This window comes from Bacillus sp. DX3.1 (genome assembly GCF_030292155.1).
GTDB lineage: Bacteria > Bacillota > Bacilli > Bacillales > Bacillaceae_G > Bacillus_A.
Window position 1 is genome coordinate 1,749,369 of record NZ_CP128153.1, and the last position, 57,671, is coordinate 1,807,039.

Here is a 57,671-nt window from a genome sequence, read left to right on the forward strand (position 1 = left end):
TGCAAGAAATCAAAGAACGCTCTCTCATTTACGAAGGATTAAAACATTATTTTGTTATTGAATTTCCGCAGCGTTCAGGTGCATTGCGAGAATTCCTTGATAAAGGCTTAGGACCAGATGATGACATTACTCGATTCGAGTATATTAAGAAACATAATAAAGAAAACGGACCTGCACTTGTCGGAGTGGAGTTAAAACATAGAGAAGATTATGAGCCGTTAATTACTCGTTTTCAACAAAATAATATTCAATTTATGGAGTTGAATAAAAATCCGGTGTTGTTTGATTTATTAATTTAGCGTGGATGAAACTATATAAATACAAATTAAAAAACCGACACAAAGCCCTTCTTTTAAGGTGGGAGAGAGCATCCGGCCATGCATAGAAGCGGTCAGATCCTTTTCCTGCCCAGATATAGTGAAAACAAAGAGAGAAAACGAGTGCAGGTCACCTTTTGTTATCCATAGCTGCGGCTTATATGTCGAAAAATCAAAATGGATTAACATAAATCTCTAAGAGAATTTTTTATAGAGATTTAGTTTTTATTTTATCCCACTATTCGTGAGTAGTAAGACCCCCACCTCAAGATTCAGAGAGAAACAAAGAAGATAGGTGAGGGATAACTGCCCATAAAAGTTTCACTTTATAGATTATATCTATTGTTAGATTTACAAGATGTACCTTTTAGGAGCTTGTAGTAAGACTTTTATCAAACATATCAATAATATGAAGAAATCTTTCAGCCTCACGATAAACATGGTCTGCAAGAAGAGGATGAATGTTACTTTTTATTTTACAGGCTTCAATTAACTCTGTTGCCGTTTTCTTAAAGTCGCGCAAAGCAGTTACTGAAACACGGTTTTGATCAAGGAATTGGTCTAAAATAGGTACCGTTTCTGATTGTGGACGCATAGAATTTAAATCAATTGCTTGAAAAACAAGTTGGTCAAAATCATGACTAAATTCTCGTGCTTGATCAACTAATTTTCTTTCAGAGGGATCGAGAAGGTGACCAATAAATTTTGCATGATCTGCCATGATTTTTAAGAAAAATACATTCTCTTCTATAATTGCTGCAGGCAATGGATCGAGCTTATTTTCATTTAAATCTTTTAAGCGATTCGCAAAATAGGCGGCTTCGCGGCTAGTATGATCAACTAATAATGCATAGTTATTGGATTGAATCTTACATTGCAATATTAAGCCTAACACTTTTCGCTTATAGGCCCAAATGGAAGAGACAGCTTGATAAACTTGATTGTTAAAATTTTTGATTTGTTGAGGGTCTGAATCAACAGAGTATTGATTCAGTTGTTGCTCAATTTTTTCAAATAATACAATAAATTGTTGTGCCTCTTGTATGAGTTGTGTATCACCAGCACTAAATCCAAGACTTAAAAATAAAGCATGTTCTTTCATAATCCGAGACCAGAAGCGAATTTCATCGAGTGATCTTGATACAAATAAATCAGCCATGTGTACCCCCTTGTAATAAATATCATCCATTTATTGTATTCGCTGGTCATAGTGATTAGACGAGTTTATTTGATATAGACCTAGATTACATATATATAAATACAAATAAAAAAACCGACATAAAGCCCTTCTTTTTAGGCGGGAGAGAGCATCCGGCCATACATAGAAGCGGTCAGATCCTTTTCCTGCCCCACATGCCAAGTGAAAACAAAGAAAGAAAACGAGTGCAGGTCACCTTTTGTTATCTATAGCCGCGGCTATATGTCGAAAAATCAAAATGGATTTATATAGTTTGTTAATGAATAAAAAAATACCTTCCGCGAAGCTAGAAGGCATTTCTATCATTTTATAGATGTATGGACGGATACTTTCAATTGTACGAAGAAGAAAGCAGAGTTGGTTAGGGATAATGATTAATGGGGGATGAAGCCCCATTAATCAAAATTTCACTTTATTGGTTACGCTTATCTATTATTTTTCCATCTTCATCAATTTTTACATCACTCGAAATAGATTGTAAATATTGCAGCATCGTTTTCTTTTCTTGAGCGTCAACTGGTGAAATTTGATTGTTACGAATCATATAAGGATTAAATGACATTTGTACGTCTTTTCCTTTGAATTTCATTGTTAATACACCAGTTTCTGCACTGCGTCCTTTTACATAATTAGGGAACAAGAAGTTTCCAAGTGAGTAGGCAACAGGAACTTTTTCGTAATATTCAAATCCTTGAAGCTGGTGTGGGTGACTACCAACAATCGCATCAGCACCTGCTTCAACCATTTTTGGAACATATTGTTTTTGATAGTCTACTGGTCTATTTGATTTTTCAACACCCCAATGCATATATACAATCACATAATCGGCATCTTTCTTTTGTTCTTTAATTGTTTTGGTTACTAGATTTATATCATATCCATTTGTAACGCCCGGTTTGTCTTTACCAGCTACCCAATTGAATTCAGGTATAAAGCGAACAAAGGAGAGGAATTTAAACTTTTTCCCTTTCACTGTAACTTCTCGTGCTGTATATGCATCATCTGCATTTTTTCCGGCACCGATATAGGGGAGTTTCAGTTCTTCTACGTGAGAAATAGTATCCATTAAACCATCTTGTCCATAATCAAGCGTATGGTTGTTTCCGATATTGACGATATCATAGCCTGTATTTTTAATTGCTTGCAACGTAGACGGGTCGCTTTTAATCCAAAATAACTGACCAGGATATTTTTTTTCACGCGTTGTAAATGCGGATTCTAAGTTTACAAAAGAAAAATCTGCTTTTTTAATTTCCTTTTTTACATGTTCGAATGGATAATCAGCACCTTTACTTTGAATAACAGGACGTAATTGCCAGTCAAACATTGTATCGCCAGAGAATGTAAGAGTAATTTCAGGATCTTCTTTTTTCTTTGTTTCTGTTGCCTTTGCTTTTTTTGATTTTTCTTCTACTTTTGCTACGTTTTTTGCCTTTGAAGTAAAGGAGTTATTTACGGATAAAACGATCGGTGTAATGAGAATAGCTATTAAAATAAAGCGTTTTAATAAAGTTGTCATATATACATTTCCTTTTTGAGTTTTTATTCCGCTATTCGCGGGCAGTAAGACCCCCACCTCAAGATTCAGAGAAAACAAAGAAGATAGGTGAGGGATAACTGCCCGTAAAAGCCCGATTGGTGAGGGTTAATTATTAGTGGGGAATGAAGAAAACCCCACTGATAAAAGGTTCACTTTATATGCTTATCATGTTCTATATAAATACAAATTAAAAAACCGACATAAACCCCTTCTTTTTAGGTGGGAGAGAGTATCCGGCCATGCATAGAAGAGGTCAGATCCTTTTCCTACCCCATGCCAAGTGAAAACAAAGAGAGAAAACGAGTGCAGGTCACCTTTTGTTATCCATAGCCGCGGCTTATGTGTCGAAAAATTAAAATGGATTTATATATAACCAAAAAATGAATAACTATGTATGCAAAAAACGGTGTACATTGTGTAAGATGTTCATTGTATATTATGAAAGCAAGCCAAGGAATCATCTCGTAATCGTTGCAACAATACGGTAACATGAAATGTGGAGTGAATACAATACATAAATCAATTTTAGGTGTTTTATTTCAAAAATTCGTGGGGATATTGTGTCTTGTAGCATACTAGATACGAAGATTTAACTAGTGTGTATAAATACAAATTAAAAAACCGACATAGAGCCCTTCTTTTTAGGTGGGAGAGAGCATCCGTCCATGAATAGAAGCGGTCAGATCCTTTTCCTGCCCCACATGCGAAGTGAAAACAAAGAGAGAAACCGAGTGCAGGTCACCTGTTGTTGTCCGTAGCCGCGGCTTATATGTCGAAAAATCAAAATGGATTTATATAGCATTCCTAACCGAAATGCTAGTTCATATAACATGTCGTTATAATTATATAAATACAAATTAAAAACCGACATAAACCCCTTCTTTTTAGGTGGGAGAGAGCATCCGTCCATGAATAGAAGCGGTCAGATCCTTTTCCTACCCCATGCCAAGAGAAAACAAAGAGAGAAACCGAGTGCAGGTCACCTGTTGTTATCCGTAGCCGCGGCTATATGTCGAAAAATCAAAATGGATTTATATAGATCAAAGGGAATGGAGAATGAATGATGGTAATACTAGGAGCCTTAGTAAATGGGATTTGCATATTAATCGGCACTTTATTTGGTAGATTATTAAGTAGTATTCCGGAAAGTATGAAGGGAACGGTTATGCATGCAATTGGTCTGGCCGTCATGGTACTCGGTTTACAAATGGGATTGAAAGGTGAAAATTTTCTTATTGCCATTTTAAGTCTCGTCGTTGGTGCAGTGATTGGAGAATGGTTGAAATTAGAAGAGAAATTAACGAGTTTAGGGGATTGGTTAGAAAAGAAGGTTGGTTCAAATGGACAAGGTAGTATATCTTTAGGATTTGTAACAGCAACGTTAATCTTTGCTATTGGTGCAATGGGGATTATCGGGGCATTAGATAGTGGAATTCGCGGAAATCATGATGTGTTATTTACAAAGGCAATTATTGATGGATTCATTTCACTTATTTTAACGACAACGCTGGGAATTGGTGTGCTATTTTCAGCGATACCTGTCATTTTATATGAAGGAGCCATTGCATTATTTGCGACGCAAATTGATCGTTTTGTACCAGAGGTATTGATGAATCAGTTTATCGTTGAAATGACTGCTACTGGTGGAATTATGATTTTTGCGATTGGTTTGAATTTATTAGGAATTATTAAAATTAAGGTAGCGAATCTATTACCCGGGATCTTTGTTGTGGCGGTGATTGTGTCGTTGATGTATGGATATAATTTATATTTTTAAAATTGTTAGTTTCGTTTTGTATAATAGGAATGATAGCCCAGTAGTTTCCTCAAAAAATGAAGAGAGAATTATTGGGCTTTTTCTAATTCTATATACATATAAATAGGAAGTTAATAGGCTTTCTTCATAAAATGCATGAACCCACCGATAAAGAAACAAACAAAACTTCCCATAATCACAAAAACTAATGTTTGAATCGATATGAATAACAGTTGTGGATCATCTGGAGGTATCATCGCTTTAAATGGCTGAGACCATGGATAAAAAGGTGCGAATCTTTCAGACTGCGAAATGATCAAAGCTGGTATAGTTGCAATGACATTTAAGGCGATCGGTGCTGCGAAACTAGACCAAATGGTTGAGACCCATAGTTGTAGGGCGATTAAAGGAAGTGTAGCAATCCAGCCACCAACTAAGCCTTTTAGTAAGAGGTCTATTGGGAAAGAACCAGTTACTCCAGAAAGCCAGCCTACTATAACAAAGCTTATTCCAAAGAGAATTTGCACAGAAGCTGTAAATAAAAGAATAAAGAAAAATTTAATGACATAAAGGTGATAACGTGTAATGGGTTGGACTAAAATTTGCTTCCAACCACCATGAGAATGTTCATATCTGCAGATAAAAGCAGTGAAAATCCCTGTTAATAATGGTAGAAATAGCATTCCATGTATCAGTACCATAACACTGTAGATGAGTTGCCATTGTTTATACTCGGGATAGTGGGTGGCAGTTATAAAAGCTAATCCACCTGTTATGAGAGGGCTGAGAAATAGCAAGACCCATATTTTTGTTTTTCTAATTTTATAAAATTCTGCTTGCATTATTTTGAGCCAGAGCATTACTTGTACACATCCCTTCTTACATAGTCTACTGTTTCGATATACAACATAAATAAGCTAACGGCAATGCCTATTGCTACACATACAATAGGAGGTCCCCAGTCAATATGTAAACTTGGCCATCTCCATATGATCCAATTTGGAAGGGCTGATGAAAACATGGCGAAAATCGTTCCTAACATTCCTACTGTAAAAGCGATGCCTTGGTTATCAAATACGATAGCAATCCATAATTGTAATGCTACGATTGGTAGTGCGGCGAAATATGGATAAAAACTCATTTTGAATAAAGAGAACCACGGGATTGAAGCATCAAATTGTAAAGCTAAGCCTAATCCAACTGTACCTATCAATAGTAAAAAGCAAGATACAGTAAGTAAACAAAACACAAGTATAAATTTTGTTATAAAAACATCTCTTTTTTTTATAGGTAATGATAAAAGATGTTTCCATGAAGTGGAATGATGTTCTAGATGAGCAATTAAAGAAGTAACGATAGTAATCCCTAATATAAGAGTTGTTAAGGCAAGAGGTTGAACTTCAGAAAGAAGCCCTCCCCATAAGTCTTGTGCATACTTATCTGTCAAAAAATCATAACGAAGAAAAAAGTTACATGCTTGGAGTGAAATAACACCTACCGGTCCTAAAACGATTAAAAACCAAATCCACTTGCGCTTTATTTTTAAGATTTCAGATTGAAAGAGGCGCTTGTACATCCGCTTTTTCCTCCCTTACAAGCTGTAAGAATATATCTTCCAGTGATTTTTTATTTTCTTCAATTCGAAATACAGCGATGTTGTGTGTTACTAGTGTTCTTACAATATCCGCAACAGTTTGATTTGTTGCGTTTGAGAGGATGATTTTATCCTCTTCTCGCACCGAAGGAGTTCCTTTGGCGAGAATTGCTTTCCAAGCAGCATCAGGTTTATCTGTCATAAGTGAAATCGTATGCTGAGCATGGTGTCGCAGTGCTTCAATTTTATCTTGGAAAATAAGCTTGCCTTTTGAAATAATACCAACATAAGTTGCCATTTGATCAATTTCGCTTAATAAGTGACTGGATATAAGGATAGTAATTCCTCTTTCTTTGGTCAGTTGCTTAATTAATGTGCGTATTTCGTGAATACCTTGTGGATCAAGACCATTTGTCGGCTCATCTAAAATCAATAGCTGCGGATCACCAAGCAGGGCAATCGCAATTCCTAAACGTTGCTTCATCCCTAATGAATATTCTTTTACTTTTTGTTTCGCGGCATGTTGTAAGCCGACGATTTGTAAAACTTCTCCGATTTTTTCTTTTGGAACATTTCTTAAAATACGATACACTTCTAAATTTTCAATTGCATTTAAGTGAGCATAATAAGATGGGTTTTCAACAAGAGCTCCTATTTTAGATAGTATGGATAACCGTTCTTTTGCTAAATCTTGATTGAAAATGGTGACGCTACCTTGTGTTGGTTTAATAAGTCCTAATAACATACGAATACTGGTTGTTTTTCCGGCACCGTTAGGACCGAGAAAACCGTAGATTTCTCCTTTTGGAATTTTTAAGTCTACGTTTTGTACAACATAATCATTTCGATATTTTTTTGTTAACGCTTTTGTTTCTAAAATATAAGTCATTTTCATATCACCTCCCATTTAGTATAAAAAATGAAGGTTAATGATAAGGTTAGGAGAGTTTAAGATTTGTTTAAATTTATATAATATTCCTTGAATTTGGAGTGTAATGGTTTTCAAAAGGACTCTTATTCCTTATCATGGAAGGGAAAGGTTAAATTTGTATATGAAGGTGAAAAGATGAGACGCATTTTATATATTGAGGATGATATTGAAATTGGTGAGTGGGTAAAAAAAGAACTTGAGAAACAAGATTACGAAGTTTCTTGGTTTACTTCAGAGAAGGGGAGTTCCGAAGCGAGTAAAACAGCAGATGTAATTGTGTTAGATGTGATGTTACCAGGGTTAGATGGTTTTACATTAGGACAGCGGTTTAAAAGTGAATATCCAGATACACCAATCATTATGCTTACGGCACGAACAACATTAGAAGATAAAATATATGGATTAACATTTGCAGATGATTATATAACGAAGCCATTTCATCCAAAAGAGTTAATAGCACGCATTGAAGTGTTGTTAAGAAGGTATAACAGGGACGGAGCAGAGGTTCAACGTGTTCGGCATTTGCAAGTATTTACGAAAGAATATCGTATTGTAGATACAGAAATAAATGAGGAAATTGTTTTATCAGGAAAGCAACATCAAATCTTTTTTTATTTGATGAAACATATAAATCGAACGTTAACAAAAGAACAGATTTTTGAAGCTGTATGGAACGAATCGTATATAGAGGGCGATAAAGCTCTAATGGTTCATATTCGGCATTTGCGAGAGAAAATTGAGCGGAATCCAAGTAGCCCAACAATTATAGAAACGATACGCGGGATTGGCTATCGGTGCAAAGCATGAGGAAAAGTACGTCTTTATTACGAAGATATCTTCTTATTATTTTTGTGGCACTTATATTGTTACCTTTAATTGTGCCACTGAGTTCGTTTTTTTTAACAAATTCATTAGAGCGGATAGAGGATCTAGATCCCTATTATGGCACTGAACAAATTGAAGAAAAATGGGCTAATCAGGCGAAAGCGTTGCATGAAGAGAATCCAGAGGAAATTGAGAAGGCGCTTCAGCTGTTTCGTGAACAATATCCGGAAGGCTCTATGTTTTGGATAGATGGACAAGGACAAACACGTTTTCAAATTCCTGAAAAACAAAATATTCCACAGCACTGGTCTGCAAGTGACACGGTAGCATTTATGAAAAAAAGTTTCGAGGGGGATCCATTTACCGTCGTATCTTATATGGGAAAAAAGAAACAAGGTGCATTTATGGTATTTCAAATTCCGAGGAAATATTTGAAAGCACCAATCGTTCAAATACGAGAAAGATACGAAGTCGTATTTGAATTAGTAATCATCACTTTCTTTGCCATATTTATTGTTTGTTCTATCATATTTTTTCTTAAAATTAGAAAACGGTTGCTAAAGTTACAAAAGGCGATGGAATTTCCAAAGGATCAGTCTATTCCATTAGCAGTTCAAATATCAAAGAAGGACGAGGTTGGTTTATTAGAAGAATCCTTTAATAAAATGGTAGAAGCTTTACATAAAAGTCGAATGAAGGGGGAAGAAGAGGAACAGTTTCGTAGAAAGTTAATTGCAGATCTTTCTCATGACTTGAGAACACCTTTAACCGCAATGCGTGCACAAATTGATTCATTGAAAGAAGAGGTCATTTCAGCAAAAGGAAATGAAACGATAGAATTAATAGATGAAAAAATTAATTACTTGGCGGAGCTTATTGAAAATTTATTATCGTACTCTTTAATAACAGCAAAAAAGTATCCGTACCATCCAGAACCAACGGATATGACACGTCTAACAAGAAAGCTTGTAGCATCATGGTATGACATGTTGGATGAACAAGGATTTGAAGTTGATATTGTCATTCCGGAAAAGCCACTCTTTTGGAATATTGATGCCAATTGGTTTCAAAGAATCATAGACAATGTGATTCAAAATGTCATTCGCCATGCGAAAGATGGGAGATTTATCGGTATTTATATAAATCATGAAGAAGAGACAATTATAGTTGTCGATCATGGACCTGGTTTTCAAAATGCACCTTCAGTTAATAAAGGTGCAGGAATTGGATTGTCCATTATTGCCGTTATGGCAAAAGAAATGGAAATCGAGTGGCGAATAGATTCTGATGATACAGGAGCAAAAATTTTATTTAAAAAGCTGGTTTAAATAAAAATATGAGAGAGTGTGAAAAGGGGAATTGGGATGGAGAAATATCAATTCACAAACCGAGTAAATAGAATTTTTCATATTGCACGTAAAGAAGCTGAATGTAGCGATCATATCATTCAGCCACTGCACCTTTTTATCGGAGCATGTAAAGAGGGTACAGGAGTTTGTAGTGAATTATATATGTATTTATTTCATCATGTTGGTATAGACTTTCTTACAAAGCTATCAAAATTGAATACACTGTGCTCTGAGGATGAAAGTTATGTAGAGATAAATGGGTATAAAGTTTCTTCTAAAACAGTAGAGATTTTAAAAATTGCTTACCGTAAGATGGAATGTTTTAACCAAGTGTATATAAATGAAGGACATATATTAAGCACGATTCTTCAACAGGATGAAGGTATCCAATCTTTACTAGAGGTTAATGTGAGACAAGGGATTTTGAATATCGTTTCTGTTCCAAGAGACATGACAGTGAATCTTATAGGATATGAAAAGGCTGATATGAATGATTCGAATGTTTTTATGAGAAGGGCGACTGTTGATGATTTCAAAGAGCTCATACAGTTTGTACAATTAGAGTTTGGTGAAAGATGGATAGATTCTGTGAAGACTGGTTTTCAATCACATCTGGAAATACCAATCTATCTCGCAGTGAAGAATGAAAAGATTATTGGGTTTGCTTGTTATGATGTTGTAAGAGGAAAGAAAGGGTTATTTGGACCGATGGGAACCTCTAAAGAAAATCGTGTACAAGGTGTGGGCGCAGCGCTACTACATCATTGTTTGTATGATATGAAGCGAATCGGTTATGAATATGCGATTATAGGCCAAGCAGGTCCGGTTGAATTTTATGAAAGAATGTGTAACGCGCGATTAATACCGATTATATAAGGTGGATTTTGCCCGATTCATTTAACTAAGCCCCCAGTAGGAAATAATATTCCCTGCTGGGGGCTAATTTCATTTTATCCCGCATTAACGGGCAGTAAAACCCCCACCTCAAGATTCAGAGAGAAACAAAGAAGATAGGTGGGGGATAACTGCCCGTAAAAGCCCGATTGGTGAGGGCTGATTATCAGTGTGGGATGAAGAAAACCCCCACTGATAAAAGTTTCACTTTATACGGAATCGTATTGCTAAACATTTTGAAGTGAAAAGTGTAGAATGGGTCTTTAGGAAAGAAGGTGTAAAAATGGCCAACTGGAAAAGAAATTTAATCATTTGTTGGCTTGGTTGTTTTACTACTGCAGCTGGAATGAGTTTAGTTATTCCGTTTTTATCCTTTTACATTGAGGAGTTAGGAGTGTCTGGTACTTCTAACATTGCAGAGTGGTCAGGAATTGCATTTGGTGTAACATTTTTAATGGGTGCGATTGTATCACCTTTATGGGGAAAACTTGGTGATATACATGGCCGAAAATTGATGCTCATTCGTGCAAGCCTTGGTATGGCGATTATTATGACACTCATGGGATTTGTAACCAATATATATCAATTAGTTGCTCTCCGTTTTCTTATGGGAGCTGTATCTGGTTTTCTTTCAACAGCAATGACATTTATCGCAGCAGAGACACCGCAAAAACGTTCTGGCTGGGCAATTTCTACTTTATCAACCGGTGGTGTAAGTGGTTCATTACTTGGACCATTGCTCGGAGGATACCTATCTGAATTAATCGGAATGCGTCACGTGTTCTTAGTAACGGGCGGTTTTTTATTTCTCTCTTTTTTAATTGTCATTTTCTTTTTACATGAATCTAATTCGATAACAGAAAAAAAAGAGCAGCCAAAGAAAGTGTGGACGATGGTCCCGGCAAAATCTTTTATTACGAGTTTATTTGTAGCCACCTTTATGATTCAACTTGCGAATATGTCGATTCAGCCAATCATTACGTTGTATGTGAAGCATTTAGCAGGTGCAAATACTACTCATATTGAAACGGTTGCTGGTGTAGTTATGTCTGCAACAGGTTTAGCTGTTATTCTAGCAGCTCCTAGATTAGGACGATTGTCGGATCGTATTGGCCCACAAAAAATACTCGTTGTTGCTTTATTTATTGCAGGAATTATTTTTATCCCACAAGCATTTGTGACTTCTCCTTGGCAATTATTAGTGCTTCGTTTTCTGCTAGGGATTGCGCAAGCTGGATTGTTACCTTCTGTACAAACTCTATTAAAAAAACATATACCAAATCATGTTACTGGACGTATTTTCGGATACAATCAATCATTTCAATTTTTAGGAAATATGATTGGTCCTGTTCTAGGCGGACAACTTGCTGCACATGCCGGATTTCAGTATGTATTTTTCTCTACAGCAACGCTTTTGTTTATTACTTGCATTTGGGTATACTTCAACAGTAAAAGCATTCAAACATCGGAACAGGTTCATTTAAAGGTTAGTTAACTACCAAGAAAAGGATATGCAATATGGATCAAGTAACTCTGATTGAATGGTGTGAAAAAATGTGCAAGTCTCGGTTAATGTTCATTATATAAAAAGAGGATGAAGCAAAAGGTTACGCTTCATCCTCTTTTTATATTGTATCTACTAAAACTGAAAGCAAAGATAACTTAATGTTCCAAGTTCATAGCTACGATGAATCATTTTTCCTTCAGAAGCGCCACTTCCCATGGCAATGAAAAGAGGGACAAAATGTTCAGCTCTTGGAACGGCTAAACGTGCATGGGGAGCATCTATTTCCCAATTTAAAAGAGCTTCTTTATTATTTTTTTGTATATGCTCAATAAGCCATTCATCAAATTCAACAGCCCATGATTCAGGTGTAGTTTGTTCCCATTTTAGCATTCGTAAATTGTGTACAGTAACACCGCTACCGATAACTAAAATATCCTCTTGTCCAAGTCCTTGAATGGCCTTTCCAATTTCATATTGCTCTTTTGCTGGAAGAAATGGATTTACTGAAATTTGAATGACTGGAATATCAGCTTTTGGGTACATACGGTGTAGTAGTGTCCAGGAACCGTGATCTAATCCTCTCGTTGTATCTCTTTGAACTGGAATTCCTTTGTTTTTAAATTTCTCTGCTAGCATAGATGCAATGGTTGACGAACCTTTTGCTGTGTATTTTATTTCATATAATTCAGGAGGAAAACCGCCAAAATCATAAATCGTTTCATATTCATCGTCTGAAAAAGAAATCGTTAAAACTTCACTCTCCCAATGAGCTGTAAAAATAACGATTGCTTTCGGCTGATATGTTTCACCAAGTGTTTTTAAAAATTGTGTATAGTCTGTATCTTGAATTGCAAGCATAGGAGAACCGTGTGCTAAAAATAAAGATGGCATCATAATAATTACCTCCAAACCATATAGTTACTTTATGTAAGTAACTATATGGTTTTATTTTCGTCTCGTCAAGAAATAACATAGTATGAAAGAAAGAATCATGATTTGTAATAAGCAAAGCTTTTGCATATAATTTATATATAAATACAAATTAAAAAACCGACATAAAACCCTTCTTTTTAGGTGGGAGAGAGCATCCGGCCATGCATAGAAGCGGTCAGGTCCTTTTCCTGCCCCATGCCAAGTGAAAACAAAGAGAGAAAACGAGTGCCGGTCACCTTTGGTTATCCATAGCCACGGCTATATGTCGAAAAATCAAAATGGATTTATATAGTAAGAAGAATGAATAGTCATTCATTTTATAGCGATATAGATTGATATTGTTATGAAAGTGATTATAGACTTGGGGGCTGTCAAAATGAACATACAAGAAAGCTTCGTTATGGCACTGGATGGATCGGAAATTTATCTACGTAAATGGTTGCCAGAAAATGAGCTGCGTGGGATTGTACAAATTGCACATGGTATGACAGAACATGCTGGTGTCTATACAGAATGTATTGAGGCGTTATTAAAGGCTGGATATGGTGTGTATGCTCATGATCATCGCGGGCATGGACAAACAGTGAAGCAGGAAGAAGATTATGGTCATTTTGAACCAAATGTTGGCTGGGACCAAGCTGTTTCTGACGTGACTTTTGTTTCAGAGCTGATCCGTAAAGAGTATGATTGCCCGCTCTTTTTACTAGGACATAGCATGGGTTCTTTTCTATCAAGACGTGCTGTGCAGCTTCGCGGTGAGTTATATGATGGATTCCTTATTTCTGGAACGGGTGGGAACCCTGGGCTTTTAGGAGTAATTGGTCATAAAGTTGCAACGGTTGAAATGAAACTTCGCGGTGCGAAAAAGAAAAGTCCAATGCTAAATTTTTTATCATTCGGTAATTTTAACTCGAATTTTAAGCCGAACCGTACGAAATTTGATTGGCTTTCTTCGGATACGAATCAAGTTGATAGATATATAGAGGATCCATTATGTGGATTTATTTGTACAACGAGCTTTTACCGTGAATTATTTAACGGTGTGCTGACAGTAAACAAGCCTGAAGAATACAAGAAAACACCAAAAGATCTTCCAATACATATTTTTTCTGGTGATCGTGATCCAGTTGGAGATATGGGAAAAGGCGTACAAGAAGTATACGACATGTATAAAAAATGCGGCGTAAAAGATGTAACGATCCGTTTATATGAAAACGGAAGACATGAAATGTTCCATGAAGTAAATCGTCATGAAGTATTCCAAGATTTGATTTCTTGGCTAAACGAGCATATTGTGTAAGATGAAAACCTCGCTTTTTCATAGAAGCGAGGTTTCTTTTTTAAGAAATAGGAGGTCCAAGAATGACTGAATTTATCAATAAGGAATATATAGAAATAGATTTTCGAGACGTTGCTATAAAAGAAGAGGAGCTAAGAAACTGTACATTTATGAAATGTCGTTTCAGAGGTGTAGATGCAGCAGAGATTTTAACACAAAACTGCCACTTTATCGAATGTGATTTTACCGGTACTCTTTTCAATGCTTCTATACATAAAGGCTCCACCTTTGCTAATTGTAAATTTTTTGGAGCGAATTTATTTGTTTCTAAATTTGAGGAATGTAAAATGACTGGATCGGATTTTGAAGAGGCGAATTTAGACGGAATGACAATCGAGGGTGGCGATTGGTCCTATACGAACTTACGGTTTGCGAATTTAAGTAAGCAAAAATTAAAAGGCATTCGCTTAGTTGAAGCTGACTTGTATGAATGTAATTTAGAAAAAACGGATTTACGTGATGCAGATTTGACAGGGGCACTGTTAGGGAAAGCTAAACTTGTAGGTGCTGATTTACGAGGTGCTACAGTTGATCGAATAGATTTCAAATCGTTTGATTTGAAAAATGTAAGATTGGACGTTGCGCAAGCAGTTGCAGTTGCTAAGTGTTATGGCGCAAAGATAAATTGAAAAATTATGTATGTCAAAACGAAAGAATCCTTACTGTGATAAAGTACATGTAAGGATTCTTTTTTGTATGTATAAAGAAGATAAGGGGAGAAGTCAATGATAGTTAGAGAAGCTTTATCAAATGAAGCAAACGAACTAAGTAAAATTGCCTTAGAATCAAAAGCAACGTGGGATTATAGTGAAGAATTTATATTGGCATGTAAGGAAGATTTAACAATTACGGAACAGTATATTGAGAATAACTATGTTTATATTTTAGAAAAGGAAGGCGTGAAAATTGGCTTTTTCTCATTCGAAAGGAAAGAAGTTGATAGCCTCGATTTTCTATATTTACACCCAGTCTATAAAGGAAAAGGTTATGGAAAAATTCTTTGGGAATGTGTTGTTCAACAAGCGATTAAAATAGGAATAACTAGCTTTACAATTGATAGCGATTCCAATGCGAAAGGCTTTTACTTAAAAATGGGTGCGAAACGAATAGGAGAAACACCATCGACAGTTTTTAAAGATCGTGCACTTCCACTTTTGCGGTATGATGTATAAATGATTGCCTTTTATAATTGGAAATTGTTTTGAATTTAGTTAGAGGATGCTAAATGATGAGTACTGAAGTAGCAAAGATGAAAGATATTTTCTTCAAATCTTGGTCACTCGAATCCAGTTCAAAGTGGACATTAGATAATCCAGCAAAGGGACAATGTGGTGTAACCGCATTAGTGATAAACGATTTGTTTAGGGGAGAAATACTGAAGACAAAGGTTCCAGAAGGATGGCACTTTTATAACAGCATCAATGGTGAACGTTATGATTTTACAGAATCGCAATTTTCGAAAGAGATTCTATATATGGATATTCCTTCTAACAGAAAAGAAGCATTTGCAGATACAAATGAAACGCAATACAATGCTTTAAAACAACAAGTACACAAACAAGTAATACAATCTATCTCATGGTAATTATCTTTTGACTCTTAATGATTTATAAGTTACTATAATGGTGGTAACTCATTAAAGGGAAGGTTATACTTAAAAGAGTCGAGAGGGGAAATATTCTTGAAAACAGCTTATGTAAGCGCTACGATTGCGACCTTAAATGAAAAGAATGAAGTATTGAAAAACGGATATATCATTGTAGAAGATGACAAAATTATAGAATTGCAGGCAGGAAAATTGCCTACAGCAGTACAAGTAGATCAAGTCATTGATCTTCATGGAAAATGGGTATTACCAGGGCTTGTCAATGTACATACGCATGTATTGATGAGCATTTTACGCGGAATAGGCGATGATATGTTACTGCAGCCATGGCTTGAAACGAGAATTTGGCCACTTGAAAGTCAATTTACACCAGAGCTCGCTGTTGCAAGTACAGAACTTGGCTTATTAGAAATGGTGAAAAGCGGGACGACAGCATTTTCTGATATGTTTAATCCAATTGGAGTGGATCAGGATACTATTATGGAAACTGTTCGTAATAGTGGAATGCGTGCTGCTGTTTCACGAACGTTATTTAGCTTTGGCACGAAAGAAGACGAAAAGAAGGCAATCCGTGATGCGGAGAAATATGTAAAACGTTATTACAATGAAAGTGGCATGTTAACAACGATGGTCGCTCCTCACAGCCCGTATACATGCTCCACAGAAATGCTAGAGGAGTGCGCACGAATTGCAGTGGAAAATAGTGCAATGGTTCATATTCATCTTTCTGAAACAGAGCGTGAAGTTCGTGATATTGAAGCGCAATACGGAAAACGTCCGGTCGAGTATGTAGCGAGTTGTGGATTATTCCAGAGACCAACTGTCATTGCTCATGGTGTTGTGCTAAATGAAAATGAGCGCGCTTTCTTAGCGGAAAATGATGTACGCGTTGCACATAATCCAAACAGTAATTTAAAATTAGGATCGGGTATAGCAAACGTTAAGGCTATGCTGGAAAGTGGAATTAAAGTCGGAATTGCAACGGATAGTGTTGCTTCAAATAACAATTTAGATATGTTTGAAGAAATGCGCATCGCGACTCTGCTGCAAAAAGGGATTCATAAAGATGCGACGGCATTACCTGTTAAAACGGCTCTTTCATTAGCAACAAAAGTTGCAGCAGATGTAATTGGGATGAAGCAAACGGGTTCTCTTGAAGTAGGAAAATATGCTGATTTTATTACGATTGATCCATCTAATAAGCCACACTTACAACCAGCAGAAGAAGTGTTGTCACATCTTGTATATGCAGCGAGTGGAAAAGATGTTTCAGATGTTGTGATTAACGGGAAGCAGATTGTTTGGAATGGCGAATGTCAAACATTAGATGAAGAGCGGATTATTTTTGAAGCGGGCCGTTATAAGCGTGAATTAAATATGTAATTGATTTTCTAAGCTAATCAAGATTAGAAATTCAATTAAGAAAATATAAGGACGTTATCCTTTCCAGCGAATAATAGGGACGGATAACGTTTTTACTTTCTATGGGCGTTATACAAAAAATAATTATAAAGCCTATAAAAGGTAAACGAATAAAAATTCAGTAAAATATCATACTTTTGTTACTAGTATAATGTTATAATGAGTAGCGTTTTATAACATTATTCGAATTTAAGGAGAAAAAATTCATGAAATGGCAAGAGAGACTATCAATGGTAATTATACTTGCAATATCTTTATTTGTTTCTGCTTGTAGTAATAAGAAGGTAGATGAAAAAGCAAATGAGAGAGTTGAAAAACAAATATTAAATGTAACGATATCAGAAGAAATCCCGTCCCTCGACACAGCAAAGTCAATGGATGGTACATCATCACATGTGATGCAAAATATATTTGAGGGGTTATATGTGCTTGATGAAAAAGACAACCCAGAACCAGGGGTTGCAAATTCCTTTGACAAAAGTGAAGACGGAAAAACATATACATTTCATTTGCGTAAAGATGCAAAGTGGTCAAATGGAGATGCGGTAACAGCGCATGATTTTGTCTATGCATGGAGACGTGCCGTTAATCCGAATACTACTTCACAACATGCATACATGCTATTTCATATGAAAAACGCAGAAGAAATAAACAAAGGCGCATTGCCCATTGATCAACTAGGAGTGAAAGCAGTCGATGATGATACGCTGGAGATAAAGTTAGAGCAGCCGATACCGTATTTGCTTCATTTATTGGCACTGCCTATTTATTTACCGCAGCATGAAACATTTGTGACTGAAAAAGGAAGCAAATACGGATTAGAACCAGAGCATTTGATTTATAATGGACCATTTGTATTAACAGATTGGAAACACGAGCAAGAGTTTCAGTTAAAGAGAAATGATACATATTGGGATAAGGATAAAGTGAAATTAAAGGAAATCAATTTTCATATTGTAAAAGATACAGCGACAGCTGTTAATTTATATGAATCTGGCAGTATTGATCGTATTCCTATTAACGCTTCATTTGTTGATCGATATAAAGGGAAACAGGACTTTTATGCGACAAAAGACGCTGCCATAGCCATGTTGCGTTTTAATCAAAGTAATGCTGCACTAGGAAATAAAAAATTACGTCAATCGCTTTCAACGGCTTTAAATAAAGAAGCCTTTGTAACGCATTTCTTAAACAATGGGGCAACAGCGGCACAAGGCCTTGTACCGGTAGGATATAAAAATGAAATAGATGGAAAAGATTTTCGAAAAGAAAATGGGGATATAGCCATATATAATATTGAAAAGGCGAAAACCCTTTGGGAAGAAGCAAAGAAAGAGCTTCGTACAGAAAGTGTTACACTTGAATTTTTAAACTTTGAACAAGATCATGCAAAGTGCACAGCTGAATATATAAAGGAAGAACTTGAAAAGCACTTACAAGGATTGACGATACATATAAAGCAGCAGCCATTTAAGCAGAAGTTACAGCTTGAAAAAACCGGACAGTATGAAATGTCTATGGTTGTATGGGGACCGGATTACAAAGATCCAATTAGTTTTCTTGAATTATTTACAACAAGTAACCCGAATAATAAAATGGCTTACTCAAATCCTCATTACGATGAACTGATAAACAAAGCAAAAAGTGATGTTGTATTACAGCCAAGGAAAAGATGGGAAGCTTTACAAGAGGCAGAAAAAATATTGATAGAGGACGCTGCAGTGGCACCACTCTATCATACCGGTTCGGCATACTTACAAAAGGAATATGTAAAAGGTATTGAGAAGCATCAATTTGGTGGTGTGTATACGTATAAGCATGCGTATATAAATCGTAAGTAATTAGGAATAGCTGAAGACTCGATAAGAGCTAAGTGCTTTGTATAAGCCTTAGCTTTTTTCTTTGTATACAATACGTAAGTTTGTATAAAGAAATGTTATATATAAATACAAATTAAAAAACCGACATAAAACCCTTCTTTTTAGGCGGGAGAGAGCATCCGGCCATGCATAGAAGCGGTCAGATCCTTTTCCTGCCCAGACATAGTGAAAACAAAGAGAGAAAACGAGTGCAGGTCACCTTTTGTTATCCATAGCCGCGGCTATATGTCGAAAAATCAAAATGGATTTATATAGATATTGCTTATATGCATGGTACTATAAAATTGTGGAATATATTTCAAATATACATAGAAGAGGTTTAACTATGAAACAGCAATCTATATTAATCGTAGATGACGATACTGATATCGTTCAATTAATTGAAGCGTATTTAAAACAAGAAGGATATCAAGTTATAAAAGCTTATAACGGAGTAGAAGCGTTACAATTACTCGGTACGAATGATGTTCAACTTGTAATCCTTGATATTATGATGCCAGCTATGGATGGTATTGAAGTGTGTAGAAGAATAAGAGAGAAGCATAGCATTCCAATTATCCTATTAAGTGCGAAATCGACTGATGTAGATAAAGTAATTGGATTAAGTACAGGTGCAGATGATTATATCGTCAAACCATTTAGTGCAATTGAGCTTGTAGCACGAGTTAAGGCTCAGATAAGAAGATATACGTATTTAAATCAAAGTAGCAATCATGTACATGATACGAAAATACAGATTAAAGGGTTAGAAATGGATGAAAGATCTAGAAAGGTTACGTTGTATGGGAAAGCTATTAATCTTACGAAGACAGAATATGATATATTGCATCTTTTAGCAAAACATCGAAATCGAGTATTTACACTAGAAGAGATATTTGAAAGTGTTTGGGGAGAAGCAGCTTATGAAAGTAATAACACTGTCATGGTTCATATCGCAAGATTAAGAGGGAAGATAGAAGAAAACCAAAAGGAATCAAAAATTATACAAAATGTTTGGGGAGTCGGATATAAAATTGAAGGCTAACTTATTTCAAGGAATTAGAATGAAGTTTTTTATTGTTTTTATTTGTAGCATCGTATTAGCTACTGTATGTATTGTATTGTTTCAAAGTGTAATAGCAAATACATATGGAGATGTCGCTAAATTAGAAGAGGAGTATTCTTTTCTTTATTTTATGATTTTTCTTATGCTTACTTCTATTTTTTTCTACTTATTTTCAAAGAATATGATTACAAGGTTGGAACAAATTAATCAAAGTGTGAATGAAATTAGTATGGGAAACTTAGAGGTACACATACAAACAGTGAAAAAAGATGAAATTGGAAGCTTGGCAACTCATATTAATGGAATGATAGAAAGTTTGAAAGAATCAATTGAAAAAGAACAAATAACACAAAGAATGAAAAACGAGATGATTAGTAATATCTCTCATGATTTACGGACGCCAGTCACATCATTAATAGGCTATGTTGATTTAGTGGAAAAAAATCTGGATGTAAATCAAGAGGATTGCTATCAATATGTAGCGGTTTTAAAACGAAAAAGTAATGAGTTGAAAAATCAAATAGATGATTTACTTGAATATTGTCATATTAACTATAGAGAAAGACAGTTACATAAAGAAATAGTAGGAGTTAGACAATTATTGGAACAAGTTATGATTGACTTTGTCCCCCAACTAGAAGAAGCAGAGATGAATTTTCATATAGAGTGTAATCAAGATTTACAGATAGAGGCTGATATAAGTTTATTGATAAGGTTAATGCAAAATGTAATTAGCAATAGTATTTCTTATGGGAAAACTGGAAAGAAAATTGATATTCAAATTTTGCAGGAAGAAACGAGCATCGTAATAAAAATCAAAAACTATGGAAAGCAAATTCCAGAAGAAGATCTACCGCATGTATTTGAAAATTTTTATCGAGGAGAAAAATCAAGGAGTGCTCATACTGGCGGGAAAGGAATGGGACTTGCTATTGCCAAAAGTATTGCTCATATTCATGAAGGTGATATAACGGTTTGTAGTAACAAACAAGAAACAATATTCACCATTATCCTACCAAAACATAAAGTGAAACTTTAATCAGTGGGGGTATTACTGCCCATTAATGCGGGATAAAAAGGAATCGTAAGAAAGTCGTAAGTATTTCTTTTATATGTCGTAATGTCAGTTCTATATCATAGCTAAGGAAGATATAGAACTGGAGGGAATAACATGTGGAAGAAAGTCGTACTTATATTGCTTGCTACAGTATTATTAATAGGATGGGGTTCTGTTTTTCTAGTTGGCGGTATTGTAGCAGTTTTTGCTTGGTGGGTGATGCTAGTTTTTAGTTTGTTTGGTGTAGTTATTTTAATTATTTCATTGATTATCATAATCTATCAATTATTTAAAAGGCGAAGAGTAAGCCAACTAACCAGTGCTATTTGTATTCTCTCTATAATAGCAGCATGGCCATGTGGCTGGCTTATTGTAATTGGACAAATGGCTTATCCAGCAAATATTCATTCGGCTACACCAAAAGCAGCCATTCGTCTTCCGATAAATCAATCTGTGCTAGTAGGATGGGGCGGGAATCGTCTTGAAACGAATTATAATCACGCTATGGCACCAAACGAACGCTGGGCATATGACCTTCTCATTCCACCTGCTGGGATAAAAAGCTCAAAATTAGATGATTACGGTATATTTGGAGTAGAGGTAGTAGCTCCTGCCTCGGGAACGGTTGTATCAGTAAATAATGCGGAAGCGGACTTAATGCCAGGTACTGATAACTTTGAGTCTATGCCGGGCAATCATGTATATATACGTTTAGATGAAACGGATACATATCTTATGATTGCTCATCTGAAGAAAGATTCAGTACGAGTAAAGGTTGGACAACATATACAAGAAGGAATGGTGATTGCTCAAGTTGGGAATTCAGGGAATTCTAGTGAACCTCATTTGCATATTCATCATCAACGTCAAGATCCTTCTAAGACAAGTATGTTTCTTTCTGAAGGATTGCCACTTTATTTTCGTGATATTGATGGACCAGCTATGCCAGAAGGTGGAATTCGTGTAAAGAATGGAGATGAAGTGCCGGTTGGAGATGTAATTTCACCTGTATCCTAAAATAACGAATCCCTTCTGTATTACAGCAGAAGGGATTCGTAACAAATTTTATAAAATAAAAATCCAAAACATAATGGCTAGAACGAAACGATAAATCGCGAAAGGAATTAGCTTTATTTTAGAAATCAATGACAAGAAAAATTTGATTGCGATTAAAGCAACGATAAAAGCTGTTAAAAACCCTGTAATAAACAATGGTAGATCACTAGCAGAAAGCTGACTCCAATTATCGAATAAGTCTTTGCCAGAGGCTGCGAACATAATGGGCACAGCCATAATAAAGCTGAACTCAGAAGCCGTTTTATGATTCATGCCAACTAATAAACCACCAGATAACGTCGATCCCATTCTAGAGAAACCAGGGATGAGAGCGAGACACTGAAATAATCCCATGTATAAAGCTTGCTTATAAGTCACAGAATCAAGATTTAATGTGGCAGAACGGTTCTTATGTAGTAAATCAGCGGTAATCATCAAAATGCCGCCAGCTACTAGTCCAATCACAACTGTTTTTGGAGAAAACAAAACAGTTTTAATGAAGCCATGAAATAGAAGCCCGCCTATCATAAAAGGAAGAATCCCAATAAATACATGTAGCACATTAAGATGAGACTTTGCAGGACCTGTCGTTTCAACTGGTTTACCAATTCCAACAATACTAAGCAGACGTTTCCAAAAGACAACGACTACCGCAAGGATAGATCCGAGCTGAATGACAACTTCAAACGTAGTAGCACGTATTGTGCCTTCAAACCCAAGTAAATGTCCTACTAAAATTAAGTGTCCTGTAGAAGAAACAGGAGCAAATTCAGTTAACCCTTCTACAATTCCTAATATGATAGCTAAAATAATATCACTCATTTATCCATATCCTCCCGAAAAGCAAGAAATTTCCACACTATTTCAGTATAGGAGATATTTAAATAATATGAAACTTAATTTTCAAACTGAATCTGATATGAAAAGCGGTTTAAACAAATGTGTTTGTCTTGTACATACCGGAGCAAAATAAAAAGAAGGTATCTTACAGATCCGATATAATCGAATTTGTAGAAGACATCCTCTTTCTTATTAACCAGTAAATGTTTGATACAGCAAGAAAATATTTAAAGTGATAATTAATGCGGCAATTAACCATGCGATTGTGGTTGTAATCCAGTGGTTGACTAGAGCGCCCATAATTTTTTGTTTGCTTGTAAATACAATGAGTGGAACAAGTGCAAATGCAATCCTAAAGCTGCACCGATAAATTCGGCGAGGTCGGTTGCCATAATGACTAATTCACCTTGTATCCATAAACCGATAGACACAGGTTTTGGAAAATGCTCCCGAGCCACTTCAGGTAGATTTTTTCCAGTCGCAATCCCTAATTTAGCGGACAGAGATTGAATTAATACTGCCATTAAATTAGAAGCAAGGATAACCCAAAGGAGTAAATAACCGTACTGTGATCCTGCCGCAATATTTGTGGCGAAGTTCCCTGGATCAATATAGGCAACAGATGCAATAAAAGCGGGCCCTAAAAATGGTAATAATCGTTTGAGTCCTTTTGTTTCACCGCTTAAGGCTAATTGTGCTGAATGAGCCGTTGTACTTTGTGGAGGGACATGTTCATCTTTTGTTACATCTTTATTCATAGTAGAGTTCCCCTTTTGTTTCTTAGCTTGATGCAATTTATTTTATTTATTCTTATTACCTAATTCAATACATTTAGATATTTTGTTGGATGTTTTTATTTGAACATAAATTTTTCCTATGTGCAAAATATATAACTATGAGCAACGTTTTGTGTGTAAGTGTGGAGAAAAACAGTTTCTAAATAATTAAAGTGGCTTTGAAAGAGAAGGATACATGATTTTATCCCGCATTAACGGGCAGTAATACCCCCACCTCAAGATTCTAAGGAAACCAAAGAAGATAGGTGGGGGATAAACTGCCCATAAAAGCCCGATTGGTTCAACTAATAATCAGTGGGGGATGAAGAAAACCCCCACTGATTAAAGTTTCACTTTATGAAGTTACAATGCATAAAAAATGTATTTTATGGTGGAAAATACTGAAAAAAGCAGGGGCCTTGCAAGGACTGCTTTTTTCAATATTTGCGCTTGAATAATTTTATCAACACAAATTTTAAAATGAAAGAAATAACTTAGTATATAATCCTTTTCAATAGACTCTCGGTATCGAATCTTTTATAGGGATTGAATATGGGGATTAGAATAAAAAATTGTCATGCTAAATTCACAAATTGTATCGGTTGGATTTTGATATATTTGACGAGCATCTGCAGAGAATGAGATGGCATCTCCTTTTTGTAAAGTATAGCTTTCACTGCCGATTTCAATGGTTAAGATACCGGAGTAGACTGTTAAAGACTTTATCGCCCCTATTCCATGGGCTTCAGAAAGATGTCTACAACTTGGTAACAACCGCATTCGATAAGTCTCAAGTGGTAGGCCTGGTGAGGCAAATGTATTATGAGCCTCAAAAAGGTCATCATATTCTTGAAACTTTGGCTGCTCCTCTACTCGAAGAAGTCTGATGGAGGGATCCCCTGCAAAAAATGAAGCGAATGGAATTTGTAATCCGGTAGCTATTTTCCATAGTATTGCTACAGTTGGATTAGAGGTACCACGTTCAATCTGTCCAAGCATTGGCTTACTAACGCCAGTGAGTTCAGCAAGGTCGTCCAAGGATAGTTTACGTTGTTGTCTATGATAACGTAAACGTTGACCAATTTGAATTGATAAGAAGCTTTTCTCCATTATAATTCTCCCTTTTAATTGCGGTAAATGTTTTAGCATAAAAATTGATAGAAAAGAATTTGTATGTTATATAATATATTAGTAGTATTATAACATACAAACAGGAGAGTTATTTCAAACTTTTTTATTTGTGTTAACCTAAGGAGAACCATTGTGAATAGGTTAAATTTATTTGTATTATGATGGGTATATTTTTTCTTTTTTATTATATGTTCCGATATATTCGTTAACGTATACATTATTTTAAAATATTAAGTTAGATAGGTGGTAGAAATAAAGTGTCAAATAATAAACCATACAGAGTGTTACTGTACTATATGTACACTACAATTGAGAATCCTGAAGAATTTGCAGCTCAGCATTTAGAGTTTTGTAAATCGCTTGAATTAAAGGGAAGAATTCTTGTGGCGAAAGAAGGAATTAACGGGACTGCTTCTGGAACTGTTGAGCAAGCGGAGAAATACATGGAAGTGATGAAGAACGATCCGCGTTTTGCTGGGATCGTATTTAAAGTGGATGAAGCAGATGAGCATGCTTTTAAAAAAATGCATGTTCGTCCTAGAGAAGAGCTTGTTACGCTTCGCTTACATGACGATATTAACCCAAAAGAAACAACTGGAAAATATTTAGAACCGAAAGAATTTTATGAAGCGATGCAGCAAGAAGATACAGTTGTAATTGATGCGAGAAATGATTATGAATTTGATTTAGGACATTTTAAAGGTGCGATCAAACCTGATATTAAATCTTTCCGCGAATTACCGGATTGGATCGATGAAAATAAAGAGATGCTTGAAGGCAAAAAGATTTTAACATATTGTACGGGTGGTATCCGTTGTGAGAAGTTTTCGGGCTGGTTAGTTAGAGAAGGGTTTGAAGATGTAGGTCAACTTCACGGGGGAATTGTAACTTACGGAAAAGATCCTAAAGTGCAAGGTGAACTGTGGGACGGACAATGTTATGTATTTGATGAGCGCATTAGCGTGCTTGTTAATCAAAAGGAACATATCATTGTTGGAAAAGACCACTTTACAAATGAACCATGTGAACGCTATGTAAATTGTGCAAATCCAGAGTGTAACAAACAAATTTTATGCTCGGAAGAAAATGAACATAAATATTTGCGTGCATGCTCACACGAGTGCAGAGTACATCCACGAAATCGTTATGTGAAAGAACATGAATTAACAGAAGAACAAGTAGCTGTCATGTTAGAAAAAATCGAAGAAGAAAACAAAATAAAGCAAGGATAATATGTTACCTCTTAAGGAAAGAAAAGCACAGATTGCATCGTTAAAGATACAATCTGTGTTGAAACTACTTAAGAGGTATTTTTTTATTCTTAATTGATCCATAATTTCTTGGTTTGTATATCCTTATCTTTCCATCTTTATAGTTTTTCACTTAATCTCTTCTGAATAAGATCTGCTTGTTCTCATAAAAAGAAACACCTCTTATACCGTAGACGCCTTGGAAATGAAAGGAAACTGAAAGTAGCTTTTTCGTTTTTTAGATACAAATTCACCTTAGCTTGATGGTGATGCGGTTGAACCCCTTATAAGGAGAATCGAATTTTATCAACTCAAATTTATCCAAATAATTTGAGTTGAATATCATGACCATAAAAGAAAAAACAATAATTAGGTGGTATGGCTATCGCAGTTTTTTACAGCCACCGAAATGATTTAAAAAATGGAAGAATCAGTAACGTCTATAGATGTTTTCACTGAGAAAGCTAACATCATGATCAACATCCTAAAAGTAAAAATTAATACAGGAGAAGTCAAATCAGATGAGCAATAAGATATTTTACAAAATCCTTACTGTTATCCTTATATTATGCTGTATCATTCCCCATCCAGCATATGCACTTAAGTGGGAAGATGATGACACTCCCATTAGTTTTAAAATCGAACTGTTGTCCTGGGATTACGTCGATAAAATTATTCCTAATAAAACAAAATTCACCATTATAGATGTTGAAACAGGATTGTATTTTAATGTTCAACGAAGGGCTGGGAATCAACATGCCGATGTACAACCATTAACAAGGAAAGATACGAAAATTATGAAGAAAATCTACAGTGGGGAGTGGAGTTGGAAAAGGAGAGCAATCATTGTATTAGCTAATGATCAGATGATTGCTGCCTCCATGCACGGTATGCCACATGGGGCAGGCGCACTGCAAAACGGTTTTCCTGGTCACTTTTGTGTTCATTTCTATGGAAGTATTACACATCGTTTGAAAAATGAAGATCCTTCTCACAAACTAATGATATTGAAAGCAGCGGGTAAGATTGATGAATATTTAAATACGGTAAATCCTTATGAGCTTATAAATATTTTTACGATCGCCATTAACCAAGGGGATCGACAGTTATTAAAAATGATTCTTTCAAATTCTCGATATTCTAAACATTTTGATGAAATTTTAAAGGATATCACATATTTGAGGGTTAACATTCTCTCGACACCATCATCTGAAGGTATAAATGAAATGATATTAGTTGAAATACCGGTTCAAATAAATATTTATACAAAGAAACAAGATCGGAAAAAAAAGAGGATCAATTTTATCATTAGAAGAGATAGTTTAACTCACCGTTGGCTAATTGATCAAGAATCCCTATATAAATATTTGAAATAAGAGATTGTGAAGACTTTTTGTAGAAGTTTTATTTAAGTAACCGTATTTAGAATTAGCTCCCTGTTTGCTTAATATTGAGTAACAAGAATACTTAAGTAGTTTGAGGTAAACATTATGATTGTTATAAATCAAAAGGGGGTTATTATAATGAACAAACAACGGGCACAAGAGATTTCTGCTTCACCAGTTATGGCTAATGTAACCTATAATGGGATTCCAATTTATATTCAAAATGTGGATGAAAATAATGAAACAGCTAGAATCTACCCTCTCAATGAACCAAATAATGAACAAGAGATTCCTTTATCCAACTTAATAGAACATTAATTGGTTAAATGTTTCACCAATGAATAATAGCTTTCAATATAAACACCACTCACAGTGGTGTTTGTATGTTTGGTCAAGCTTATTTTCCATCTTCTTCAACTATCATGTTCCGTTAGCTTAATAAGAAAAAAAGAAAAATACCCGTTAATGCGGAATAAAAAACATTTTGATCACTTTATGCTTTAAATTACAAATCGATGTACCGAAGATATTGTTTTTACCTCCCATATGGGAACCATAAATCAAAAGGATGGTGAAAAATATGACGATTGACCGAATTTGTACGATTGGACCAGCCAGTAACAATAAAGATACATTGTCTAAGTTAATAAAAAACGGTATGAATATTGTTCGGTTAAATTTATCACACGGTTCACATGAAAGTCATAGGGAAGTGATTGATTTAGTAAAATCTTTGGATGATTCAATCAAAATTCTAGGTGACCTACAGGGACCCAAGATAAGATTAGGAGCTATTGAGGGAAATGAAATTACACTTCAAGCAGGAGATACCTTTATTTTGTATATTAATTCCGTCTTAGGAAGCAAAAATGGAGCAAGCGTTGATTATTCAGGTATTGTGAATGATGTTAAAGCGGGAAATAGAATTCTCATTAATGATGGACAAGTAGAGTTAATTGTGGAAAAGGTAGACGAGGAAAAAATAGAAACAAAAATAAAGACAGGTGGTAATATTGCTTCCCATAAAGGAGTGAATTTACCAGGTACAATCGTTAATTTGCCGGCTATTACAGAAAAGGATAAAAAGGATATTCATTTTCTTTTACAAGAGAATGTTGATTTTATTGCATGTTCATTTGTTCGAAAACCTGCTCATATAAAGGAAATTCGAAACTTTGCACATCAAAAAAAAGAAAATCCACCAAACTTAATTGCCAAAGTTGAAACAATGGAGTCTATCCAAAATTTCCAAGCTATATGCAATGAAGCAGATGGTATTATGATTGCAAGAGGAGATTTAGGAGTAGAATTACCTTATCATTTTATTCCGCTTCTACAAAAAGCAATGATTAATGAGTGCAATCGTACAAATACATATGTCATTACCGCAACTCAAATGCTTCAATCCATGATTGACCACTCTATTCCTACAAGGGCTGAAGTTACAGATGTATTTCAAGCTGTACTCGATGGAACAAATGCTGTTATGCTTTCCGCTGAAAGTGCATCGGGTGACCATCCGGTTGAAAGTATCGAAACATTGCGCCTAGTTTCCCACTTTGCCGAATACGTAAAAAAAGATGCACCCTTTGATATGGTAGATATGTTGAAATTATTAAGTAATTCTCTTTAGTATCATCGTATTTTAGAAATATTTAAATTTTCATAGAGGTTTGTTGTCGGAGAATAGGCGGTCAGTAGGTAATCATTCGTATTATTCAATTGTATAACAAAATTGCATAATGCAATTGAGGATAGGAAAATATATAGCGTGAAATGAAGAGCTGTAAACCTTTTTCACGTATTTTAAGGAGATTAAACATGTCTATTATACGATTTGATGAGTTTCAGAAATTGAATAGTGCTCTTGTAGCTATACAACAACAAAAAGCACTACAGCGTTACATCAAACGATCCAATGAACGTGAGCACATTGCTAGTGAGCTAAAAACTAAAAGTCCTTTTGAAGTAGAGACGCCCGAGCGGATCGCCTCTCGTAAGGCGCTTATTCATCCTCGTGATGGACTAGCGATAGAGCGTCTGATTGGTCAAAATGATTTGTTTCCTATTTCTTATCTTGAAGCGGGCCTGAATGCAGCTAAATCTGTTTGTAGGATTGAAATACGAGATAGTATTGGGAGGGTTCTCGGACATGGTACGGGATTTCTGGTTTCGCCTTCCTTATTGCTTACAAATAATCATGTTTTAGACAATGAAGATATGGCATTGTTTAGTCTCGCAGAATTTAACTATGAGCTTAATCTGAACTTAAAGGAGCGCCAGATTAAGAGTTTCCGTTTTGCACCCAAGCGTTTATTTATTACTGATGTAGACCTTGATTTTACATTAGTCGCTATCGAAGAAGAGTCTGCTGACGGAACGAAGTTGAGTGATTTTGATTTCTTGCCTCTCTTGTCCCAAAGAGGGAAAGCTTTAGTTGGTGAATATGTATCAATTGTTCAACATCCTTCGGGTGCACCAAAAGCTGTAGCTATAAGAGAAAACAAAATTACAGATATATTTGACGACTATATTCACTACTCAACAGACACGATGGAAGGTTCATCTGGCTCACCTGTGTTTAATGACGAATGGATTGTCATCGCTCTCCACCATGCCGGCGTTCCAGATCCAAACGATAATACAAAATTTATATCCAATGAGGGCATTCGAATAAGTAGTATTTTAAAATTTGTTACGGAGCAATGCCATGGTTTAAGCGATGATAAGAAAAAGTTAGTTAATGACATGTTGAAGGATAAGAAGTTTATTGATCATAAACTTGAAGAGATGTTGGATGAGGAATCGACTGGTTATGACACAAAATTTCTTGGTAATAATTACGAAGTTCCGCATCCGAAATTTAGATCTGATCTTGAACAGGACATAGCACCTGTAAAGAATGGAGGTAATGTATTAAACTATACACACTTTTCAATTGTTATGAGTAAATCACGTCGTTTAGCTTATTACACTGCGGTTAATATTGATGGAAAGCAACTGATTGATATAAAACGTGAGAAAGATAAATGGCATTTCGATCCACGTATTGAAACGAGATTCCAGTGTGGTTCGGAGCTATATCAAGGCAATGATATTGATCAAGGACACCTTGTACGCCGACGTGATCCTGTATGGGGAAATGCAGCAAAAGAGGCAAATGAGGATACGTTTCACTTTACAAATTGTTCTCCACAACATAAAAATTTAAATCAAAAAACTTGGCTAGATTTAGAAAATTATATTTTAAACAATGCTGAAAACTCTAAACTTAAAGTAACGGTGTTTACTGGTCCAATATTTCGGAGTGATGACATCGTTTATCGAGGAGTTCAGATACCAGCAGAATTCTGGAAAATCGCTGTGATTGTTAAGGAAGATGAGAGTTTATCTGCTACGGCCTATTTACAATCTCAGAAAAATCTTATTGATAATTTGGAATTTGCTTACGGTGAATATAAAACATATCAAATACCGGTTTCAAAAATTGAAGCATTGACAGGTCTTGATTTTGGAAATTTACGAAATCATGATCCAATAGCTCGATTAGAATCCACAATAGGTCATGTCATTGAGACTTCCGAAGATATAAAAAATTAAAATTTGAATATAACACTAAAGTTAATTAGTGTCTTGAAAAATGTTTTTTATTCCGCATTAACGGGCAGTAATACCCCCACCTCAAAGTTCGGCAGGAAGCAAAGAAGTTAGGTGGGAGATAAACTGCCCGTAAAAGCCCAATTGGTGAGGGCTAATGATCAGTGGGGGGAAGAAAACCCCCACTAATCAAAGTTTCACTTTATGAACATGCATTCAAAACAAGGGTGAATGAGGGTATTTGCAGAGGTTTACTAGCAAATGTTTAAACTTCATGTAATGAGATAAAGCTAATAAAGATGTCTTTTACTATTATCATGAAAGGGTGTAAAATTTGCCTACAAAACGTTGTTCGCATAAGAATTGTCAATGTTTTATTGTACCTAACTATGTTCTGGAGAATTTAGCACAAAACGAAGTAGAAGCAGCACGAATCAGTTTAGCGAAAAGTCGACAAATTCGAAAACGCAGAATCTTGAAAGAATATGATATTACTGGTGTTGTCGCCTTAACTGATGCAGGAACAGGACCACGAGGTGAATCTGCTCGCCATGTATACGATTGTAAAGGTGGGACAGAACTTCGGGTGAATGAGGTTAGGAAAGAAGGAGACAGATCAAGTGGGGATACTGTGATTGACCATGCGTACGATTATGTTGGAGTTGTACGTGACTATTTCAAGAATGTGTTTCACCGTAATTCTATTGATGATAAAGGACTTGATCTTATTCTTAATGTTCACTATGGACATAACTTTCAAAATGCCTATTGGGACGGTGATGAAATGGTGTTTGGTGATGGAGATGGAGTTATTTTTACCAGTTTTGCAAATTCACTCGATGTCATTGGGCACGAACTTACACATGGTATTACTCAATTCACTAACGGATTAGAGTATGAAGGCCAGCCTGGAGCTTTGAATGAACATATTTCGGATGTATTTGGAATTGCAATTAAGCAATCTTATTTAAAGCAAACAGCACAAGATGCGGACTGGCTGATTGGGGCGGATATAATGGGGCCAACATTAAAAGGACAAGCCCTTCGTTCAATGAAAGCACCTGGTACTGCATTTGACAACAAACTAATGGGTAAGGATATGCAACCTGATCATATGAAAAACTATTATCAAGGAGACCGTGATCACCATGGTGTTCATATTAATAGTGGCATACCAAACAAGGTGTTTTATCTTGTATCCATGGAGATTGGAACAGAAAAAGCAGCTTTGATATGGTATAATGCAACACAAAGCTTATTTGCAACTACAAACTTCAATCAATTTGCACAAATTGTAATTAAAGCAGCACAAAAACTTGTTGAGAGTGGAGAAGTTCCTAAAACGGCAGCCAAAACAGTAGAATCTGCTTTTAAAACTGTTGGACTACCTTATTAGTCCTATTCTTTATCATGAATTGGAGGCTCAATAATTAACATGCATATCCAATTTAGCTGTATCGGGGGAATCGCTAATTTTGACTTAACCTTTCAGGCAGATACGGTTGAATTACCAAAGGAAAAAGCTAAGAAATTACTTGATTTAATTAAGCAAGCTAATCTTTTTAGTTTTAAACCAAGTCAAGGGGAGGTTGCTACAATCAAAGGAGCGGATGCTTTTTCTTACCAGTTAAGGATAGAAGATGGTAAGGAGCAAAAATCCTTTTCATTTACCGATGTAACAGCTCCACAGGAAGTGCGCCCCTTATTGGATTATTTACGTAATTTGGCTATTGCAGAAAAAATGAAGGAATAACAAAAAAATAACATTTAAGGTGATGATGTATGATAGAGCGATGATTTCGCTTCACTATATTATTCGAGTACTTCTGTTGTCTAAAAAGCATATCTTCAGATATGCTTTTTTCTTTTTTTACTGTTCGATTGTTATAGCATAAGGCCGGGTTCTTATCCTTGTAATGACACGAGATTTGTAGCCTTTGTGTTTCTTGTTTTACTGAGATGAAAATCAATTGTTTAGCTTGATGGAGATGGAGTGCTATCCCAAGTTTTTGGCATTTCTTTGTATTAAAAATTATAGGGTGTATTTGGAAAAAGAGATATAATAGGCGATTTTTTATATAAAAATAGGCAATTTTACGATTCCCATAAAATACACTTGAGCATAATATTTTGGATAAAGGCCCTTATTTGTTTTGTTCATTTACTAGAGATGAGGTGTTTAAAGTAATGTTTACAAATAAAACAAAATTTATAAAAAGGAGAGAGTAGCATTGACAGGTTATAATTCTCATCAATATTTTTCAGAGAACAGTATAACACCCCCTTCTATAGAAGGAGCTTATGGCAATATACAATCAGTGAGTAGACCCGGTGACATGAATGATATGAATGAACCGTTGTACCGACAACCGAGTGGTAAATTCTTTGCGAAAATATACGACAAGGATACAGAAAAGCCCATTAAGGATGTCAAAATATCGATTTATGAAATGACAGAAGAAGGGCAAGTTTTGACTTCGCGACAAAGTAATGTTATTACGGTGCATACGAATGAATTTGGTGAGACTGATACGATTGCATTACCTGCTCCTGCTAAAGAAAATGCTTTAGACCCTTTAGGATCTAAGCCGTATCTTGAATATGCGGTATCAATTGAAGCGGCTGGTTATGCACCGGTAATACTTCGTGGTACACAAATTTTTGCTGATGTTACGGCGAAACAGATGATGGAACTGATACCTGTTAGTGGAACGGAAGGGCGTCAATCAGTGGAAGTAATCGATATTCCTGAACATACATTAATCGGACAGTATCCGCAGCAAGAACAGCAAGAACAGCAGTCACAGCCGCAGTCTACAAGACGAAATGGTGATTATGATGTTTTGATACCTGAATTTGTTATTGTTCACGATGGACATCCTAATACTCCTGCGCCAAGATATAAGGTGAAATTTAAAGATTATATAAAAAATGTGCTTGCTTCTGAAGTATTTCCTTCGTGGAGAAAGGAGGCCCTTCTAGCCAATGCTCTTTGTGTGATGTCTTATACGTTAAACCGTGTATACACAGGATATTATGAAGGGAAAGGATTTACGATTACAGGTATCACACGATTTGATCATAAATATACTCATGGTAGGAATACTTTTGAAGAAACAGATAATGTAGTGGAAGAAGTATTTAAACAATATATTGCAAAGCCTGGAAAAATTGAACCGCTTTTTGCACAATATCGTGCTGGTAAGAAGACCCCGTGTCCATATGCGACCCGACCAGGAATGCTCTATCAGTGGGGAACTGCATGTCTTGCAGAGCAAGGGATGAATTATATGGAAATTTTGAAATATTATTATAAGGAAGTGGAAATTCGTTTAGCTGAGTTTATACAGGTTATCAAGTCGTTCCCTGGATTTAATTTAAAAGAAGGAGATCAAAAAGAAGCTGTTCGCACTGTCCAAAAATATTTATATCACATAAGGAAAAAGTATAAAGATATTCCTGAAATAAATGTAAATGGAATATTCGACCAGAATACAACAAATGCAGTGAAGAGTTTTCAAAAACATTTCAAACTTCCTGAAAACGGAGTTGTGGATGAACTAACTTGGAATAAGATTACTGATATATATGTATATGTGACAAATCTTCCAGGAATGTTCCCGATTCTACAAGCAGGTAGCCGTGGGGAAAGTGTTAAAATATTACAAATTTTATTAAAGAAATCTGGATTTTATGCAGGAGAGGTAGATGGGGTTTTTGGAGTAGGAACTGACAAATCGGTGAAAGAGTTTCAGAAAATCAAAGGTTTTACTGTTACAGGAGTAGTACGAAAGGAGCTATGGAGAGTTCTTGAAGAGTTGCAGTTTTCTGTAAGGGAGTCGCGAATTTCTTTACCTAACGTAGCAAATAATTCGATGTTTCATGAGACACATGCAAGTTTGAATGGAAATCAACAGAATCCTTCTTCGTTTACAAATGCATCATCTAATTATTCATCTCACACACCATTTATCCCAAATACATCAGTATATCAAAAATCAATATATCCTTATTATGAAAACGGTTATTATCCCTTTTACTAATTAGAATGTTTGTTAAGGGTGTTAATTAATACGTGCAAGGGGTTGGCCAATTAAAATAGTTGTATAGGAAGGAGGAATTATATTGATTGGATATAATCCTTATCAGCCAGATTTAGTAAAACGGTCATTTTATCAAAATCCCCATTTTTATAATGAAGAATATTATAATCACGGTGAAGAATGTTTTTATCGTGCGTCGACAGGTAAGCTAATTGTATCTGTTTATGAAATGAATACAGAAAAGCCAATTAAGGGAGCAAGAGTATCGATTCGTAAGCAAGAAGGACACAGTCCCATTATCACTACACTTCAAACGAATGAAATTGGTCAAACCAATGTCGTTTCTTTACCAGCCCCTCCTAAAGAATATGCCTCAGACCCTCTAGGACCAAAACCTTATGCAGAATATATTCTAACTATTGAAGCACCTAATTATGGAGTCAAAGTAATCCGAGGTGTACAAATTTTTGCGGAAACTACAGCGAGACAAAAAGTTGAAATGGTTCCTATTATTCGGACAGGAAATCAGCAATCTATAAAAATCATTGATATACCTAAACATAAATTAACTGAACAATACCTAGAACGGCAACTTCAGCCACAGTATTCTAGTTCTAGTTGTATTCCTTCGATTTTATATAATGTTAAGATACCGGAGTTTATTATAGTCCATGATGGTGAGCCTCATGCCCAGGCTCCGAGATATAGGGTGACATTTAAAGATTATATAAAAAATGTAGCTGCTTCTGAAATATATCCAACATGGCCGAAAGAAGCTCTGAGGGCCAATATTGTTTGTATGACATCTTTTGCGTTGAACCGTATATGCAGAGGACATTATTTTGTAAGAGGATTTACAATCAGTAGTTCTACTCAATTTGATCAATCTTATAATCATGGCAAAAATACTTTTGCAGAAATAGATGATATAGTTGATGAGGTAATTAATCAGTATATTACCGAACCTTACAGTATTGAACCGTTATTAATTCCATATTGTAGTGGAATAAGAACTTGTCCAATTGGATATTTTAGTAGATGGGGAAGTAAGTATCTTGCCGATCAAGGGAGAGATTATTTGAGTATTATTAGAAGCTATTATCCCGTAGCAGAGATTCGTCTGGCATAATTTGAAGTTAACAGATAAATTTGAGGGGTATATTTTACAAGAGGCTAAGAATAAAAATCTTGGTTCTGGTGCAAAAACCTCAATGCTTCTCTCTACTTTGGACATACTGATACTATCAACTTAAAAAGATGGTTATCAGAAAAAGCTAATCGACTTTTGGGGGAAGCAGTATCAACCAGAAATCATGCTACTCGCAGTTTATTTCGAGATTTTGAAGAAATGCTGGAAGAACGCGATTTATCAATCTCTTATACAATAATTATGCGCTGGATTCATCAATAAGATTTGGAATTAGATAAGTAAATTCATCGCCATCTGAAGAAAATAAATAACTTGTGGCGAGCCGATGAACCATATATTAAAGTAAAAGGAAAGTAGATGTACTTCTACCGTGCCGTAGATTATAAAAGAAACACGTTTGATCTTTACCTCAGTAAAACATGAAAAGACTGCAAAACGCTTTTTAAGTTTTGCAGTCTTTTCATGTTTCTAAGCCACGTGTCATAACAGTTGATAAGAATCCGACGTATCCTGTAGCAATAGAAGAATCAATAAAATCTCATAACATAAATATAGTAATATGTTTTTTGATTTCACTACTACATAAATCCATTTTGATCTTTCGACATATAGCCACGGCTATGGAGAACAACAGGTGACCTGCACTCGTTTTCTCTCTTTGTTTTCACTATGTCTGGGCAGGAAAAGGATCTGACCGCTTCTATGCATGGCCGGATGCTCTTTCCCACCTGAAAAGAAGGGTTTTATGTCGGTTTTTTAATTTGTATTTATATACACAGACTCTTGCAACTGATTCGAAGTAAAGAAGATGTACATAAAGAATGTTCTAATATATGTATGTATAAACATTTATTTTATCGAGATTCTACATAAATGAATACACTATTAAACCTGAAAGGAAGGTTTAACATAAAATGAAACTAGATGGCGTTTTTGAAGGTGGAGGAGTTAGAGGTATTGGACATGTTGGTGCCGTTTGTGCATTAGAAGAAGAAGGGTATGAATGGACACGTTTAGCAGGAACCTCTGCAGGTTCCATTGTTGCTGCACTTCTAGCATGTGGTTACACAGGAAAAGAATTAAAAGAAATCATTGGTAATTTGGATTATACAAAATTTATAAGCAAAACATGGATGCATAATATCCCTCTAATCGGAAGAGGGTTGAGTATCTGCTTTCAAAATGGTTTATATAAAAATGACTATGAAGAAGAATGGATAGAATCTTTATTGCTAAAAAAAGGTTTCCGTTATTTTGATGACCTAGGTAATGATGGGAGATTGAAAATCATTGTTTCAGATATCAGTAATGGAAAAATGGTAGTAATACCTGACGACTTATCACAATATGGACTATCACATAAGGATGTCACGATAGCTCGAGCAGTAAGGATGAGTGGAACCATCCCGTTCTTTTTTCAACCAGTAAAATTAAGGATTCCTAAATCAAAACACCCTTGTTATATTGTAGACGGTGGAATTCTTAGTAATTTTCCTATATGGATTTTTGATGACTATCCAGAATGGCCTACATTTGGATTTCGCTTAGTAAAAGACGAAATTATTGGGAAACCTATTGAGGATGGAAATCCTATCTCTATGTATAAAGCCATGTTTAAAACAATGATGCAAGCCCATGATCTTCGGCATCTTACACCTGAGGCTAATGCACGCACCATCAAAATCTCTACCGGGAAAATTGTAAGTACCAATTTTCGTCTAACTCCTGAAGAAAGAGAAAAACTTTATTTATTTGGTTATCAAGCGGCTAAAAGTTTTATTGAAAAATGGGATTTTGAGGAATATAAGAAGAAATACGCAATTACTAATAACTCTTCAACCTAAAAAGACTTCACACATTGGAGTCTTTTTTATTATAGTGGTTTATATTCAAATACAAACTCTATTCACCGATATTATTTGAAAAATAATTTATTCTTGAAATTTTGGCTACCAATTTAGATGGTCGAATTTTCTGGAATAAAGCGGTATAATGCTTGTAAGTACAATGTATGTAATGATAGAAAAATGTAAGAAAGGATACATAAATAGCTAATATGGATAAAGAGAAACAACAATTAAGCGTTGAAGTTGCAAGGTTATATTACCAATCTGATTATAGCCAACAAGAAATTGCTAATAAGCTGAATATCTCGAGACCAACAATTTCAAGATTGTTAAAGTATGCGAAAGAAAAAGGGTTTGTTCAAATCAATATAGCTGATCCGTTTGCTGATTTAGATAATGTTGGAAACCTACTTAAAGAAAAATATAATTTATTAGAAGCACATGTCGTATTTTCTCCGGTACCAGAGTATGCGACTATTACGGAATATATTAGTAAATATGCTGCTGAATATATGGAGAAGACTGTTTCAAATGGTGATATCGTAGGGGTGAGTTGGGGGACGACAATGTATGAAATCGCCAGAAAAATTATACCTCAGCATGTAAAAGGGGTAGAGGTTGTCCAATTAAAAGGGGGCATTAGTCATTCAAGTGTAAATACATATGCGAATGAAACAATTGCTTTATTTGCAGATGCCTTTCAAACGACACCACGAAATCTACCACTTCCAGTTATATTTGATAATGCAGTGACAAAGGAATTAGTGGAACAGGATAGACATATCCATCATATTATCGCAATGGGAAAACAAGCGAACATTGCGATTTTCACGGTCGGAACTGTTCGAGATGAAGCGTTATTATTCCGATTAGGTTATTTGGATAAGGAAGAAATGAGCTTATTGAAAAAACAAGCGGTCGGTGACATTTGTTCACGCTTCTTTGATGGAGACGGCAATATTTGTAGCGAAGAAATTAATCAGCGTACAATTGGAATTGATTTAGAGGAACTAAGGTTAAAAAAACGTTCTGTTCTCGTTGCTGGAGGTTCTAGAAAAGTGAAGGCAATTGATGGCGCGTTAAGCGGCGAATATGCGAATGTGTTGATTATAGATCAGCATACTGCAAAAGAGTTGTTACATTATCAAAAAGGGTAAAATAAAAGGCTCTCTCAAAATAATACTTTTGAGAGAGCCTTTTTGAATATATCGTTTATTTTAGTATGAGTAAATCAGGGTATAGTACCTTGTATAGTATTTATAAGAAACACTCTTCGATTGATCTCCTTTTTCAAAAGTTAGGGAGTTAGCCATTATATCTCTTTCCACAAAAGTCCAACCATCTTCCTCTATCATATTGATAAACGGTTCCATTTTCCCGCGCCTTACTAAGTAAGGATATTCATTATCTGTTGGTTCTACTGCTACCATTTCTTTATCTTGAATAACCATTTTTGAAATAGCTATAGCAAATGGTATTGGGTTCCCTTCTTGGAAAATTACTTCTCTTTTTTGAAAGGCAAATATAGATAGTGCCATGCATAGTAGTAATGCCAGTATAAAGGGTTTCGATTTTAGCACATGACTCACATCCTTTGGTTCCCAGTTTATACTACAAATTAAGATTCGTTTTATTGGGGATAAATTCCTTTTTAAAAAACTTTGAACAAAATTTCAAAAGTATGTTTACATTTGTTCAAAGTAGAGTTAGAATGAAGTTGTTAAAAGATATGAGGAGTGAAGATAATGAACATTGCAAAGTTAATTGATCATACAGTTTTGAAACCGAATACTACGAAAGAAGATGTAATGAAAGTTTTAGAGGAAGCAAAGAAATATAATTTCGCTTCGGTTTGTATTAATCCTACATGGGTAAAATTAGCTGCTGAAGAACTAGCAGGACATGACGTGGATGTTTGTACAGTTATTGGATTCCCTTTAGGTGCGAATACGACTGAAACAAAAGTATTCGAAACAAAAGATGTAATTGCAAAAGGTGCAACTGAAGTAGACATGGTAATTAATGTCGGTGCTTTAAAAGATGGCGATAATGAATTTGTTGAAAAAGATATTCGTGAAGTTGTACAAGCTGCAAAAGGAAAGGCACTTGTAAAAGTTATTATTGAAACTTGTTTATTAACAGATGAAGAAAAAGTTCGTGCATGTCAATTATCTGTAAAAGCTGGTGCTGACTTTGTGAAAACTTCAACTGGATTCTCAACTGGTGGAGCAACTGCTGAAGATATCGCATTAATGCGCAAAACTGTTGGAGAAAACGTTGGCGTGAAAGCATCTGGTGGTGTACGTACACGAGAAGATGCAGAGAAAATGGTTGAAGCTGGTGCTTCTAGAGTTGGAGCAAGCGCTAGTGTTGCAATCGTATTAAATGACGAAAAAGGCGCTTCAGATAATTACTAATCAATAAAAAGTTAGAAGCAATAGATACACGAATTGTTGAATAGGCATAGTGTATCTATTGCTTTAACACTTGGAAAATATGTAAGCGGATACGAAGAGGAGGGGGAATTTTATGAAATATTTAATAGGGATCATAGGATTGGTAATCACTTTAGGTATTGCATGGCTTGCTAGTAATAATAGAAGAAAAGTGAAATATCGACCTATCGTAACGATGATTGTACTTCAGTTTATTTTAGGTTTTTTACTATTAAATACAAGTATCGGGAACATACTAATTGGCGGGATCGCAGATGGTTTTGGACAATTGTTAAAGTATGCTGGCGATGGTGTTAATTTTGTATTTGGCGGTTTGGTGAATCAAAAAGAATTTTCATTCTTTTTAGGGGTATTAATGCCAATTGTTTTTATATCAGCTTTAATTGGTATTTTACAGCATATTAAGGTTTTACCATTCATTGTGAAATACATTGGTCTGGTTTTAAGTAAAGTAAATGGGATGGGGAAACTTGAATCATATAACGCTGTAGCTTCAGCAATTTTAGGGCAATCAGAAGTATTTATTTCGGTTAAAAAACAGCTAGGGTTACTATCGGAAAGAAGATTATATACATTATGTGCGTCTGCAATGTCAACGGTTTCCATGTCCATAGTTGGATCATATATGGTGTTATTAAAGCCGCAATACGTTGTAACCGCTTTAGTGCTGAACTTATTTGGTGGTTTTATTATAGCTTCTATTATTAATCCTTATGAGGTTACTGAAGAAGAAGACATGTTAGAAGTACAAGAAGAAGAGAAAAAGACCTTTTTTGAAGTATTAGGGGAATATATAATAGATGGCTTTAAAGTTGCTATTACAGTAGCCGCTATGCTAATTGGATTCGTTGCTCTTATAGCTTTCATTAATGCTGTGTTTAAAGGGGTAATCGGCATCTCATTCCAAGAAATTCTTGGCTATGTATTTGCGCCATTTGCATTTATTATGGGGGTTCCTTGGCATGAAGCTGTTAACGCTGGTAACATCATGGCGACGAAACTTGTATCAAATGAATTTGTGGCTATGACAAATTTAGCACAAGGAAACTTTAATTTCTCAGGAAGAACGACTGCGATCATATCAGTGTTCCTTGTTTCATTCGCAAACTTCTCTTCAATAGGAATTATCGCTGGTGCTGTTAAGAGCTTGAATGAAAAACAAGGGAATGTAGTAGCAAGATTTGGTTTGAAACTACTTTTCGGAGCAACTTTAGTAAGCTTTTTATCCGCAACAATTGTTGGATTAATATACTGAGAGTTTAAGAGGTTTACTATAGAGAGTCTCTCTATAAACCAAAAAATAAAAATGAAAAGGATCGGTGATTAAAATGAGAATGGTAGACATTATTGCAAAAAAACGTGATGGAAAAGAACTAACAACAGAGGAAATTGGGTTTTTTATTAAAGGGTATACAGACGGAACAATACCTGATTATCAAGTAAGTGCACTTGCAATGGCTATTTTCTTCCAAGATATGTCCGACCGTGAACGTGCCGATTTAACGATGGCTATGGTTGAGTCTGGAGAAACGATTGATTTATCAGAGATTGAAGGGATTAAAGTAGATAAACATTCAACCGGTGGAGTTGGTGATACAACAACATTAGTTTTAGGACCATTGGTAGCCGCTTTAGATGTACCAGTTGCAAAAATGTCTGGTCGGGGTCTAGGCCATACAGGTGGCACGATTGATAAATTAGAAGCAGTAGAAGGGTTCCATGTTGAAATTACGAAAGAGCAATTCATTGACATTGTAAACCGCGATAAGGTTGCAGTTATTGGGCAAACTGGCAATTTAACACCTGCCGATAAAAAGATATATGCACTACGTGATGTTACCGGAACTGTAAATTCGATCCCATTAATTGCAAGTTCTATTATGAGTAAAAAAATTGCAGCTGGTGCTGATGCAATTTTACTTGATGTTAAGACGGGTGCAGGCGCATTCATGAAAACGGAAGAAGATGCGAAAGAATTAGCACATGCAATGGTACGAATCGGAAATAATGTTGGACGTCAAACAATGGCTGTTATTTCAGATATGTCGCAACCTCTTGGTTTTGCAATTGGTAATGCTCTTGAAGTAAAAGAAGCGATTGATACATTAAAAGGAGAAGGTCCAGAAGATTTAACGGAATTGGTGCTTGTATTAGGAAGTCAAATGGTCGTACTTGCTAAAAAAGCGAATACGTTAGAAGAAGCGCGTGAAATGTTGAAAGAAGTTATGAAAAATGGAAAAGCAATTGAAAAATTCAAAGAGTTCTTGAGTAATCAAGGTGGGGATAGCTCGATTGTAGATCATCCGGAAAAATTACCGCAAGCGAAATATGTAATTGATGTGCCAGCAAAAACTTCAGGTGTTGTTTCCAACATTGTGGCAGACGAGATTGGCATTGCTGCCATGCTTCTAGGAGCAGGTCGTGCAACAAAAGAGGACGAAATTGATTTAGCTGTTGGCTTAATGTTACGTAAAAAAGTTGGCGAAGCTGTAAAAGAAGGGGAACCATTCGTTACGATTTATGCAAATCGTGAAAATGTTGAAGATGTAAAAGCTAAAATTTATGAAAACATTTCTATATCAGATAAAGCTGAAGCACCTAAATTAATTCATACTATTATAACTGATTAATGTTTAGTAGAATTGAATATACTCTGAGGAGGAAATGATATGGATAAAGAAAAATATTTTGAAGAAGCTACAAAGATGTTATCGAAAGCTTACATTCCGTATTCCAAATTCCCTGTTGGAGCGGCACTAGTTACGAAAGATGGTAAAATTTATACAGGTTGCAACATAGAAAATGCTTCTTACGGTTTATGTAATTGTGCTGAAAGAACAGCCATATTCAAAGCAGTGTCAGAAGGAGAACGTGATTTTAGTTATTTAGTAATAACAGGTGAAACAGATGGACCCATTTCACCATGCGGAGCATGTAGACAAGTCATTGCAGAATTTTGTGGTCCACAAATGCCAGTTTTATTGACAAATCAAAAAGGCGATGAAAAAGAAGTAACGGTTGAACAATTGCTACCAGGTGCTTTTTCGATAGATGATTTAATCTAATGAAAAGATAAGCATTGCATGATTTGTAGTTTATAAATCAATACAAAGAAGGAAGCTGTCCCAAAAGTAATATAGAGGGATAGCTTCCTTCTTTGTGAATGAAATGCTTTTATTTGTATAATCATTGATACTCGCTAACTAAGGGCGCTTTTCTATTTGAATGAGCTGATCTATCATGATGTGTTTTGATTTCTTTTCTGGGGAATTTTACGAGATAGGGCACTGAAGCTTCGTTTCGTATCTACTAATGTTCGTAAACTGTTCACGCTTCCCGAAAGCTCCTATATAGAGTTTCGTACTAAATGGTTTGTACTGCGAATAGGTTGGTAAAAGAGTATAAGGAAGGGGGCGTGGAATGAAACAGTATCACATCATTGGAAAAAGCGTCAAGCGAAAAGAAAGTGCTGATAAGGTAACGGGAAGAGCGAAGTATGTGAATGATGAGATAGAGGTCGGTACGTTATATGCAAAGCTTTTAACGAGTGTATATGCTCATGCTTTTATTGAAAGTATTGATATAAGGAAAGCTAAGAAAATACCTGGTGTTCATGCTGTGGTAACAGGAGCAGACGAACCTATTCTTGTCGGTTCCAGTATTGTGGATCGTCCGATATTAGTTGCCGAGAAAGTACGGTATTTTGGTGAACCTATTGCACTTGTTGTAGCGGATAGTGAAGCGATTGCTAAACAAGCAGTAACGCAAATACGTGTTACATATAAGAAACTCCCAGTAGTTCATGCTCCACTGCAAGCCTATTTAGAAAGGGATATACTCGTACATGAAAATGTAGAACAATATGAATTGGAAGAAGAAGTATATCCAGAAGCACATACAAACATTGCAAATAGAACGAAAATTCGTAAGGGTGATATTCGAGAAGGATTTGCAAATAGTGAGGTTGTTGCAGAAGAAACGTTTTCCTTCAGGCAATCTGATCATACCGCAATGGAAACGCGATGTGCGAAGGTAGAAATTAAGCCAGATGGAGAGGTTATCGTTCATTCTACTTCGCAAGCTCCTTTTGAAATTAAAAGATTGCTCAGTAAAGCGTTTCAAATTGATGAGGAAAAAATAATTGTACATGTTCCTTTAGTTGGAGGAGCGTATGGGGGAAAGACAGCGGTACAACTTGAGTATTTAGCTTATCTTGCTTCAAAAGCGGTCGGTGGAAGGCGCGTTATCATTCGAAATAGTAGAGAAGAAGATTTTGTAACGTCCCCTGTTCATATTGGTTTACAAGCAAAAGTAAAGCTTGGATGTACAAAGAATGGAAAATTGCAAGCTGCAGAGATTTTGTATTTATTTGATGGCGGTGCTTATGCTGATCGGGCGGTGACAATAAGTAAGGCGGCTGGATTAGACTGTACAGGTCCGTATTCAATTAAGCATGTATCGTGTGATTCGCTCTGTATGTACACAAATCATCCATATGCGACATCGTTTCGAGGATTTGGTCATGCTGAGTATACATTTGTAATTGAAAGAATGATAGATATATTGGCAAATAAAGTAGGCATGTGTTCGCTTGAGTTTCGTATGAAAAATGCAATTGAATTAGGAGATACAACACCAACACAAGTATTGGTCACCAAAAGCAATACAGGGGATATTAAGGCGTGCCTACAAAAGTTAAAATCGATTATTAGTTGGGAAGAGGGCAATCGAATTGTTTTACCAAATGGAAGGATACGAGCAAAAGGAATTAGTTGCTTTTGGAAAAATTCGACCACACCAAATAATGCCGGAGCGGGTGCGACTTTAACTTTTAATAGTGATGGGAGTGTAAATATTAATTGTGGTGCTGTTGAAATTGGTCAAGGGACGAAAACAATTTTGACACAAATGGTTGCGGAAAAAATGAATATGATTGTTGAAGATGTATCTATCATGATGGAAGTCAATACACAAATAGCGCCGAAACATTGGAAAACAGCTGCTAGTCGAACGACACATCTTGTTGGAAATGCAGTTGTAAAAGCGACTGAAGATGCAATGAAGCAGTTACTAGATACAGCTGCTCATTTACTTGGAACACCAGCGCATGAGCTAGCAATCGCGAACAAGACTGTATATGTGAAAACAAATCCAGATATTTATATACCATTTTCAAAAATTGTTTTTGGATATGTTGATTCGAGTGGGAATGTAGCTGGGTCACAAGTAATCGGAAGAGGTACTTATGTTTTTGAAGGGATTACAAAGATTGACTATGAAACAGGAAAAGGGCAACAAGGACCAGAATGGGGAGTCGGGGCACAAGCGATCGAGGTTGAGTTTGATCCGCAGGCATATACGTATAAATTAATTAAAGCAGTAACGGTTGCAGATGCAGGAAAAATTTTAAATAGAAAAGGAGCAGAAACACAAATTATAGGAGCTATGAGTATGGGTTTAAGTTTTGCGACGAGAGAAACGTTTCACTATGACTCGTATGGAAGAGTTCTTAATTGTCAGTTTCGTTCTTATAAAGTGATGCATTATGGCCAACAGCCAAAATACACCGCTGAATTTGTAGAAGCACCGCATAACCAAGCTGCATTCGGTTCCAGAGGACTTGGTGAGCATGGAATTATCGGTATGCCAGCTGCTTTAGCGAATGCTTTGTCAATTGCAGCTATTATTTCACTTCGTCAATTACCACTCACTCCTGAATTGATTTGGAAAGTAAAACAAGAGAAGGAGAATGGTGTGTATGATACCATTTGACTTTGAATATTATCGTCCGCGTTCCATTAAAGAAGCCATTCGGTTATTTCATCAACTGGATGAAGAGGGAAAAAGTCCCCTTTATTATGGGGGTGGCACTGAAATTATTACGATGGGTCGCTTACAGCAAATCATTACGAAAGCAGTGATTGATTTAAAAGACATTCCTGAATGTAATGTTTGTACATGGAATGACCATAAACTTATCCTTGGTTCTACATTAACATTAACAAAAGTTCAAGAAACAAAAGTATTTCCTCTTCTTGGAGAGACTGCTGGAAGAGCGGCAGATCACACAGCAAGAAATAAAATTACACTTGGCGGAAACATTGCAGGAAAAATTATATATAGAGAAGCAGTGCTCCCTTTTTTACTAGCTGATAGTACATTTGTTATTGCAGGAAGAGAAGGCGTAAAGCATATCCCAGCTCAGCAAGCATTTATTGAGAAATTACAATTGCAAAAAGGTGAGTTTCTTGTACAAATTATAACAGATAAAAAATATGTAGGATTGCCTTATTATAGTGTGAAAAAAAGACAATTAGAAAAAATTGATTACCCACTTGTAACAGTTGCAGCGCTGAAAATTAATGATAGCATTCGAATAGCATATAGCGGATTATGCGCATTTCCATTTCGATCATTCACGATGGAAACAGTATTAAACGATTGGGATATTCCGGTAGAGGAGCGAATTGAACGCGCCCTTTTTCATATTCCTGCGCTTATATTGGATGATATACGAGGTTCACGTGCTTATCGTATTTTTGTTTTGAAGCATGTGCTCTACGATGTACTGATAAAGCTTGAAGAGGTGAGAGAATAATGGGAAAGGGTCAATTTATTCTTCAAGTGAATGGGGAAGACAGAGAAGTGATTGCCAGGATGGCGGATACGTTATTATATACATTGCGACATCAACTCGATCTAACAGGGGCCAAGCCGGGATGTGAAAACGGTGATTGTGGTGCTTGTACAGTTCTTGTTGATGGGGTGCCAATTAAGTCTTGTATTATGTTAGCCGTGGAAGCGATTGGAAAGCAGATTATAACCATTGAAGGTTTACGAGAAACCCCTATTCAACAAGCTTTTGAAGACAAATGGGCTTTCCAGTGTGGATATTGTACACCTGGATTTATCATGAATTGTCACGCGCTCGTTACACAAAACATGGATGTGGATGATTCAGTTATTGAAGAATGGTTAACCTCTAATATTTGCCGGTGCACAAGTTACCAAGAGATTGAAGAAGCTGTGAAATCTGTCTTGCAAAAGCAGCGAGAGAATCAATTATGACTTCTGTTCATACTGTACTAGAAGCACTACTATCTTGTGAACAACGATGTGCCTTAGCTACGATTATTCATGTGGAAGGCTCCGCATATTGTAAAGAAGGAACAATCATGCTTTTTTGTGAAGATGGAACAAAAGTTGGAATGTTAAGTGCAGGCTGTTTAGAAGAAGAGGTTTCTTTTTATGCAGCAAAAGTGATAGAGAATAAAACCTGGTCTGTTCATCAGTTTAATACGAAAGCAGAAGATGATTTATCTTGGGGAATGGGATGCAACGGTATCGTTCATATATTAATTGAACATATAGATGATGAGTACAAAGCTCTTTTACAAACACTATATGCGTATCTCAAGAACGGCATTTCTGTTTGGATGATTAAAAGCCTTTCATTGTTACAAACTTTATTTATATGTGAGCACGGTGAAACATTTGGGAATTGGGAAGCTCCATTTTTACCTCTTTCCTTACATGGCCAATGGTATTATCAACATTTTATGCCAAAGCCACGTCTTTTTATTTTTGGAGCAGGAGAGGACGCAAAACCACTCGTTCGGTTTGCGAAAGAAGTAAACTTTTTTGTAACAGTTTGTGATTGGCGTGAATCGTTATGTAATACTTCACACTTCCCGAGTGCAGATGCTTGTATGATTGGATTTCCGAAAGAGATTGTACCGCGACTTCTATTACGAGAAGAAGATTTTGTTGTGATTATGACTCACCATTTTCAGCGCGACCAACAATTGATTGAACTTTTATGCGGACAATGTGTTCGCTATATCGGTATCTTAGGTCCACGCCATCGCACTACTCGTCTATTAGAAGGAAAAACAATACCAAAACATCTTCATTCTCCGGTGGGACTTACAATTGGAGCAAAAGGTCCAACTGAAATTGCGATTAGTATAATAGCTGAAATCATTCAAGTGTTAAGGGGGAAGTAAAATAAAGATTGCTGGGATATATTTAGCTGCTGGAAACAGTCGGCGGATGGGTCCGGGGATACATAAGTTGTACCTTCCATTACAAGGGAAACCACTTGGAAACTTAGCGTTACAAGCAGCAATTTCTTCAATGCTTTCACATATTATTGTTGTTACGAATGAGCCTGCTTGGATGTTAGAAAGAATGTGCCGTGAAAATGTGCACATTCTTTCTTGTCCAAATGCTTATAGAGGACAGTCATACTCTCTTCAATGCGGTGTTGAGAAGGCGAAGCGAATGAATGTAGATGGAGTAGTTGTCCTTCTAGCTGATCAGCCATTTGTGACAACGGAATTTATTAATAAGATGATAAATTGCTGTGAGCAAAATAAAAACATTCACTTTGTAGCAGCGAGTTATAGAGGAATCAGACAACCGCCTGTTTTATTTACAAAGAAAGTGTTTCCGTTTTTTAAAGCATTGAAAGGAGATGAAGGGGCACGTGCAATTTTTACACAGCCTACGATAAATGGAATTTCATTGTTGTCTGAAAATGAGAGGATGTTTTGGGATGTAGATACATGGGAAAAGTATCAACAGGTGAAACAAGAAAATACGGACTAATAAGGGAGAATTTATTTGAAAAAGTTTCATCCTAATAGATAAGATTTGAGAATTTTCATGAATATGCTCTTTGTTTTTTGTATTGTAATATTATTTTTGAATAATAAAAGTGTAGAAAGGAATCTTATAGAATTAAGATGTAACACGTTTTTGAAATAGTCATGTACAATGCCGGCGTTCCAAATCCAAACGACGATACAAAATTTATATCTAATGAGGGCATTCGAATAAGTAGTATTTTAAAGTTTATTATGGAGAAATACTCAGGTTTAAGCGATGATAAGAAAAAGGAAGTCCTTTTCTTGTAGAATTAAGTTAACACACAAAATTCACAGAAAAGAGGTCTTCCCTATGAATCAATTTACAACAGACCTTGTTTAAGCCCTAGTAAAAAAAGAAGATATTACAGAAGTTTTTCGTATATGAATCGTTTAACAAGAAAATCAAAAAATATATGAAGCGCGAAGAACAATTACCCAATGAAGAATCATTAAAAAGTTTCCTCGTTTCACAGTTTGAAACGTACAATCAGTGCTTTACAACTCGTTGTCATTTAGAATTCAATCAAGCTCGATCAGAAATGGCAGCGATGTTTACAGACAACAATTAAAGAGCACCTATAGGAAAAAGAATTCTTTATTTACACAAAATTATTGACGGTACCATATTTATATTTGAACATCAATTTTTCCTTTATGCAAATTATATGGCTATGTACAAAAATGGTGTGAAATAGAGAATGTTACATAATGGAAATGGAAAAGAAGATAGGCAATGTTATGTATTCGATAAGCGAATAAGCGTTCCTGTTAATCAAAAAGAACATGTTATTGTCGGAAGAGACCACTTTACAAATGAACCTTGTGAACGTTATGTAAACTGTGCAAATTCAGAGTGTAACAAACAAATTTTATGTTCAGAAGAAAATGAACATAAATGTTTACGTGCATGTTCACACGAATGCCACGTGTATCCGTGCAAGCGTTATATGAAAGAACACGAATTAACAGAAGCACAAGTAGCTGTTGCATTAGAAAAAATTGAAGAAGAAAATAAAGTGAAATTAGGATAATATTTCACTTTATTAGTGGGAAACGGATCTTATCATAAAGGATAGGATCCATTTTTTTTAAGATTTAATAATTGTGTTGATTTAAAAATAAGTTGAGTAATGTCATGTTTAGACAATGAAAAAATCACACGTTGCTTGTTTGAAACTGCTTGTTTATACAATTCCTTAATTTCTAAAAAGTAACTATAAATATATTCGAATATTTCATCCGGGTTATCATCTTCAATAAGCGGATAAAGTTGTTCGTCCATTAGTTCTTGAAAGTTATACAATTTTTTGAAATCATTTTTGCTGATATCTTTTATCGCAACGTAAGCCTTCTTGACTTGCTTAGATGTAAGTGAGGAAGTACCGAAAGAATTATCATCTATGGTCGAATCATTCAATGGTACGACATACTCAAGTGGTGGTTCTGCGCCATCAATCTCTCCGTATAAAACGAAATGAGGCAATTTATCTTGCATTAACGGGGAGTAAGACCCCCACCTCAAAATTTAGTAAAGTAAAGAAGTTAGGTGGGGGATCAACTGCCCGTAAAACCCCGATTCGTTCTACTAACCATCAGTCAGGGTATCATCCACTAATCTTTTTTACCTTGACTGAGGTTTGAAGTGGGGATAAATAGAGATTTAAGGGACTCCATATGTCTTAATTCAAGGGACAGAAGAGAAAGACTTGCTGCTAGAAATTCTTTTATACGACAAGTAAATAAACTTGAATGGATTTACTCTTGAAATATTGGCTATTAATTTAGATGGTCGAATTTTCTGGAATAAAGCGGTATAATGCTTGTAAGTACAATGCATATATAATGATAGGAGAATGTAAGAAAGAATACACAAATAGTTAATATGGATAAAGATAAAAAACAATTAAGCGAAGATTATACTAACAATATGATTATAGTCAACGAGAAATAGCGAAACAATTGAATATCTCGAGCCAAATTGTCTTAAGAATGTTAAATTATATGAATGAAACGATAGTGTTATTTACAGATGTTTTTCAAACAACATCACGGAACTTATCGCTCCCATCTGTTTTTGATAATGTATTTACAAAGGAATTAGATGGGGATTTTACTTTTAATTGAATTTTTCAGGTAAAAGTATAGGTGACTTACTTTTAAGGAGGAAAGATAGTATATGGTACGTATATTGGTTGCTGAAGATGATTGTAATATCCAAAAATTAATTAAATTATCGTTAGAATCAGAAGGGTTTGACATAATTGAAGCACGTGATGGCGAGCAAGCTGTTTATCTGCTTCATGAAGTTACAATTGATTTGGTGATTTTAGATATTATGATGCCTAAATTAGATGGTTGGGGTGTATGTGAAGAGATTAGACGTTATTTCGACATGCCAATCTTGATGGTGACAGCAAAGGGGGAAACAACGGATAAAATCAAGGGATTTCAAAAAGGAACAGATGATTATATTGTAAAGCCATTTGATCCAACTGAATTTGGATTACGAGTACATGCTCTTTTAAAAAGATATCGTATTTTTAAAGAACAAATTATTCAAATTGAGGATGTGAAAATAGATGCTTCTGCACATACTGTGGAGATAAGAGAAAAAGTATATTCTGTTCCTTTAAAGGAATTTGAATTGTTGTATACATTAATGAGTTACCCTGGAAAATTGTTTACACGTCGACAATTAATAGAAAAGATTTGGGATATAAATTATGAAGGAGATGAACGAACGGTAGATGTTCATATCAATCGTCTTCGAAAGAAATTCGATAAGTTGACGGATTCTTTCGAAATTTTAACCATTCGTGGGTTAGGTTATCGTTTACAAATAAAACAATGAAGACATTGTATTTTCGTATAGTTTTAGTATATTTAGCCACAGTTATATTAAGTCTAGTTGTCGGTGTGATTGTTTCTATTTTTTTACATTATAAGGAAATAAATAAAGAAACTGATCAATATTTAACGAGAAAAGGTAAAGCGTTTGTTGCTCTTTTTCAAGAAAACAATTTAGAGCAGGTTGATTCAATGATGAGTGTAATAACTGAGGAACAAATCATTTATTCTTTATATAGTTACGAAGGTCTCGAAAGACGCTATGGACATGGGGGAGATGTTCGTCAGATATCGGAAAAAGAAATAAAGAAAATATTGGAGGGCAAAGTTTATCGTGAAGATTGTACGAATGATTGTAAAGGTGCACAAGCTGTTGGATTACCATTTCAGAATGGAGAAAAACGGTATGCTATTGTTATACAATTATTATTAAACAAACAAAATTCTACAATATGGTCGCCAATTTTAAATACAACTTTTTTTCTTATATTAGGAATTGGAAGTGTATGTTTTTTATTAGGAGCTAGGTATCTTATAAAGCCATTACAACATATTACAAGAGCTACAAAATTAGTAGCAAGAGGTAACTTTAATATTAAATTAAAAACAAACAGAACAGATGAATTAGGTGTATTAGTAAAAAGTTTTGAGGATATGATTAAAGGATTAGAAAGTTTAGAGTCAATGAGAAAGGAATTTGTTTCAAATGTGTCACATGAAATCCAATCTCCCCTTACTTCAATTTATGGTTTTTCAAAAGCATTGAAAAGACCGAATCTTTCTGAAGAAGTGAAAAAAGAATATATAGAGATTATTGAGAGAGAGAGTTTAAGATTATCAAGATTGAGTGCTAATTTGCTAAAATTAGCTTCTCTTGAATCTAACCATCATCCATTTCACCTTACGGGTATTGCTTTAGATGAACAACTGCGCAATATAATGGTTCTGAACGAGCCTCAGTGGTCAAAAAAGAAAATCGAAATTGAATTAGAATTATTACCTGTAATGATTGAAGGAGATGATGATCAATTAAGTCAAGTATGGACAAATTTAATTCAGAATAGTATTAAATTTACACCGGAAGGAGGCAAAATCTCAATTTGTATGAAGCGTTTGGCTAAGAAAGTTGTTGTTAAAGTCATGGATACAGGTATTGGTATGGCTAAAGAAGAACAAGAACATATTTTTGAACGGTTTTATAAAGTAGATAAAGCGAGGACACATAATGGAAGTGGAATTGGATTGTCTATTGTAAAAAAAATTATTGAACTTCATAATGGCCAAATTGAAGTAGAAAGTATCTTAGAAAAGGGGACAATATTCACTATTATTTTACCGTATAAACAGACTGCGATTAAATATATAATATAACTGAGTTATGATTTAAGAGTAGTGATACAAAGATGATGATACCTCTTATTAAAGATACTTTATTTAATTAGATTAATTTCATAAGTTATAATCCTATTAATATAAGTGCGTGTACTAATTTTGTTGTCTACTATTAAATGATTGTTATTGCTTTGGATCTTTTTATTATGAATGTTGCTTGTTAGCTTAGTAATTGAATCGATTAGATAAATAAATTATGAAAGAGAGGTTATATTGATTGTATAACCAGAACTTCATAATAAGGTCAAATGAATCTAATAAACTTACTTGCAAATTTAGAGGTGTAGAACAAACTACTGATTATCTTAGAATATAAGAAATTGGTAGTTTTTTTTCATTTCCATATATCTCTTATTATAGGTGTCAATAACGTATTGAAATTGGTTCTTCCGCAATTTTGGTGAAGCCTTCTCATGATATTATAGTAATAAAAAGTCATTATGGGAGGAGTTTTACTTGGAACTGCAAGAATTCTATAAGGATTGGAACCTGTTATCTTATATAGCGAACGATTCTAATATACAGCTCTATGTTCAGTCTCATCAAACTTACAATTGTTGTCCATCCTGCCACAAACACTCTTCGCGTGTTCATAGTCGATACTGGCGAGTCATCAAAGATATTCCCATTCTATCCTTACAAGTTAATTTACATGTTAGAGCTAGAAAGTTTTTTTGTGACAATCTAACTTGTTCTCAACGCATTTTTACAGAGCGAAACGCTACATGGTGGCTTCCATATGCTAGACGTACCAATCGCCTTACATCATTTCTTAAGCACCTTGCCTTTACCCTAAGTGCGGAAGCTGCTAGTAAAGTTTCAGTTCAATATGGCACACCTATTAGTCCAGACAGCTTTCTTTATCTTATTCGAAAGGAACAAATCTCTTCTATTACTGAGCCCACCATGATTGGCATTGACGACTGGGCAATGAAAAAGGGACAACAATACGGAAGTATTGTCTGTGATTTACAGACACGAAAACCCATTGCTCTTCTTACAAATCGTACAGTACAAGAAGTTGCAAACTGGTTACAAAAGTATCCATCCATTCAAATTGTCACAAGAGACGGTTCCGCTGAATTTGCGAAGGGGATTCGAGAAGGAAGGCCAAATGCGATTCAAATTACAGACCGTTGGCATCTATTTCATAACTTGAGCCGAAAGGTGGAACAGTATTTAAAAAAGCTGTTTCCACGAAAAATCTGCATTTCATTTACAAAGGCACACCCCGAAAAACATGTTCTTTCTATTCAAAACAACTCTACTCTCACCGTTGGTGAAAAAAAGAAGTGGCAACTCATTAAACACATACAAGCACGATATAAAGAGGGTTGTAAGAAAGTTGATATAATAAGGGAATTCACAATTGATTGAAAAACACTGAATAAATATTTGCAATTAAAAATCCCTCCGAAACGGGCAAAATATAAACGGCATAGTGCTGATCCGTATCTTCCCGTAATTCGGAAACTTTTACAAGCACAGGCAACTGTTACGCATATTTATTCGGTAATACAAGAACACGGCTACAATAAGTCACTGTCAACGCTAAGGGATTACATGACAAAATTAAAAAAGCGGGTAAGAAATCAAAAAGACGAAGACATAATAACGATTTCTAGATATAAATTACAAGCGTATCTATGGTTCAAACGAATTCCTACCTGCGAAGAACAAACTAACTTTGACAAATTATTTGAGGAACATGAAACACTGTATCGGCTGAAGTCTATCATACAAGCGTTTCAGAAGTTGCTGAATGAACAGAAGAATGAGCAAGTGCTCGAAACATGGTTGATACAAGCAAAAGAAAATGAGATACCTGAAATACAACAATTTATCAAATATATCCGAACGGATATAGAGGCTGTGAAACATGCTTTATCTTATTCTTGGAGTAATGGACTTGTAGAAGGTCACGTTAATCGACTAGAAGTTATCAAACGACAAATGTATGGACGAGCTAAGTTGGATTTACTGAGTAGAAAGGTACTCTATCAAACTACATAATATGTTTTTGAAATAATGTTGATTAGAGATATTATGGTACCCGTTATTCCTTCACCAAAATTGCGGGAGAACCATTTTACCACCGTTACTAACAATAGGATTGAATATAATCCTCATTATTTATCTTATAATAGATATGGTGTGGTGATGATTGTAATTGACAAGTAGTATGTTTTGAATTTTAAAAGACGCCTTTTCTTTTTCTTGTTTTCGTAGGTGTACATTAAAAAAATTTAGATTATCTATATACCTTATTTTGTTCATATTACGTTTATATTTGTATGATATACTGTGTCTGCAATGATATAAAAAGGAGGCATACATAGGATGTTTCATATTACAAAGTGGAGTTTAAAGAATACAATTGCAGTGTTAATTTTATGTGTATTGGTGCTAGCGGGCGGCATATATTCTACAGTTAATATTCAAAAAGCAACGTTACCCAATATGTCATTTCCATCATTAGCAATTCAAATTACGACCCCAGGACAGTCAGCTGAGGATGTAGAAAGAGAAATTACAAAACCAATAGAAGAAAGCATCATGAGTTTACCGGGAGTTGAAAAAGTAACAAGCTCAACATCAAGTAATAGCATTTCTGTATTTGTGCAATACCCATTTAAAACAGATATTGAACAAGCTTCGAATAAATTAACGGAAGCAGTAAATCGCCTACAATTACCAAAAGGAACGGAGACGAAAGTACTTAATATTTCGCAGTCGTTATCTTCTATCTATCAAGTAGCTATAACATCAGAACATACTGATGAATTACAAAAATCATTAGAAGAAACCATAATACCTGAAATTAAGAAAATAAATGGTGTTTCTGATGCTGCGCTAACTGGAAAGAAAAATAAAAAATGGATTATTGAAATAAATAAAGACACAGCTCAAAAGCTTGGAATTACTTTGAATAAAGTAAAAGAAACAATAGAATCTAATAGTCATGCAGTTACAGTAGGATCTGTAAATGAAGATGGGACAACTATACCAGTTAGTTTAGATGGAGATATAAAAAAGATTGAGGAGTTAAATGGGATTTTATTAGATTCTAATTCGGGAGAAGTGGGTCAACCTAGTAGTCCAAATGTGAAGTTGTCGGATATTTCTACAATTAAGAGTATATCACAGCAAAAAGAGATTGCACGTTATAATGGAACGCCAGGTTTTCTAATTGAAGTAAATAAAGAAGATGCTGCGAATACAGTAGAGGTTACAAAAAAAGTTGATGAGATTATACAGAAATATAAAAAACAACTAAATTACAGTATATATCCGATTTATAATGAAGGTGAAGAAGTAGAAACTTCTATCTCAAAAATGATTAAAGAAGGATTATACGGAGCTATATTCACAGTAATTGTAATTGCTTTGTTCTTAAGAGATTTTCGTGCAACAATACTTTCTATAATTTCATTACCTGTTTCAATATTCGCAACAATCACAATTCTACATCAAGCTGGATATACATTAAATATTATGACATTAGGTGGACTTGCTGTAGCTATTGGGAGAATTGTAGATGATAGTATAGTTGTCATAGAAAACATGTATCGTTGGATGCAAGAAAATACTAATTTGAAAATATCTAAAAAAGAAATTGCGTTGCAGGCGACTAAACAAGTAATGAGGGCGGTTTCATCATCTACACTAGTAACAATTGTTGTATTCTTACCAATGGTATTTGTTGGTGGTATAATTGGTGAATTTTTCCGTCCATTTTCGCTAGCCGTAGCTGCTTCAATTTTTATTTCGTTATTGGTATCAATTATGTTAATTCCTGTTCTCGGGGCTATATTCTTTAAAAAAGTTAAACATAAAGAAACTGTCGGGAAAGGAGTTTTAATTTTTGAAAAGATACTGCGTTTTGCATTAAAAAGAAGAAAAAGCGTGACAGCTTGTGCTTTTATACTACTTTTGGTTTCGGTTTCTTTGGTCCCATCATTAGGGCTGTCGTTTTTACCAGCAGGCAGTTCATCTTCACTCTATATAACGATGGAATTGCCTCCAACAACTAAATTAGAAAAAACGGATAATGCTG

The 57,671-nt window shown here is 35.3% G+C and carries 51 protein-coding genes and 4 pseudogenes (2 of these 55 cut by a window edge); 43 read left to right on the top strand and 12 right to left on the bottom strand.

Going from position 1 to position 57,671, the window contains the following annotated elements:
- Positions 1-299, top strand: the 3' portion of a protein-coding gene (gene ilvA / locus QRE67_RS08695) for a threonine ammonia-lyase IlvA (protein WP_286124491.1). It extends 964 nt beyond the left edge of the window; 299 of the gene's 1,263 nt are visible here — the last part of the coding sequence; the start codon falls outside the window, past its left edge; it ends in the stop codon at positions 297-299.
- A gap of 385 nt (positions 300-684) precedes the next feature.
- Here ilvA and QRE67_RS08700 read toward each other — a convergent pair whose 3' ends face one another.
- Both QRE67_RS08700 and QRE67_RS08705 read right to left on the bottom strand, forming a co-directional pair.
- Positions 685-1,476, bottom strand: coding sequence for a DUF2935 domain-containing protein (locus QRE67_RS08700; protein WP_286124492.1), 792 nt, complete (start codon positions 1,474-1,476; stop codon positions 685-687).
- Between the two features lie 451 nt (positions 1,477-1,927).
- Positions 1,928-3,034: a CapA family protein gene (locus QRE67_RS08705; RefSeq protein ID WP_286124493.1), complete on the bottom strand. Its 1,107-nt coding sequence runs from the start codon at positions 3,032-3,034 to the stop codon at positions 1,928-1,930.
- A 1,084-nt stretch (positions 3,035-4,118) separates the two neighbouring features.
- Between QRE67_RS08705 and QRE67_RS08710 the strand changes: the two genes are divergently transcribed.
- Positions 4,119-4,832 (top strand): DUF554 domain-containing protein, encoded by a 714-nt coding sequence (locus QRE67_RS08710; protein ID WP_286125225.1) that lies wholly within the window; start codon positions 4,119-4,121, stop codon positions 4,830-4,832.
- A gap of 110 nt (positions 4,833-4,942) precedes the next feature.
- Here QRE67_RS08710 and QRE67_RS08715 read toward each other — a convergent pair whose 3' ends face one another.
- The 3 genes from QRE67_RS08715 to QRE67_RS08725 are packed head-to-tail and all read right to left on the bottom strand — an operon-like array spanning position 4,943 to position 7,294.
- Positions 4,943-5,671, bottom strand: coding sequence for an ABC transporter permease (locus tag QRE67_RS08715; RefSeq protein WP_286124494.1), 729 nt, complete (start codon positions 5,669-5,671; stop codon positions 4,943-4,945).
- A complete protein-coding gene (locus QRE67_RS08720) occupies positions 5,671-6,387 on the bottom strand; it encodes an ABC transporter permease (protein WP_286124495.1) in 717 nt (238 codons plus the stop codon). The genes QRE67_RS08715 and QRE67_RS08720 overlap by 1 nt, the downstream gene beginning before the upstream one ends.
- Positions 6,362-7,294 (bottom strand): ABC transporter ATP-binding protein, encoded by a 933-nt coding sequence (locus tag QRE67_RS08725; protein WP_286125226.1) that lies wholly within the window; start codon positions 7,292-7,294, stop codon positions 6,362-6,364. Before QRE67_RS08725 ends, QRE67_RS08720 begins: the two co-directional genes overlap by 26 nt.
- A gap of 177 nt (positions 7,295-7,471) precedes the next feature.
- Here QRE67_RS08725 and QRE67_RS08730 point away from each other — a divergent pair, with 177 nt between their 5' ends.
- The 4 genes from QRE67_RS08730 to QRE67_RS08745 all read left to right on the top strand — a co-directional run bounded on the left by QRE67_RS08730 (position 7,472) and on the right by QRE67_RS08745 (position 11,899).
- Entirely contained in the window at positions 7,472-8,143 is a 672-nt protein-coding gene (locus tag QRE67_RS08730; protein ID WP_286124496.1) for a response regulator transcription factor, read from the top strand.
- Entirely contained in the window at positions 8,140-9,489 is a 1,350-nt protein-coding gene (locus QRE67_RS08735; protein WP_286124497.1) for a sensor histidine kinase, read from the top strand. Before QRE67_RS08730 ends, QRE67_RS08735 begins: the two co-directional genes overlap by 4 nt.
- Before the next feature lie 36 nt (positions 9,490-9,525).
- Complete coding sequence (locus QRE67_RS08740; RefSeq protein ID WP_286124498.1) at positions 9,526-10,386, top strand: GNAT family N-acetyltransferase; 861 nt, start codon at positions 9,526-9,528, stop codon at positions 10,384-10,386.
- A 301-nt stretch (positions 10,387-10,687) separates the two neighbouring features.
- On the top strand, positions 10,688-11,899 hold the full coding sequence (locus QRE67_RS08745) for a multidrug efflux MFS transporter (RefSeq protein ID WP_286124499.1): 1,212 nt from the start codon (positions 10,688-10,690) through the stop codon (positions 11,897-11,899).
- 144 nt (positions 11,900-12,043) lie between these two features.
- On the opposite strand, the gene QRE67_RS08750 is transcribed toward QRE67_RS08745, so the two are convergent.
- Entirely contained in the window at positions 12,044-12,805 is a 762-nt protein-coding gene (locus tag QRE67_RS08750) for a DODA-type extradiol aromatic ring-opening family dioxygenase (protein ID WP_286124500.1), read from the bottom strand.
- 415 nt (positions 12,806-13,220) lie between these two features.
- Here QRE67_RS08750 and QRE67_RS08755 point away from each other — a divergent pair, with 415 nt between their 5' ends.
- The 9 genes from QRE67_RS08755 to QRE67_RS08795 all read left to right on the top strand — a co-directional run bounded on the left by QRE67_RS08755 (position 13,221) and on the right by QRE67_RS08795 (position 22,210).
- Entirely contained in the window at positions 13,221-14,144 is a 924-nt protein-coding gene (locus tag QRE67_RS08755; RefSeq protein WP_286124501.1) for an alpha/beta fold hydrolase, read from the top strand.
- Between the two features lie 62 nt (positions 14,145-14,206).
- Positions 14,207-14,812, top strand: a complete 606-nt coding sequence (locus QRE67_RS08760; RefSeq protein WP_286124502.1) for a pentapeptide repeat-containing protein — start codon at positions 14,207-14,209, stop codon at positions 14,810-14,812.
- A 96-nt stretch (positions 14,813-14,908) separates the two neighbouring features.
- Positions 14,909-15,355, top strand: a complete 447-nt coding sequence (locus QRE67_RS08765; RefSeq protein WP_286124503.1) for a GNAT family N-acetyltransferase — start codon at positions 14,909-14,911, stop codon at positions 15,353-15,355.
- A 53-nt stretch (positions 15,356-15,408) separates the two neighbouring features.
- Positions 15,409-15,768, top strand: a complete 360-nt coding sequence (locus tag QRE67_RS08770; protein WP_286124504.1) for a YunG family protein — start codon at positions 15,409-15,411, stop codon at positions 15,766-15,768.
- A 96-nt stretch (positions 15,769-15,864) separates the two neighbouring features.
- On the top strand, positions 15,865-17,172 hold the full coding sequence (locus tag QRE67_RS08775; protein WP_286124505.1) for a bifunctional S-methyl-5'-thioadenosine deaminase/S-adenosylhomocysteine deaminase: 1,308 nt from the start codon (positions 15,865-15,867) through the stop codon (positions 17,170-17,172).
- Between the two features lie 245 nt (positions 17,173-17,417).
- Positions 17,418-19,052 carry a peptide ABC transporter substrate-binding protein gene (locus QRE67_RS08780; RefSeq protein WP_286124506.1) on the top strand — a complete coding sequence of 545 codons (1,635 nt, stop codon included), beginning with the start codon at positions 17,418-17,420 and terminating at the stop codon, positions 19,050-19,052.
- Between the two features lie 364 nt (positions 19,053-19,416).
- Positions 19,417-20,115, top strand: a complete 699-nt coding sequence (locus tag QRE67_RS08785) for a response regulator transcription factor (protein ID WP_286124507.1) — start codon at positions 19,417-19,419, stop codon at positions 20,113-20,115.
- Positions 20,081-21,175: a sensor histidine kinase gene (locus QRE67_RS08790; RefSeq protein ID WP_286124508.1), complete on the top strand. Its 1,095-nt coding sequence runs from the start codon at positions 20,081-20,083 to the stop codon at positions 21,173-21,175. The genes QRE67_RS08785 and QRE67_RS08790 overlap by 35 nt, the downstream gene beginning before the upstream one ends.
- A 132-nt stretch (positions 21,176-21,307) precedes the next feature.
- On the top strand, positions 21,308-22,210 hold the full coding sequence (locus QRE67_RS08795) for a M23 family metallopeptidase (protein ID WP_286124509.1): 903 nt from the start codon (positions 21,308-21,310) through the stop codon (positions 22,208-22,210).
- A gap of 48 nt (positions 22,211-22,258) precedes the next feature.
- Here QRE67_RS08795 and bacA read toward each other — a convergent pair whose 3' ends face one another.
- The 4 genes and pseudogenes from bacA to QRE67_RS08810 all read right to left on the bottom strand — a co-directional run bounded on the left by bacA (position 22,259) and on the right by QRE67_RS08810 (position 24,975).
- Entirely contained in the window at positions 22,259-23,071 is an 813-nt protein-coding gene (gene bacA, locus QRE67_RS08800) for an undecaprenyl-diphosphate phosphatase (protein WP_286124510.1), read from the bottom strand.
- A 210-nt stretch (positions 23,072-23,281) separates the two neighbouring features.
- Complete coding sequence (locus tag QRE67_RS28850; RefSeq protein ID WP_502874004.1) at positions 23,282-23,389, bottom strand: hypothetical protein; 108 nt, start codon at positions 23,387-23,389, stop codon at positions 23,282-23,284.
- 8 nt (positions 23,390-23,397) lie between these two features.
- Positions 23,398-23,847: pseudogene (locus QRE67_RS08805) on the bottom strand (Nramp family divalent metal transporter); the annotation flags it as partial.
- 555 nt (positions 23,848-24,402) lie between these two features.
- Positions 24,403-24,975: a helix-turn-helix domain-containing protein gene (locus QRE67_RS08810; RefSeq protein WP_286124511.1), complete on the bottom strand. Its 573-nt coding sequence runs from the start codon at positions 24,973-24,975 to the stop codon at positions 24,403-24,405.
- 278 nt (positions 24,976-25,253) lie between these two features.
- Between QRE67_RS08810 and trhO the strand changes: the two genes are divergently transcribed.
- The 12 genes and pseudogenes from trhO (at position 25,254) to deoR (ending at position 39,425) form a co-directional block, all read left to right on the top strand.
- Positions 25,254-26,228, top strand: coding sequence for an oxygen-dependent tRNA uridine(34) hydroxylase TrhO (gene trhO, locus QRE67_RS08815; RefSeq protein ID WP_286124512.1), 975 nt, complete (start codon positions 25,254-25,256; stop codon positions 26,226-26,228).
- Positions 26,229-26,767: 539 nt separating this feature from the next.
- A complete protein-coding gene (locus QRE67_RS08820) occupies positions 26,768-27,622 on the top strand; it encodes a hypothetical protein (RefSeq protein WP_286124513.1) in 855 nt (284 codons plus the stop codon).
- Positions 27,623-27,769: 147 nt separating this feature from the next.
- Positions 27,770-27,949 (top strand): small acid-soluble spore protein H, encoded by a 180-nt coding sequence (locus QRE67_RS08825; protein ID WP_286124514.1) that lies wholly within the window; start codon positions 27,770-27,772, stop codon positions 27,947-27,949.
- Between the two features lie 262 nt (positions 27,950-28,211).
- Complete coding sequence (locus QRE67_RS08830; RefSeq protein WP_286124515.1) at positions 28,212-29,264, top strand: pyruvate kinase; 1,053 nt, start codon at positions 28,212-28,214, stop codon at positions 29,262-29,264.
- 188 nt (positions 29,265-29,452) lie between these two features.
- On the top strand, positions 29,453-31,231 hold the full coding sequence (locus QRE67_RS08835) for a DNA/RNA non-specific endonuclease (protein WP_286124516.1): 1,779 nt from the start codon (positions 29,453-29,455) through the stop codon (positions 31,229-31,231).
- Positions 31,232-31,562: 331 nt separating this feature from the next.
- Positions 31,563-32,624, top strand: a complete 1,062-nt coding sequence (locus QRE67_RS08840) for a M4 family metallopeptidase (RefSeq protein WP_286124517.1) — start codon at positions 31,563-31,565, stop codon at positions 32,622-32,624.
- 39 nt (positions 32,625-32,663) lie between these two features.
- A complete protein-coding gene (locus tag QRE67_RS08845) occupies positions 32,664-32,981 on the top strand; it encodes a protealysin inhibitor emfourin (RefSeq protein ID WP_286124518.1) in 318 nt (105 codons plus the stop codon).
- Between the two features lie 583 nt (positions 32,982-33,564).
- Positions 33,565-35,271 carry a peptidoglycan-binding protein gene (locus tag QRE67_RS08850; RefSeq protein WP_286125227.1) on the top strand — a complete coding sequence of 569 codons (1,707 nt, stop codon included), beginning with the start codon at positions 33,565-33,567 and terminating at the stop codon, positions 35,269-35,271.
- Positions 35,272-35,353: 82 nt separating this feature from the next.
- Positions 35,354-36,400 (top strand): SpoIID/LytB domain-containing protein, encoded by a 1,047-nt coding sequence (locus tag QRE67_RS08855; RefSeq protein WP_286124519.1) that lies wholly within the window; start codon positions 35,354-35,356, stop codon positions 36,398-36,400.
- A 184-nt stretch (positions 36,401-36,584) separates the two neighbouring features.
- Positions 36,585-36,969, top strand: a pseudogene (locus tag QRE67_RS08860) (DDE-type integrase/transposase/recombinase); the annotation flags it as partial.
- Between the two features lie 366 nt (positions 36,970-37,335).
- Complete coding sequence (locus tag QRE67_RS08865) at positions 37,336-38,265, top strand: patatin-like phospholipase family protein (protein ID WP_286124520.1); 930 nt, start codon at positions 37,336-37,338, stop codon at positions 38,263-38,265.
- Between the two features lie 212 nt (positions 38,266-38,477).
- Positions 38,478-39,425: a DNA-binding transcriptional repressor DeoR gene (gene deoR, locus QRE67_RS08870; protein ID WP_286124521.1), complete on the top strand. Its 948-nt coding sequence runs from the start codon at positions 38,478-38,480 to the stop codon at positions 39,423-39,425.
- Positions 39,426-39,485: 60 nt separating this feature from the next.
- Here the strand turns inward: deoR and QRE67_RS08875 are convergent, their stop codons facing one another.
- The gene (locus QRE67_RS08875) at positions 39,486-39,848 is read right to left on the bottom strand and encodes a hypothetical protein (RefSeq protein WP_286124522.1); all 363 of its coding nucleotides are present in this window, start codon (positions 39,846-39,848) and stop codon (positions 39,486-39,488) included.
- Positions 39,849-40,013: 165 nt separating this feature from the next.
- Here QRE67_RS08875 and deoC point away from each other — a divergent pair, with 165 nt between their 5' ends.
- From deoC to QRE67_RS08930, 11 genes and pseudogenes are all read left to right on the top strand, one after another.
- Positions 40,014-40,685 (top strand): deoxyribose-phosphate aldolase, encoded by a 672-nt coding sequence (deoC, locus tag QRE67_RS08880; RefSeq protein ID WP_286124523.1) that lies wholly within the window; start codon positions 40,014-40,016, stop codon positions 40,683-40,685.
- Positions 40,686-40,797: 112 nt separating this feature from the next.
- Entirely contained in the window at positions 40,798-41,979 is a 1,182-nt protein-coding gene (locus QRE67_RS08885; RefSeq protein WP_286124524.1) for a NupC/NupG family nucleoside CNT transporter, read from the top strand.
- A gap of 73 nt (positions 41,980-42,052) precedes the next feature.
- The gene (locus tag QRE67_RS08890; protein WP_286124525.1) at positions 42,053-43,354 is read left to right on the top strand and encodes a pyrimidine-nucleoside phosphorylase; all 1,302 of its coding nucleotides are present in this window, start codon (positions 42,053-42,055) and stop codon (positions 43,352-43,354) included.
- Positions 43,355-43,393: 39 nt separating this feature from the next.
- Positions 43,394-43,789 (top strand): cytidine deaminase, encoded by a 396-nt coding sequence (locus tag QRE67_RS08895; protein ID WP_286124526.1) that lies wholly within the window; start codon positions 43,394-43,396, stop codon positions 43,787-43,789.
- Positions 43,790-44,144: 355 nt separating this feature from the next.
- Positions 44,145-46,496 carry a xanthine dehydrogenase family protein molybdopterin-binding subunit gene (locus QRE67_RS08900; RefSeq protein WP_286124527.1) on the top strand — a complete coding sequence of 784 codons (2,352 nt, stop codon included), beginning with the start codon at positions 44,145-44,147 and terminating at the stop codon, positions 46,494-46,496.
- Complete coding sequence (locus QRE67_RS08905; protein ID WP_286124528.1) at positions 46,483-47,322, top strand: FAD binding domain-containing protein; 840 nt, start codon at positions 46,483-46,485, stop codon at positions 47,320-47,322. The genes QRE67_RS08900 and QRE67_RS08905 overlap by 14 nt, the downstream gene beginning before the upstream one ends.
- Positions 47,322-47,792, top strand: coding sequence for a (2Fe-2S)-binding protein (locus tag QRE67_RS08910; RefSeq protein WP_286124529.1), 471 nt, complete (start codon positions 47,322-47,324; stop codon positions 47,790-47,792). Before QRE67_RS08905 ends, QRE67_RS08910 begins: the two co-directional genes overlap by 1 nt.
- Positions 47,789-48,730: an XdhC family protein gene (locus QRE67_RS08915; RefSeq protein WP_286124530.1), complete on the top strand. Its 942-nt coding sequence runs from the start codon at positions 47,789-47,791 to the stop codon at positions 48,728-48,730. The genes QRE67_RS08910 and QRE67_RS08915 overlap by 4 nt, the downstream gene beginning before the upstream one ends.
- Position 48,731: 1 nt before the next feature.
- The gene (locus QRE67_RS08920) at positions 48,732-49,334 is read left to right on the top strand and encodes a nucleotidyltransferase family protein (protein ID WP_286125228.1); all 603 of its coding nucleotides are present in this window, start codon (positions 48,732-48,734) and stop codon (positions 49,332-49,334) included.
- A 424-nt stretch (positions 49,335-49,758) separates the two neighbouring features.
- Positions 49,759-49,944 (top strand): annotated as a pseudogene (locus QRE67_RS08925) (IS256 family transposase); the annotation flags it as partial.
- A gap of 156 nt (positions 49,945-50,100) precedes the next feature.
- A pseudogene (locus QRE67_RS08930) lies at positions 50,101-50,406 on the top strand (oxygen-dependent tRNA uridine(34) hydroxylase TrhO); the annotation flags it as partial.
- 32 nt (positions 50,407-50,438) lie between these two features.
- Here QRE67_RS08930 and QRE67_RS08935 read toward each other — a convergent pair.
- Positions 50,439-50,870, bottom strand: a complete 432-nt coding sequence (locus QRE67_RS08935; RefSeq protein WP_286124531.1) for a DUF1877 family protein — start codon at positions 50,868-50,870, stop codon at positions 50,439-50,441.
- Positions 50,871-51,551: 681 nt separating this feature from the next.
- Between QRE67_RS08935 and QRE67_RS08945 the strand changes: the two genes are divergently transcribed.
- From QRE67_RS08945 to QRE67_RS08965, 5 genes are all read left to right on the top strand, one after another.
- On the top strand, positions 51,552-52,226 hold the full coding sequence (locus QRE67_RS08945) for a response regulator transcription factor (RefSeq protein WP_286124532.1): 675 nt from the start codon (positions 51,552-51,554) through the stop codon (positions 52,224-52,226).
- On the top strand, positions 52,223-53,593 hold the full coding sequence (locus tag QRE67_RS08950) for a sensor histidine kinase (protein WP_286124533.1): 1,371 nt from the start codon (positions 52,223-52,225) through the stop codon (positions 53,591-53,593). The genes QRE67_RS08945 and QRE67_RS08950 overlap by 4 nt, the downstream gene beginning before the upstream one ends.
- 477 nt (positions 53,594-54,070) lie before the next feature.
- Positions 54,071-54,991, top strand: a complete 921-nt coding sequence (locus tag QRE67_RS08955) for an ISL3 family transposase (RefSeq protein WP_286124534.1) — start codon at positions 54,071-54,073, stop codon at positions 54,989-54,991.
- A gap of 186 nt (positions 54,992-55,177) precedes the next feature.
- Positions 55,178-55,627, top strand: a complete 450-nt coding sequence (locus tag QRE67_RS08960; RefSeq protein WP_286124535.1) for a transposase — start codon at positions 55,178-55,180, stop codon at positions 55,625-55,627.
- Positions 55,628-55,954: 327 nt separating this feature from the next.
- Positions 55,955-57,671: the 5' portion of an efflux RND transporter permease subunit gene (locus tag QRE67_RS08965; RefSeq protein WP_286124536.1), read on the top strand. It continues 1,388 nt past the right edge of the window; 1,717 of the gene's 3,105 nt are visible here — the first part of the coding sequence; its start codon is at positions 55,955-55,957; its stop codon lies beyond the right edge, outside the window.

Coding starts and splice junctions, on each gene's coding strand:
- QRE67_RS08700 (WP_286124492.1), bottom strand. CDS start 1,476: ATGGCTGATTTATTTGTATCAAGATCACTCGATGAAATTCGCTTCTGG.
- QRE67_RS08705 (WP_286124493.1), bottom strand. CDS start 3,034: ATGACAACTTTATTAAAACGCTTTATTTTAATAGCTATTCTCATTACA.
- QRE67_RS08710 (WP_286125225.1), top strand. CDS start 4,119: ATGGTAATACTAGGAGCCTTAGTAAATGGGATTTGCATATTAATCGGC.
- QRE67_RS08715 (WP_286124494.1), bottom strand. CDS start 5,671: ATGCTCTGGCTCAAAATAATGCAAGCAGAATTTTATAAAATTAGAAAA.
- QRE67_RS08720 (WP_286124495.1), bottom strand. CDS start 6,387: ATGTACAAGCGCCTCTTTCAATCTGAAATCTTAAAAATAAAGCGCAAG.
- QRE67_RS08725 (WP_286125226.1), bottom strand. CDS start 7,294: ATGACTTATATTTTAGAAACAAAAGCGTTAACAAAAAAATATCGAAAT.
- QRE67_RS08730 (WP_286124496.1), top strand. CDS start 7,472: ATGAGACGCATTTTATATATTGAGGATGATATTGAAATTGGTGAGTGG.
- QRE67_RS08735 (WP_286124497.1), top strand. CDS start 8,140: ATGAGGAAAAGTACGTCTTTATTACGAAGATATCTTCTTATTATTTTT.
- QRE67_RS08740 (WP_286124498.1), top strand. CDS start 9,526: ATGGAGAAATATCAATTCACAAACCGAGTAAATAGAATTTTTCATATT.
- QRE67_RS08745 (WP_286124499.1), top strand. CDS start 10,688: ATGGCCAACTGGAAAAGAAATTTAATCATTTGTTGGCTTGGTTGTTTT.
- QRE67_RS08750 (WP_286124500.1), bottom strand. CDS start 12,805: ATGATGCCATCTTTATTTTTAGCACACGGTTCTCCTATGCTTGCAATT.
- QRE67_RS08755 (WP_286124501.1), top strand. CDS start 13,221: ATGAACATACAAGAAAGCTTCGTTATGGCACTGGATGGATCGGAAATT.
- QRE67_RS08760 (WP_286124502.1), top strand. CDS start 14,207: ATGACTGAATTTATCAATAAGGAATATATAGAAATAGATTTTCGAGAC.
- QRE67_RS08765 (WP_286124503.1), top strand. CDS start 14,909: ATGATAGTTAGAGAAGCTTTATCAAATGAAGCAAACGAACTAAGTAAA.
- QRE67_RS08770 (WP_286124504.1), top strand. CDS start 15,409: ATGATGAGTACTGAAGTAGCAAAGATGAAAGATATTTTCTTCAAATCT.
- QRE67_RS08780 (WP_286124506.1), top strand. CDS start 17,418: ATGAAATGGCAAGAGAGACTATCAATGGTAATTATACTTGCAATATCT.
- QRE67_RS08785 (WP_286124507.1), top strand. CDS start 19,417: ATGAAACAGCAATCTATATTAATCGTAGATGACGATACTGATATCGTT.
- QRE67_RS08790 (WP_286124508.1), top strand. CDS start 20,081: ATGTTTGGGGAGTCGGATATAAAATTGAAGGCTAACTTATTTCAAGGA.
- QRE67_RS08795 (WP_286124509.1), top strand. CDS start 21,308: ATGTGGAAGAAAGTCGTACTTATATTGCTTGCTACAGTATTATTAATA.
- bacA (WP_286124510.1), bottom strand. CDS start 23,071: ATGAGTGATATTATTTTAGCTATCATATTAGGAATTGTAGAAGGGTTA.
- QRE67_RS28850 (WP_502874004.1), bottom strand. CDS start 23,389: ATGGGCGCTCTAGTCAACCACTGGATTACAACCACAATCGCATGGTTA.
- QRE67_RS08810 (WP_286124511.1), bottom strand. CDS start 24,975: ATGGAGAAAAGCTTCTTATCAATTCAAATTGGTCAACGTTTACGTTAT.
- QRE67_RS08820 (WP_286124513.1), top strand. CDS start 26,768: ATGAGCAATAAGATATTTTACAAAATCCTTACTGTTATCCTTATATTA.
- QRE67_RS08825 (WP_286124514.1), top strand. CDS start 27,770: ATGAACAAACAACGGGCACAAGAGATTTCTGCTTCACCAGTTATGGCT.
- QRE67_RS08830 (WP_286124515.1), top strand. CDS start 28,212: ATGACGATTGACCGAATTTGTACGATTGGACCAGCCAGTAACAATAAA.
- QRE67_RS08835 (WP_286124516.1), top strand. CDS start 29,453: ATGTCTATTATACGATTTGATGAGTTTCAGAAATTGAATAGTGCTCTT.
- QRE67_RS08845 (WP_286124518.1), top strand. CDS start 32,664: ATGCATATCCAATTTAGCTGTATCGGGGGAATCGCTAATTTTGACTTA.
- QRE67_RS08850 (WP_286125227.1), top strand. CDS start 33,565: ATGAATGATATGAATGAACCGTTGTACCGACAACCGAGTGGTAAATTC.
- QRE67_RS08865 (WP_286124520.1), top strand. CDS start 37,336: ATGAAACTAGATGGCGTTTTTGAAGGTGGAGGAGTTAGAGGTATTGGA.
- deoR (WP_286124521.1), top strand. CDS start 38,478: ATGGATAAAGAGAAACAACAATTAAGCGTTGAAGTTGCAAGGTTATAT.
- deoC (WP_286124523.1), top strand. CDS start 40,014: ATGAACATTGCAAAGTTAATTGATCATACAGTTTTGAAACCGAATACT.
- QRE67_RS08885 (WP_286124524.1), top strand. CDS start 40,798: ATGAAATATTTAATAGGGATCATAGGATTGGTAATCACTTTAGGTATT.
- QRE67_RS08890 (WP_286124525.1), top strand. CDS start 42,053: ATGAGAATGGTAGACATTATTGCAAAAAAACGTGATGGAAAAGAACTA.
- QRE67_RS08895 (WP_286124526.1), top strand. CDS start 43,394: ATGGATAAAGAAAAATATTTTGAAGAAGCTACAAAGATGTTATCGAAA.
- QRE67_RS08900 (WP_286124527.1), top strand. CDS start 44,145: ATGAAACAGTATCACATCATTGGAAAAAGCGTCAAGCGAAAAGAAAGT.
- QRE67_RS08905 (WP_286124528.1), top strand. CDS start 46,483: ATGATACCATTTGACTTTGAATATTATCGTCCGCGTTCCATTAAAGAA.
- QRE67_RS08910 (WP_286124529.1), top strand. CDS start 47,322: ATGGGAAAGGGTCAATTTATTCTTCAAGTGAATGGGGAAGACAGAGAA.
- QRE67_RS08915 (WP_286124530.1), top strand. CDS start 47,789: ATGACTTCTGTTCATACTGTACTAGAAGCACTACTATCTTGTGAACAA.
- QRE67_RS08935 (WP_286124531.1), bottom strand. CDS start 50,870: ATGCAAGATAAATTGCCTCATTTCGTTTTATACGGAGAGATTGATGGC.
- QRE67_RS08945 (WP_286124532.1), top strand. CDS start 51,552: ATGGTACGTATATTGGTTGCTGAAGATGATTGTAATATCCAAAAATTA.
- QRE67_RS08950 (WP_286124533.1), top strand. CDS start 52,223: ATGAAGACATTGTATTTTCGTATAGTTTTAGTATATTTAGCCACAGTT.
- QRE67_RS08960 (WP_286124535.1), top strand. CDS start 55,178: ATGACAAAATTAAAAAAGCGGGTAAGAAATCAAAAAGACGAAGACATA.